Source organism: Allobosea sp. FBZP-16 (assembly GCF_002831785.1).
Taxonomy (GTDB): domain Bacteria; phylum Pseudomonadota; class Alphaproteobacteria; order Rhizobiales; family Beijerinckiaceae; genus Allobosea; species Allobosea lupini.
Genome location: NZ_LNCQ01000005.1, coordinates 1 through 56,358, shown reverse-complemented (window position 1 = coordinate 56,358; position 56,358 = coordinate 1). Strand labels below are relative to the sequence as shown.

Annotated in this window: 51 protein-coding genes and 1 other RNA gene (1 of these 52 only partly in view); 12 read left to right on the top strand and 40 right to left on the bottom strand. The window is 67.6% G+C overall.

Annotated features, from left to right (window positions below; all coding sequences use genetic code 11):
- A protein-coding gene (locus CXY91_RS00300; RefSeq protein WP_100958845.1) for an acyl-CoA dehydrogenase family protein crosses the window boundary here: on the bottom strand, positions 1-759 show its beginning. The gene continues 894 nt to the left of window position 1, outside the view; the window shows 759 of its 1,653 coding nt (coding positions 1-759); it begins with the start codon at positions 757-759; its stop codon lies beyond the left edge, outside the window.
- A 108-nt stretch (positions 760-867) separates the two neighbouring features.
- Here CXY91_RS00300 and CXY91_RS00295 point away from each other — a divergent pair, with 108 nt between their 5' ends.
- Positions 868-3,237 (top strand): UvrD-helicase domain-containing protein, encoded by a 2,370-nt coding sequence (locus tag CXY91_RS00295; protein WP_100958844.1) that lies wholly within the window; start codon positions 868-870, stop codon positions 3,235-3,237.
- Between the two features lie 189 nt (positions 3,238-3,426).
- Positions 3,427-3,597, top strand: a complete 171-nt coding sequence (locus CXY91_RS29945; protein WP_158673206.1) for a hypothetical protein — start codon at positions 3,427-3,429, stop codon at positions 3,595-3,597.
- Between the two features lie 129 nt (positions 3,598-3,726).
- Here CXY91_RS29945 and CXY91_RS00290 read toward each other — a convergent pair whose 3' ends face one another.
- Positions 3,727-4,122, bottom strand: a complete 396-nt coding sequence (locus CXY91_RS00290; protein ID WP_244543479.1) for a winged helix-turn-helix transcriptional regulator — start codon at positions 4,120-4,122, stop codon at positions 3,727-3,729.
- A gap of 124 nt (positions 4,123-4,246) precedes the next feature.
- On the opposite strand from CXY91_RS00290, the gene CXY91_RS00285 reads away from it, so the two are divergent.
- Entirely contained in the window at positions 4,247-5,002 is a 756-nt protein-coding gene (locus CXY91_RS00285) for an SDR family oxidoreductase (protein WP_100958843.1), read from the top strand.
- Positions 5,003-5,087: 85 nt separating this feature from the next.
- Here the strand turns inward: CXY91_RS00285 and CXY91_RS00280 are convergent, their stop codons facing one another.
- Positions 5,088-5,480, bottom strand: a complete 393-nt coding sequence (locus CXY91_RS00280) for a VOC family protein (protein ID WP_100958842.1) — start codon at positions 5,478-5,480, stop codon at positions 5,088-5,090.
- Positions 5,481-5,592: 112 nt separating this feature from the next.
- Here CXY91_RS00280 and CXY91_RS00275 point away from each other — a divergent pair, with 112 nt between their 5' ends.
- On the top strand, positions 5,593-6,540 hold the full coding sequence (locus CXY91_RS00275) for a 50S ribosomal protein L11 methyltransferase (protein WP_100958841.1): 948 nt from the start codon (positions 5,593-5,595) through the stop codon (positions 6,538-6,540).
- Between the two features lie 47 nt (positions 6,541-6,587).
- Here the strand turns inward: CXY91_RS00275 and CXY91_RS31080 are convergent, their stop codons facing one another.
- Together CXY91_RS31080 and CXY91_RS00270 are read right to left on the bottom strand one after the other, a co-directional pair.
- Positions 6,588-6,716: a hypothetical protein gene (locus CXY91_RS31080; protein ID WP_280141490.1), complete on the bottom strand. Its 129-nt coding sequence runs from the start codon at positions 6,714-6,716 to the stop codon at positions 6,588-6,590.
- A gap of 59 nt (positions 6,717-6,775) precedes the next feature.
- Complete coding sequence (locus CXY91_RS00270; protein WP_100958840.1) at positions 6,776-7,021, bottom strand: hypothetical protein; 246 nt, start codon at positions 7,019-7,021, stop codon at positions 6,776-6,778.
- Between the two features lie 303 nt (positions 7,022-7,324).
- On the opposite strand from CXY91_RS00270, the gene CXY91_RS00265 reads away from it, so the two are divergent.
- Complete coding sequence (locus CXY91_RS00265) at positions 7,325-9,157, top strand: aminopeptidase P family protein (protein WP_100958839.1); 1,833 nt, start codon at positions 7,325-7,327, stop codon at positions 9,155-9,157.
- A gap of 155 nt (positions 9,158-9,312) precedes the next feature.
- Here CXY91_RS00265 and CXY91_RS00260 read toward each other — a convergent pair whose 3' ends face one another.
- From CXY91_RS00260 to CXY91_RS00240, 5 genes are all read right to left on the bottom strand, one after another.
- Entirely contained in the window at positions 9,313-10,275 is a 963-nt protein-coding gene (locus tag CXY91_RS00260) for a PLP-dependent cysteine synthase family protein (RefSeq protein WP_100958838.1), read from the bottom strand.
- Positions 10,276-10,295: 20 nt separating this feature from the next.
- Complete coding sequence (locus CXY91_RS00255; RefSeq protein WP_100958837.1) at positions 10,296-10,595, bottom strand: AzlD family protein; 300 nt, start codon at positions 10,593-10,595, stop codon at positions 10,296-10,298.
- Entirely contained in the window at positions 10,592-11,302 is a 711-nt protein-coding gene (locus tag CXY91_RS00250; RefSeq protein WP_100958836.1) for an AzlC family ABC transporter permease, read from the bottom strand. The genes CXY91_RS00255 and CXY91_RS00250 overlap by 4 nt, the downstream gene beginning before the upstream one ends.
- A 10-nt stretch (positions 11,303-11,312) precedes the next feature.
- Positions 11,313-12,176 (bottom strand): AraC family transcriptional regulator, encoded by an 864-nt coding sequence (locus CXY91_RS00245; protein WP_100958835.1) that lies wholly within the window; start codon positions 12,174-12,176, stop codon positions 11,313-11,315.
- A 144-nt stretch (positions 12,177-12,320) separates the two neighbouring features.
- On the bottom strand, positions 12,321-13,532 hold the full coding sequence (locus tag CXY91_RS00240; RefSeq protein WP_100958834.1) for an MFS transporter: 1,212 nt from the start codon (positions 13,530-13,532) through the stop codon (positions 12,321-12,323).
- A gap of 82 nt (positions 13,533-13,614) precedes the next feature.
- Between CXY91_RS00240 and CXY91_RS00235 the strand changes: the two genes are divergently transcribed.
- Together CXY91_RS00235 and pepT are read left to right on the top strand one after the other, a co-directional pair.
- Positions 13,615-14,694: an AraC family transcriptional regulator gene (locus CXY91_RS00235; RefSeq protein ID WP_100958833.1), complete on the top strand. Its 1,080-nt coding sequence runs from the start codon at positions 13,615-13,617 to the stop codon at positions 14,692-14,694.
- A complete protein-coding gene (gene pepT / locus CXY91_RS00230) occupies positions 14,669-15,898 on the top strand; it encodes a peptidase T (RefSeq protein WP_100958832.1) in 1,230 nt (409 codons plus the stop codon). Before CXY91_RS00235 ends, pepT begins: the two co-directional genes overlap by 26 nt.
- 183 nt (positions 15,899-16,081) lie before the next feature.
- On the opposite strand, the gene ligA is transcribed toward pepT, so the two are convergent.
- Entirely contained in the window at positions 16,082-18,232 is a 2,151-nt protein-coding gene (ligA, locus tag CXY91_RS00225) for an NAD-dependent DNA ligase LigA (RefSeq protein ID WP_100958831.1), read from the bottom strand.
- Positions 18,233-18,454: 222 nt separating this feature from the next.
- On the opposite strand from ligA, the gene CXY91_RS00220 reads away from it, so the two are divergent.
- The gene (locus tag CXY91_RS00220) at positions 18,455-19,234 is read left to right on the top strand and encodes a DUF2189 domain-containing protein (protein WP_442896450.1); all 780 of its coding nucleotides are present in this window, start codon (positions 18,455-18,457) and stop codon (positions 19,232-19,234) included.
- Between the two features lie 212 nt (positions 19,235-19,446).
- On the opposite strand, the gene CXY91_RS00215 is transcribed toward CXY91_RS00220, so the two are convergent.
- The 4 genes from CXY91_RS00215 to CXY91_RS00200 form a co-directional block, all read right to left on the bottom strand.
- A complete protein-coding gene (locus tag CXY91_RS00215; protein ID WP_100958829.1) occupies positions 19,447-20,250 on the bottom strand; it encodes a carbohydrate ABC transporter permease in 804 nt (267 codons plus the stop codon).
- A complete protein-coding gene (locus CXY91_RS00210; protein WP_100958852.1) occupies positions 20,247-21,116 on the bottom strand; it encodes a carbohydrate ABC transporter permease in 870 nt (289 codons plus the stop codon). Before CXY91_RS00210 ends, CXY91_RS00215 begins: the two co-directional genes overlap by 4 nt.
- Before the next feature lie 170 nt (positions 21,117-21,286).
- Positions 21,287-22,513 (bottom strand): ABC transporter substrate-binding protein, encoded by a 1,227-nt coding sequence (locus CXY91_RS00205; RefSeq protein ID WP_158673205.1) that lies wholly within the window; start codon positions 22,511-22,513, stop codon positions 21,287-21,289.
- A 373-nt stretch (positions 22,514-22,886) separates the two neighbouring features.
- Positions 22,887-24,989 (bottom strand): DEAD/DEAH box helicase, encoded by a 2,103-nt coding sequence (locus CXY91_RS00200; protein ID WP_091840473.1) that lies wholly within the window; start codon positions 24,987-24,989, stop codon positions 22,887-22,889.
- A 233-nt stretch (positions 24,990-25,222) separates the two neighbouring features.
- Between CXY91_RS00200 and aidB the strand changes: the two genes are divergently transcribed.
- Positions 25,223-26,041: an AidB family quorum-quenching N-acyl homoserine lactonase gene (aidB, locus tag CXY91_RS00195; protein ID WP_100958827.1), complete on the top strand. Its 819-nt coding sequence runs from the start codon at positions 25,223-25,225 to the stop codon at positions 26,039-26,041.
- Positions 26,042-26,162: 121 nt separating this feature from the next.
- On the opposite strand, the gene recN is transcribed toward aidB, so the two are convergent.
- The 8 genes from recN to CXY91_RS00155 form a co-directional block, all read right to left on the bottom strand.
- A complete protein-coding gene (recN, locus tag CXY91_RS00190; RefSeq protein ID WP_100958826.1) occupies positions 26,163-27,851 on the bottom strand; it encodes a DNA repair protein RecN in 1,689 nt (562 codons plus the stop codon).
- Between the two features lie 56 nt (positions 27,852-27,907).
- Positions 27,908-28,822 (bottom strand): outer membrane protein assembly factor BamD, encoded by a 915-nt coding sequence (locus CXY91_RS00185; protein WP_100958825.1) that lies wholly within the window; start codon positions 28,820-28,822, stop codon positions 27,908-27,910.
- Positions 28,823-28,990: 168 nt separating this feature from the next.
- Entirely contained in the window at positions 28,991-29,938 is a 948-nt protein-coding gene (lpxC, locus tag CXY91_RS00180) for a UDP-3-O-acyl-N-acetylglucosamine deacetylase (protein WP_091840464.1), read from the bottom strand.
- A 330-nt stretch (positions 29,939-30,268) separates the two neighbouring features.
- Positions 30,269-31,978 (bottom strand): cell division protein FtsZ, encoded by a 1,710-nt coding sequence (gene ftsZ, locus CXY91_RS00175; RefSeq protein ID WP_100958824.1) that lies wholly within the window; start codon positions 31,976-31,978, stop codon positions 30,269-30,271.
- Positions 31,979-32,107: 129 nt separating this feature from the next.
- A complete protein-coding gene (gene ftsA, locus CXY91_RS00170) occupies positions 32,108-33,433 on the bottom strand; it encodes a cell division protein FtsA (RefSeq protein ID WP_091840459.1) in 1,326 nt (441 codons plus the stop codon).
- Entirely contained in the window at positions 33,430-34,350 is a 921-nt protein-coding gene (locus tag CXY91_RS00165; RefSeq protein ID WP_244543979.1) for a cell division protein FtsQ/DivIB, read from the bottom strand. Before CXY91_RS00165 ends, ftsA begins: the two co-directional genes overlap by 4 nt.
- An 11-nt stretch (positions 34,351-34,361) precedes the next feature.
- The gene (locus CXY91_RS00160) at positions 34,362-35,276 is read right to left on the bottom strand and encodes a D-alanine--D-alanine ligase (RefSeq protein ID WP_100958823.1); all 915 of its coding nucleotides are present in this window, start codon (positions 35,274-35,276) and stop codon (positions 34,362-34,364) included.
- 110 nt (positions 35,277-35,386) lie between these two features.
- Positions 35,387-35,902 (bottom strand): MarR family winged helix-turn-helix transcriptional regulator, encoded by a 516-nt coding sequence (locus CXY91_RS00155; protein ID WP_100958822.1) that lies wholly within the window; start codon positions 35,900-35,902, stop codon positions 35,387-35,389.
- Between the two features lie 104 nt (positions 35,903-36,006).
- On the opposite strand from CXY91_RS00155, the gene CXY91_RS00150 reads away from it, so the two are divergent.
- On the top strand, positions 36,007-36,927 hold the full coding sequence (locus CXY91_RS00150) for a DMT family transporter (protein WP_100958821.1): 921 nt from the start codon (positions 36,007-36,009) through the stop codon (positions 36,925-36,927).
- Here CXY91_RS00150 and murB read toward each other — a convergent pair.
- The 15 genes from murB to CXY91_RS00075 form a co-directional block, all read right to left on the bottom strand.
- A complete protein-coding gene (murB, locus tag CXY91_RS00145) occupies positions 36,882-37,805 on the bottom strand; it encodes a UDP-N-acetylmuramate dehydrogenase (protein ID WP_100958820.1) in 924 nt (307 codons plus the stop codon). The genes CXY91_RS00150 and murB overlap by 46 nt on opposite strands.
- Positions 37,806-37,809: 4 nt before the next feature.
- Positions 37,810-38,238 carry an endonuclease domain-containing protein gene (locus CXY91_RS00140; RefSeq protein WP_100958819.1) on the bottom strand — a complete coding sequence of 143 codons (429 nt, stop codon included), beginning with the start codon at positions 38,236-38,238 and terminating at the stop codon, positions 37,810-37,812.
- A gap of 16 nt (positions 38,239-38,254) precedes the next feature.
- Positions 38,255-39,694 carry a UDP-N-acetylmuramate--L-alanine ligase gene (murC, locus tag CXY91_RS00135; protein WP_100958818.1) on the bottom strand — a complete coding sequence of 480 codons (1,440 nt, stop codon included), beginning with the start codon at positions 39,692-39,694 and terminating at the stop codon, positions 38,255-38,257.
- A gap of 21 nt (positions 39,695-39,715) precedes the next feature.
- Positions 39,716-40,816, bottom strand: coding sequence for an undecaprenyldiphospho-muramoylpentapeptide beta-N-acetylglucosaminyltransferase (gene murG, locus CXY91_RS00130; RefSeq protein WP_100958817.1), 1,101 nt, complete (start codon positions 40,814-40,816; stop codon positions 39,716-39,718).
- Complete coding sequence (locus CXY91_RS00125; RefSeq protein WP_091840433.1) at positions 40,813-41,952, bottom strand: FtsW/RodA/SpoVE family cell cycle protein; 1,140 nt, start codon at positions 41,950-41,952, stop codon at positions 40,813-40,815. Before CXY91_RS00125 ends, murG begins: the two co-directional genes overlap by 4 nt.
- Before the next feature lie 136 nt (positions 41,953-42,088).
- Entirely contained in the window at positions 42,089-42,550 is a 462-nt protein-coding gene (locus CXY91_RS00120; RefSeq protein WP_100958816.1) for a cupin domain-containing protein, read from the bottom strand.
- 43 nt (positions 42,551-42,593) lie between these two features.
- Positions 42,594-44,024 carry a UDP-N-acetylmuramoyl-L-alanine--D-glutamate ligase gene (murD, locus tag CXY91_RS00115; protein ID WP_100958815.1) on the bottom strand — a complete coding sequence of 477 codons (1,431 nt, stop codon included), beginning with the start codon at positions 44,022-44,024 and terminating at the stop codon, positions 42,594-42,596.
- Positions 44,024-45,106, bottom strand: a complete 1,083-nt coding sequence (mraY, locus tag CXY91_RS00110; RefSeq protein WP_100958814.1) for a phospho-N-acetylmuramoyl-pentapeptide-transferase — start codon at positions 45,104-45,106, stop codon at positions 44,024-44,026. Before mraY ends, murD begins: the two co-directional genes overlap by 1 nt.
- Positions 45,107-45,123: 17 nt before the next feature.
- Complete coding sequence (locus CXY91_RS00105; RefSeq protein ID WP_100958813.1) at positions 45,124-46,551, bottom strand: UDP-N-acetylmuramoylalanyl-D-glutamyl-2,6-diaminopimelate--D-alanyl-D-alanine ligase; 1,428 nt, start codon at positions 46,549-46,551, stop codon at positions 45,124-45,126.
- A complete protein-coding gene (locus CXY91_RS00100; protein WP_100958812.1) occupies positions 46,548-48,032 on the bottom strand; it encodes a UDP-N-acetylmuramoyl-L-alanyl-D-glutamate--2,6-diaminopimelate ligase in 1,485 nt (494 codons plus the stop codon). Before CXY91_RS00100 ends, CXY91_RS00105 begins: the two co-directional genes overlap by 4 nt.
- Positions 48,033-48,321: 289 nt before the next feature.
- Positions 48,322-50,118, bottom strand: coding sequence for a peptidoglycan D,D-transpeptidase FtsI family protein (locus tag CXY91_RS00095; RefSeq protein WP_091840409.1), 1,797 nt, complete (start codon positions 50,116-50,118; stop codon positions 48,322-48,324).
- Positions 50,115-50,504, bottom strand: a complete 390-nt coding sequence (gene ftsL, locus CXY91_RS00090; RefSeq protein WP_091840406.1) for a cell division protein FtsL — start codon at positions 50,502-50,504, stop codon at positions 50,115-50,117. The genes CXY91_RS00095 and ftsL overlap by 4 nt, the downstream gene beginning before the upstream one ends.
- Before the next feature lie 2 nt (positions 50,505-50,506).
- A complete protein-coding gene (rsmH, locus tag CXY91_RS00085) occupies positions 50,507-51,511 on the bottom strand; it encodes a 16S rRNA (cytosine(1402)-N(4))-methyltransferase RsmH (RefSeq protein ID WP_100958811.1) in 1,005 nt (334 codons plus the stop codon).
- The gene (locus CXY91_RS00080; RefSeq protein ID WP_100958810.1) at positions 51,508-51,963 is read right to left on the bottom strand and encodes a division/cell wall cluster transcriptional repressor MraZ; all 456 of its coding nucleotides are present in this window, start codon (positions 51,961-51,963) and stop codon (positions 51,508-51,510) included. Before CXY91_RS00080 ends, rsmH begins: the two co-directional genes overlap by 4 nt.
- A gap of 579 nt (positions 51,964-52,542) precedes the next feature.
- Entirely contained in the window at positions 52,543-53,007 is a 465-nt protein-coding gene (locus CXY91_RS00075; RefSeq protein ID WP_100958809.1) for a MarR family winged helix-turn-helix transcriptional regulator, read from the bottom strand.
- Positions 53,008-53,221: 214 nt separating this feature from the next.
- Here CXY91_RS00075 and CXY91_RS00070 point away from each other — a divergent pair, with 214 nt between their 5' ends.
- Together CXY91_RS00070 and CXY91_RS00065 are read left to right on the top strand one after the other, a co-directional pair.
- Positions 53,222-53,647, top strand: coding sequence for an organic hydroperoxide resistance protein (locus CXY91_RS00070; protein WP_091840398.1), 426 nt, complete (start codon positions 53,222-53,224; stop codon positions 53,645-53,647).
- A 117-nt stretch (positions 53,648-53,764) separates the two neighbouring features.
- Positions 53,765-54,718, top strand: coding sequence for an MBL fold metallo-hydrolase (locus CXY91_RS00065; RefSeq protein ID WP_100958808.1), 954 nt, complete (start codon positions 53,765-53,767; stop codon positions 54,716-54,718).
- Positions 54,719-54,780: 62 nt separating this feature from the next.
- Here the strand turns inward: CXY91_RS00065 and rnpB are convergent.
- Both rnpB and CXY91_RS30750 read right to left on the bottom strand, forming a co-directional pair.
- Positions 54,781-55,173: RNase P RNA component class A (rnpB, locus tag CXY91_RS00060), an RNA gene on the bottom strand.
- A gap of 56 nt (positions 55,174-55,229) precedes the next feature.
- Positions 55,230-55,895, bottom strand: coding sequence for a lytic transglycosylase domain-containing protein (locus CXY91_RS30750; protein ID WP_244543977.1), 666 nt, complete (start codon positions 55,893-55,895; stop codon positions 55,230-55,232).
- Between the last annotated feature and the right edge of the window lie 463 nt (positions 55,896-56,358).

Genomic DNA, 56,358 nt, shown 5'->3' with positions numbered 1-56,358 from the left:
GCGTGTCCCATCGGGCCGCCAGCCCGGTACGACGAAGCAGGAGATGCCCTCCTCGTTGCGCGCCAGCGTCAGGAAGACGTCGGAATGCGGCACCGAGAAGAACCACTTGCTGCCGTGCAGCGAATAGGTGCCGTCGCGATTGTCATAGGCGATGGTCTGGGTCTGGCGCAGATCCGAGCCGCCTTGCGTCTCGGTCATCGCCATGCCGACGGTCGCGCCTGCTTTGGCCTGAGCGGGCCCCTGAGTCTTGTCGTAGGTTTTCGAGGAGATCAGCCCGCCCCATTGCGCCCAGAGCGCTCGATCCTGCTTCAGCACCGGGATCGCCGAATAGGTCATCGAGATCGGGCAGCAGATGCCGCTCTCGCAACCATACCAGAGATATTGCAGCGCGGCCCGCGCCACCTGCGCGCCCGGCCCCGGCCGGTTCCAGGCCAGCGCATGCGTCTCCTGGCCGATGGCGCGGGCCATCAGCGCGTGCCAGGCCGGATGGAACTCGATCTGGTCGATGCGGTTGCCGAAGCGGTCATGGCTGCGCAGTTCCGGCCCGTGCCGGTTGGCGAGCCGCGCCATCTCGATCGTCTCGGCGGCGCCGACCGTCCGGCCGGCCTCGTGCAGCCGCTCATCGGCCCAGCCGGCGTCGAAGGCCGCGATCGCCGCCCTCAGCACCGGATCGGCGGCATAGGCGTCGTAATCGGCCAGCGGCGGCACCTGGTTGGTGACCTGATGGGCCTGCCCCGGCGCTGATCCTGCTGACGGCATCGGTCGCTCCTGCGGCTTATCCTGTTCGCGGCTGCATCCTGATCCAGCAATCGCGCGCGCGACACCCTATATTGACCGTAGAACGAATCACGATCGAGCAGCGTCAACTTGTCAGACCACACCACCTCCGCCCCCCTGCCCCGCCCTGGCGGCCTCGCATCGCGCGCGGCCGCGCAGCCGGCGGCTGGCTATCTGCAGGGGCTCAATGCGGAGCAGCGCCTGGCGGTCGAGGCGACCGACGGCCCCGTGCTGGTTCTGGCCGGCGCCGGCACCGGCAAGACCCGCGTCCTCACCACCCGCATCGCCCATCTGATCGCGACCGGCCGCGCCTATCCCTCGCAGATCCTCTCGGTGACCTTCACCAACAAGGCGGCGCGCGAGATGAAGGAGCGCGTCGCGAACCTCGTCGGCCCGGTCGCCGAGGGCATGCCCTGGCTCGGCACCTTCCACTCGATCTCGGCCAAGCTGCTGCGCCGCCATGCCGAGCTGGTCGACCTGCGCTCCGATTTCACCATCCTCGACACCGACGACCAGATCCGCCTGATGAAGCAGGTGATCCAGGCGGAGGGGATCGACGAGAAGCGCTGGCCCGGCCGGATGCTGGCCGGCTTCATCGATAGCTGGAAGAACCGAGGCCTCGCGCCCAAGGACGTGCCGCCGGGCGAAGCCGGCGTCTTCGCCAACGGCAAGGGCGGCAAGCTCTACGCCGCCTATCAGGACCGGCTCAAGACGCTGAACGCCGTCGATTTCGGCGATCTCCTGCTGCATTGCCTGACGCTGTTCCGCGAGCATCCGGAACTGCTGGTGAGCTATCACGAGCGCTTCCGCTACATCCTCGTCGACGAGTACCAGGATACCAACGTCGCCCAGTATCTCTGGCTGCGACTGCTGGCCCAGGGCCGGCGCAACATCGCCTGCGTCGGCGACGACGACCAGTCGATCTATGGCTGGCGCGGCGCCGAGGTCGACAACATCCTGCGCTTCGAGCACGACTTCCCAGGCGCGACCGTGGTCCGGCTGGAGCGCAACTACCGCTCGACCGGCCATATCCTCGCCACCGCCGCCAAGCTGATCGCCCGCAACGAGGGCCGCCTCGGCAAGACCCTGCGCACCGAGGACGAGGCCGGCGAGAAGGTCACCATCACCGGCGCCTGGGACAGCCAGGAGGAAGCGCGCCTGATCTCCGACGAGATCGAGGCGATGCAGTCCAAGGGCGAGAACCTTTCCCAGGTCGCGATCCTCGTCCGCATCTCCGCGCAGATGCGCGAGATGGAGGAGCGGCTGATCCATGTCGGCGTGCCCTATCGCGTCATCGGCGGCCCGCGCTTCTACGAGCGCGCCGAGATCCGCGACGCGATGGCCTATCTGCGCTGTGTCGTGAGCCCGACCGACGACCTCGCTTTCGAGCGCATCGTCAACGTGCCCAAGCGCGGCCTCGGCGACGCCACCATCCAGCTGCTGCACAACCATGCCCGCGCCACCGGCTTCTCGCTGATGCAGTCGGCCCGGGCCGTGGTCGAGACCGAGGAACTGAAGCCCAAGGCCCGCACCGCCCTGCGTGAGCTGGTCGAGGCCTTCGCCCGCTGGTCGGGACGCGCCGAGAGCATGCAGCAGGGCGAGCTCGCCGAGCTGGTGCTGGAGGAGAGCGGCTACACCGAGATGTGGCAGAAGGACCGCTCGGCCGACGCCGCCGGGCGCCTGGAAAACCTCAAGGAGTTGGTGCGCTCGCTCGACGAGTTCCCCGACCTGCCGTCCTTCCTCGAGCACGTCTCGCTGGTGATGGACGCCGATAGCGGCGATGGCGGCGCCCGCGTCTCGATCATGACGCTGCACGCCGCCAAGGGGCTGGAATTCGACACCGTCTTCCTGCCCGGCTGGGAGGAAGGGCTGTTCCCGAGCCAGCGCGCCCTCGACGAGAACGGCCGCGCCGGGCTGGAGGAGGAGCGCCGCCTCGCCCATGTCGGCCTGACCCGCGCCCGCAAGCGCCTCAAGCTCTATTTCGCCTCGAACCGCCGCATCCACGGCCTCTGGCAGTCGAGCCTGCCCTCGCGCTTCATCGACGAACTGCCGGAGGACCATGTCGAGGTCGTCCAGGCGCCCACGGCCTACGGCCAGGGCGGCTACGGCGCCTCGCGCTTCGAGCGCATGGAGAGCTTCGGCTCCTCCTACCAGACGCCGGGCTGGCAGCGCGCCCAGGAGAACAAGGCGAAGTTCGGCTCCGGCGGCAGCAGCTCCGGCTTCTCCGAAGCCGGCCAGCGCGGCTTCGGTTCAGGCCGCCAGCGCGGCCCGATGCTGATCGAGGGTGAGCTGACGGCGAAGTCGACGGGAACCTCGGCCTTCGACCCCGGCGCCCGCGTCTTCCACGTCAAGTTCGGCCCCGGCTCGGTCGCCAGCGTCGACGGCAACAAGCTGACGGTGGATTTCGACAAGGCGGGGCGTAAGATGGTTCTGGATAGCTTCGTGCAGAAGGCTGGGTAGCGGCCCTTCACCAACACGAGTCATCCCGGACAAGCGGCGCAGCCGCGCCGATCCGGGATCCATTCCTGAGCCTACCCGAAAGAAGTTCCGGAATGGGTCCCGGGTCTACGCTGCGCTCCGCCCGGGACGACAATCCAACTGTTGTGACCATCCTGTTCAGCCGTGATATTTCGCAGCTGGGAGGTCGCCATGAACCACAAACTCAAACGCCCGAAGAGCGCCCGCGCCGGCTGCCTGCTCTGCAAGCCGCACAAGGCGAATGGCTGCTGCGCCGATCACAAGACCATGCAGCACGGCAACCGCCGGCGCTATGAGGGCGGCCGCGAACAGTTGCGCTGCGAAGGTCTGACAGCACGCTAATCCAGTTCGTCATGCTCGCCCTTGTGGCGAGCATCCACGTCTCGAACACCGCAACACCCGAACGAAGACGTGGATGGTCTGGACAAGCCCGACCATGAGGGAACAGGCGGCATTCGGGGCGAGGGTAACCTACCCCTCCTCCCGCTCCCGAAAGGCCCGCCGCGCCGCCGAGACCTCGGCATGATAGGTTTCCGCCCAGGTCCAGACGCCGCAGAAGGCTGCGCTGAGCTCACGGCCGAGCTCGGTCAGCGTATAGTCGACATGCGGCGGGATCACCGGGTGGACGGTGCGCACCACCAGCCCGTCGCGCTCCATCTCGCGCAGCGTCTTGGTCAGCATCTTCTGGCTGATGCCGCCGACGATGCGCCCGCATTCGGTGAAGCGCAGCGTGCCGTGCTCCTCCAGCGCTTCCAGGACCAGCATCGTCCACTTGTCGGCGACCTGCGCGATCACCTGGCGCACCAGCGACTCCACCGCCTTCGAGACCGGCGGGATTTCCTCGCTGCGCTTGTGCATCGCCGCCATCGCCTCACGGATCGCATGCATTGCGACACTCTCCTTTTGGTGCGTATCGAACTTTCGGGAGCCTTCTTACCGTTGAAGAGTATCGACGCCAGCTGAGGTGTCGCAACCAGGAAAGGGATTTGCGATGAACATCACCGGCAACACCATCCTCATCACCGGCGGCGGCTCCGGTATCGGCCGGGCAATGGCCGAGGCCCTGCACAAGGCCGGCAACCAGGTCGTCATCGCCGGCCGGCGCGAGCAGCTCCTCCATGAGGTGACCTCAGCCAATCCGGGCATGGAGGCGCTCCTGCTCGACATTCAGGACAAGGACGATGTCGCGGCCTTCGCCAGGCAGGCGGTCGAGAGCTTCCCGGCGCTCAACGTCGTCATCCATAATGCCGGCATCATGCGCAGCGAAAAGGTCGCGGCCGGCGACTTCCTCGCCACCGCCGAGGACACGATCGCGACCAATCTGCTCGGGCCGATCCGGCTCACCGCCGCCCTGCTGCCGCATCTGCTGAAGCAGGAGCGGGCGGCGATCCTGACCGTCTCCTCCGGCCTCGCCTTCGTGCCGCTGGCGTCGACGCCGACCTACAGCGCGACGAAGGCTGCGATCCACTCCTGGTCGATGGCGCTGCGCGAGCAGCTCAAGGCCACTTCGGTCGAGGTGATCGAGATCGCTCCGCCCTACGTACAGACCGAACTGCTCGGCCCGCAGCAGGCGGTCGACCCCGCAGCAATGCCGCTGGCCGAGTTCACCAGCGAAGTTATGACGCTGCTCGAAAGTGCCCCAGCCTCCGGCGAGATCATCGTCGAGCGCTGCAAGCCGCTGCGCTTTGCCGCCGAGAACGGCCAGCTCGGCGCGATCTTCGCCCAGCTCGCCGCCCAGCACGGCTGAACGTCGGCCACGAACTGCCGGCACAGGCGAAGCGATCCGGAGCCTCTTCGATGCTCCGCGATTGCTTCGCCGTTCGCCTCCCCCGCTACTCCGCCTCGTGGCAGCAGACACACAGCTTGTTGCCATCCGGATCGCGAAAATAGGCGCCATAATAGTTGGGATGGTAGTGCGGCCGCAGGCCGGGCGGGCCCTCGCAGCTTCCGCCGCGCGCCAGCGCGGTGGAATGGCAGCGATCGACGGTTGCACGGTCACCAGCCAGAAGGGCGATCATCTGGCCATTGCCCGCACTCGCGGCCTCACCATCGAAGGGCGCCGACAGAAGGAAGAGTGGCCGGCCGCCGGCCTGCTGCTGCCAAGCGGCCCAGGGCTTCTCGCGATCGCAGAAACGCAGCTTATGGCCGAGCTCGGAAAACAGCGCCTCGTAGAAGGCGAAGGCCGGTTCGAACGCTTTGGTCCCGACGCTGACATGCGACAACATGGCTGACCTTCCCTAACGGCGAAAAAAGTCAGCTTAGGGGAGATCATGTCCCTGCCAAGCAGGTTGCGTCACGGTGCATGACATCGGCCTCGCCCCCTGCTAAGCCGCGCCAATGCGCGAAGGCCTCCTCCCCTCGACGGTCGCGACCGTCCTCGAACTCGAAACCAGCGGCGACAAGGCGCGTGCCTTGACCGAGCTCCTTGGCGAGGTCTTCGACCCCACGGAGACGGCCGTCTCCGCCTTCGAGGTCGAGAGCGGCGTCACAACCCTGTCGCTGAATGCGCCCTGGAAGGTCGAGATCTATTTCGCCACCCATCCGGACGAGGAGGCGGTGCGCGACATGCTCCGCCCCATCGTCGGCGACAGCATCGATGCGACGCCCTTCACCACGGTCAATCAGAAAGATTGGGTCGCGGCCAGCCTGGAGGGCCTGCAGCCGGTGCGTGCCGGCCGCGTCCTCGTCCATGGCTCGCATGACCGCGACGCGGTGAAGGTCAACGATGTCGCGATCGAGATCGCAGCGGCACTCGCCTTCGGCACCGGCCATCACGGCACCACCGCCGGCTGCCTGCTGGCGCTCGACGCCGAGCTGAAGAAGCGCCGGCCGCGCAACGCCATCGATGTCGGCACCGGCACCGGCATCCTGGCGCTGGCGCTCGCCAAGCAGGTCAAGCGCAGGGTCGTCGCCGGCGACATAGACGCGATCGCGATCGAGGTCTCGGCCCACAATGGGAGGGTCAACCACGCCCCGCAGGCGCTCGACCTTTATGTCGCGCCCGGCCTGCGCCACGCCAAGGCGAACCGGCCACGCCATTTCGACCTGATCTTCGCCAACATCCTCGCCGGCCCGCTGCGCAAGCTGGCGCCCACGATCGCCCGCGCTTTGTCGGACGACGGCACTGTGATCCTGTCAGGGCTGCTGGAGATGGACGTCGCCGGCGTGGTCTCGGCCTATCGCCATCAGGGGCTGGCGCTGGCCAGGCGCTCCTCGCGCGAGGGCTGGGCGACGCTGGTCATGAAAAGAGGCGGCGCAGCCCCCAGGCCGCGCCGCCTCTACTAGGCCCTACACTTCGAAGAGACGGCGGCTGGTTTCGCCGCCGTGACTGCTCAGAAGCCGAGGTGGCCGTACTTCTCTTCGGCCTGCGCCTGCATGGCGCGGGCGTCGTGCCAGACCGCGGCGGCGAACTTGGCGGCGTCGACGATCGAGTCGTAGGCATGCTTGATCATGGCGATCATGGTCTTGGTTCCTTGGTTTGAAGCGCGCGGCGCGGTTCGCGGCCAGCGGCGCTTGACGGTCAGCGGTTGAACGGCAGCTCTGCGTCGCTTGTCAGCGTCGTCGCCGGAAAGCCGCCGAGTACCAGCTCGCTCTCGCGCACCAGATAGCTATGGGCGCGCAGCTCGCGCATGGCAGAACGGCGGCGGCTCTCGATCATTGCCGCATAGAGGCGCTGCCAGAAGCCCCGGCCGGCGGTCTTGGTCTCCGTCGTCTCGGCGCGGGTCGCGGCCGGAAGGACGTCAGTGGAATTCAGCACATAGGTCATAGGGTCTCTCCTCGAGATCACGAAGGACAGTCCCGGTCGCTTCCTCGTTCTCTTATGCGACTAAAGTGGGCCGTCTTCGCACTTGCGAGAAGATATGTTCGCATATGCACAACATGCAAAAAACGCATGACGAAAAACGAAATCCGTTAACGACTGCGCAGATCGCATAACCAAACGGCAGATCGCTCAATTTGGAGTCAGTGCGAGCCTGCTGCGAAAGCAGGGTCGAAACGGCAGTTTTGCGCTGGCCTTTCATGCACGAGGAGGCGAATGTGCCGTAAATCCCGCCTTGCCGAGCCAGACATGACCGATTCCCGCGCCGCCTGCCGCTTCCAGTCCTTTTCCGAACCGAGCGATCCGTCGCAGGTTGCCCCCCGGGTCGCGGCCTTGCGCACCGCTTTGGCGAAGCAGGGCCTCGACGGCTTCATCGTCCCGCGTGCCGACGAGCACCAGGGCGAGTACGTCCCCGCCCATATGGCGCGCCTCGCCTGGCTCACCGGCTTCACCGGCTCGGCCGGCAACGCCGTCGTGCTCGCGGACAAGGCGGCGCTCATCGTCGACGGCCGCTACACCATCCAGTCCGCTGACCAGACCGACACGAATGTCGTGACCCCGACGAAGATGGAGGAGACCCCTCTCGACAAATGGGTCGAGGCCAATCTGCCGGCCGGCGGCAAGCTCGGCTACGATCCCTGGCTCCACACCGTCGACGGCGTCGCGAAACTGGAGAAGGCGGTCGCAGGCGCTGGCGGCACGCTGGTCGCGGTGACGCCGAACCCGATCGACGCGCTCTGGAGCGACCGCCCGGCCCCGCCGACCGCCCCGGTCAAGGCGCATCCGGCCGCCTATGCCGGCGAAAGTGCTGCCAGCAAGCTCGCCCGCATCCAGCAGGAGCTCGCCAAGGCCAAGGTCGACGCGCTCGTGCTGTCTGATCCGCACGCGCTGGCCTGGACCTTCAACATCCGCGGCGGCGATGTCGAGCACACGCCGTTGCCGCTCGGCTACGCCATCGTGCCGCGCGAGGGCCGCCCGACTGTCTTCCTGGCGCCGGAGAAGATCACCAACGAGGCCGGCGACGCTATCGGCGCGCTCGGCGAGATCGCCCCGCCGCAGGCGCTGGAACAGCAGCTCAGGGCGCTCGGCGCCGCCAAGGCGAAGGTGCGGCTCGATTCGAGCACGGCGGCGTCTGCCCTCGCCACGCTGATCCGGAATTCCGGCGGTACGCCGGACGCCGGCGCCGATCCGATCGCGCTGATGAAGGCGAAGAAGAACGAGGCGGAGCTGAACGGCAGCCGCCGGGCCCATCTGCGCGACGGCGCCGCCATCGTTCGCTTCCTGTCCTGGCTGGCGCGCGAAGCGCCCAAGGGCGGCCTGACCGAGATCGATGCCGTCGCGGCGCTCGAAGCCGAGCGGCTGAAGACCGGCGAACTGCGCGATGTCTCCTTCACCACCATCGCCGGCGCCGGCCCGAATGCGGCGCTGCCGCATTACCGCGTCACCGAATCGAGCAATCGCAGGATCGAGCCCGGCATCTTCCTGGTCGATTCCGGCGGTCAGTACGAGGACGGCACCACCGACATCACCCGCACGCTTGTCGTCGGGGAGCCGAGCGCCGAGATGCGCGACCGCTACACCCGCGTGCTCAAGGGCCATCTCGCCATCTCGCGGGCCGTCTTCCCGAAGGGCACCTCGGGCGCTCAGCTCGACGCCTTCGCCCGTGCCCCGCTCTGGCAGGCCGGGCTCGATTTCGACCACGGCACCGGCCATGGCGTCGGCAGCTATCTCTCGGTCCACGAGGGGCCGCAGCGCCTCTCCAAGCTCGGCACCACCCCGCTCGAGCCGGGCATGATCCTCTCGAACGAGCCCGGCTACTATAAGGAAGGCGCCTACGGCATCCGCATCGAGAACCTGATCGTGGTCGAGGAGCGCCAGATCCCCGGCGCCGAGCGCACCATGTACGGCTTCGAGACGGTGACCTGGTGCCCCTACGAGCAGGCTCTGATCGACCTCTCGCTGCTCGACGAGGGCGAGATCGCCTGGATCAACGCCTATCACGCACAGGTCTGGAGCAATCTCGCGCCACTGGTCGAGGGCGAGGCTAAGGCCTGGCTGGAGCAGGCGTGCCTGCCGTTGTGAGGAGAGCCTCCTTCTCCCCTCGGGGGAGAAGGTCCGGCAGGGGAAGAGGGCGGCACGACCGGGCGAGAGGCTGATAGCTCGCCCTGCATGACGGGCACTCATCCGTCAGCGCTTCGCGCTGCCACCTTCTCCCCCGAGGGGAGAAGGAAGGCCTTTCACCCCCACAAATCCGTCGAGAGATACTTCAATCCCGAGTCGCAGACGATGACGGCGACCGTCTTCCCAGCCTCAGCCCCACGCAGCAGTTGAACCGCCGCCGCGACATTCGCGCCGGCCGAGAACCCACCGAAGACCCCCTCGAACCGCGCCAGCAGCCGCGTCGTCTCGCGCGCGTCCTCGCCCGTCACCTGCAGATAGCCGTCGACCGGCACGTCCTTCAGGAAGGCGAGATCAGCCATAGCATAGCCGCCGCCCTGGATCGGATGATCGGGCCTCGTCACCGCCTCCCCCGCCGCAGCCGCGGCACCGGCCGGCTCGACGACATAGCAGCGCAATGTCGGGCTGCGCTCCTTCAGCGCTCTGGTCACCCCGGCATAGCTGCCGCCCGAGCCGATGAAGTCGACGAAGGCGTCGACCGTCCCGCCGCTCTGCTCCCAGAGCTCCGGCCCGGTCGTGCGGTAATGCGCCAGCCAGTTGCCGTCGCGATGGAACTGGTCGGCGCGGAAAGCGCTGCGCTCGCTCGTGATCCGCTTCGCCTCACGATCGACGAGTTCGAGGTCGCCGCCCGAGACCTGCCCCGGCACCGAGCCGGGCAGCTGGTCGACCAGGATGACCTCGGCCCCGAGCGCCCGCATCATCCGGGCGCGCTCCTCCGAATTGCCCTTCGACATCACGGCAATGAAGGGATAGCCCCTGATCCCGCAGACGATGGCGAGCCCGGTGCCCATATTGCCGGAGGTCAGCTCGACCACGGTCTGGCCGGGCTGCAGCGCGCCTGACGCTTCCGCCTCCTCGATGATGCCGAGCGCGGCCCGGTCCTTCTTCGAAAAGCCGGGATTGAGATAGTCGAGCTTGGCGAGGATCGTCCCGTTCACGCCGAGATGCCGCGTCAGCCGGTCGAGCCGGACCAGCGGCGTATCGCCGATGGCATCGACGATCGAATCCATCACGAGGCGCATACGTTTCCTCCCGGCCGGCTTCAGGCCACCATGCGCAAGGCAACCACGGTCGCCACGCCGACGGCAACCACGCCGAGCAGCGGCAACCGCATCGCAGCCAGCCCACACACCAATGCCGCCACCGTCTCGGGCCAGCCGGTCGCCAGCGCGCTCGGCGCGATCACGGCGATCAGCACGGCCGGCGGGATCGCGTCGAAGGCGGCCTGGGCTCTGGGCGAGAGATCGAGCCGGCCGACGAGGGCAAGGCCCGCGATACGGGTGAGATAGGTCACCAGCGCCATGCCGAGGAAGGCAGCGAGATTGATCGGATCAAGGCTCATTCGGCCGGGCTTTCGACGGGTGTCTCGGCGAGGTCGCCGGCGGCGATCCAGGCGGCGGCGAGACCGCAGAGCGCGCCCGCCAGCACATGCCAGGGCGGCCCGGCGAGCTTGTAGGCGAGCGCCGAGGCGACGCCCGCTGCCGCAACTGTCCAGGCGGTGACGCGTCCCTTCCAGAAGGCTGCGGTCAGCGCGATGAACAGCGCAGTGAAGGCGAAGTCGGCGCCATAGCGCTTGGGGTCGCCGAGCGCGGCGCCGATGACCGCGCCGGTGGTCGAGGTCGTCAGCCAGCCGAGCACGAACGGCACGATCATGGCGAACCAGTAGGCCGGCGTCACCGGATGGCTGCGCGCCCGCTTTTCGGCCAGCGCCCAGTTCTCGTCGGCCATGTAGTAGAGCCCGCCGAAGATCTGCGCGTTGGAGAAGCCCTTGAGCTTCGGCGCGATCGAGGCGCTCATCAGGATATGGCGGGCGTTGATCAGCGCCGTCGAGAATACCAGCGCGAAGATGGGCGCCGGGTGCGTCCAGAGCTCGACCGCGGCGAATTGCGCCCCGCCGGCGAAGACGAGCACGCTCATCAGGAAGACCTCGAACGGCGACAGGCCCTTGCCGGCGGCGAGCGCGCCGAAAAGCAGGCCGATCGGCACCGCCGCCAGCGCAGCCGGCCAGATGTCGTTGAGCCCTGCACGGGCTTCGTCTTTCCAACTCATGCTTTGTCCATCAGCCGTGATGGGCGGCGCGGAAGACGCCCGGCGTCACGCCGAGCCTCGCCTTGAAGGCGCGGGTCAGATGCGCCTGGTCGCAGAACCCGGTGGCGGCCGCGACCGCGCCGGGAGATTCGCCGCTCCGCAGCCGCTCGCGGGCGCGGCGGACCCGGACATCGACGAGATAGGCATGCGGCGTCAGCCCGGTCTCGCGCCGGAAGGCCCGGATCAGGTGATGCCGCGGCAGGCCCGAGCGCTGGGTCAGATCGGCCAGCGACAGATCCTCGTCATAGCGCTGCTCGAGCAGCTCCTTCGCCTGCGCGATCGGCCCGCGCTCGCGCCCGACATCGCGGATCGAGAGATCGGCATGGCGCGACAGGCACCAGCCATAGGCACGCAGCAGGCCTTCCTCGCCGGCGAGCCCATCGCCGCCCTCCTCCAGCGCGCGATGCGCGTCGGAAAACAGGGCCGAACCCTCCGGATCCTGCACGGTCGGCTCGCGAAAGAACGGCGTGCCGATCGTTTCGTCGCCGGTGAGCGAGATCGCGACCTCGCGCATCAGCTCGATCGTCGGATAGGTCATCCGGTAGCGATAGCCGCCCTCGCTCGGCGCGCCGTCATGAACGTCGAGCGGGTGGTTGAAGACGAGATCGCCGGTGCGGGCGAAGAGCGTGCGGCCGCGCGCATGCCAGAGCTCGCAGCCGGAAAGGATGGTGCCGACCGCATAGGTCTCATGGGCGTGCGGCGAATAGGTGTGGGTCGAGAACCGCGCCGACAGGCATTCCAGCCCGGAGAAGCGCGCCGCCGTGAACAGGCGGGCGTGCTCGCCCTCCCGGAGCGGCATCTCCAGCAATGCTTCGCCTTGGCTGATCAGATCCATGGCGCAAGATAGAGCGAAACCGCGCCTTGATGTCTTGAAGAAAAGTGATGGCGACGATCACGCCGGCGCGCTTTCCGTTCGGCTGCTCGCAGCCGAACGATGAGAATTCGCGCCAATGCAACGTCCGTCGCCACTTGGCAGTGCTCAGGGCCGCGGCGGCTCCTTGCCGGCGACGAGTACCAGCAATGCGCCGGCAAGCGTCGCCACCGCCATGTAGCCGATCGGGCCGAGGCCGCCGACATGGTTGACCAAAAGGCCGCCAAGCACCGCGCCACCGGCGATCGCGACCAGGAAGGCCGCCGTCACCAGCCCGCTCACCGATTCGGCATGGTCTGCCGCGACGCGCACCATCCAGGTCTGGAAGCCGACCGGCGCGAAACCGAAGGCGAAGCCCCAGAGCGCGACCGCGATCCCCGCCACGATCGGCGAAGCTCCGAACTGGAGCAAGACAAGGCCCAGGATGCCGATCGTCAGCGCAAAGGAGACGATCGCGAGCTTGACGCCGCGTCCCGCGACAACGCCACCGGCGAAGTTGCCGACGACATTGCCGAGGCCGTAGCCGAGCAGGACGATAGTGATCGCGCCGACGCCGAGCTGCGGCGCTTGCTCGAGGAAGGGCCGGATATAGGTGAAGCCGGTGAACTGTCCTGAGATGATGACGAGCACCGAGATCAGCATCAGCCGGATACTCGGGCGCGCGAACAGGATCCCCAGCGTGCCCAGCCGCGGCGCCGCCTGAGGCGGCAAGGGCGGCATCGTCGCCAGCAACGCCAGCAGGGCGACGCCGGCAAGGCCGGCCGAGAGCCCGAACACCATCCGCCAGCCAATCAGGGAATCGAGATAGGCCCCGAGCGGTCCGCCGCCGATGAAGGCGGCCGAGACACCGGCCGAGATCAACGCCAGCGCCCGCGGCACCGACTGCGCCGGCACCAGCCGCAGCGTCAGCGCCGGCGCCATCGACCAGAAGCCGCCGAGCGCGAGACCAAGCAGGAAACGCGCCGCCAGCAGCATGACGAAGCCGTTGGCCAACGCCGTGACCAGGCTCGACAAGGCGAGCAGCGAGAGCAGCGACCAGAGCACCAGCCGCCTGTCGAAGCGGCTGGTGACGATCGGCGTGAAGATCGCCGCGGCGACGCCGACCAGCGAGGTCATCGTGACGGTCTGTCCGGCGGCGCCGACGCTGATCGAGAGATCTGCGGCGATGGAGGTCAGGACGCTGGCGGGCAGGAATTCGGCGCTGACGAGCGCGAACACGCCCATTGCGAGGGCGAAGACCGCAGGCCAGGCGGCCGTGCGCTCTTCGGGGACGATGCCGACGAGCTCGGCATCGGCTGTGGCTGACAAGGAATCCGACATCGGATGCTCCAAAAGGATCGGAGAAGTTCGGACACCGGAGTTAGGCGTGACCGGCTGGAGCTTCCATGCTAGAAAACCCGCTATGCTTGACCAATCGTCCAGAAGATCGGGACCGGATCCGCTGACGGAGATGCTGCGCGGCCTCCGGCTCGAAGGCGTAGATTACGCTCGCTACCAGATGACGACGCCGTGGTGCCTGCTGTTCCCGGCCCAGCCGGCGGCGCGCCTGCACTTCATGGCGGAGCGGGGCTGCTGGCTGCGCACGCCCGAGGGCGAGTGGTGCCGACTCGAACAGGGCGACGCCGTGCTGATGCCTCGCGGCGTCGAGCATGCGCTCGCCAGCGAGCCCGGCCTCTCGGCGACGCCGAACGGGCACTGCGCCTTCCAGCACTGCTGCGGCGAGATCGCCGAGGCGCGCGGCGGCGGCTCCGGAGAAGCCGACGGCGAGGCGACCCTGTTCTTCAGCGCCAGCCTCTGCTTCAACGTCGACGCCCAGCATCCGATGTTGCGGATGATGCCGGAGCTGATGTGGGTGCATGAAATGGCGGTGGCCGAGCCGGCCATTCCCGCCTTGCTGACCACCATGGCGTGCGAACTCGCGCTCGATCGCGTCGGCGCCGGCGGCATCCTGACCCGCCTCGCCGATGTCGTCGCCGCCGCCCTGATCCGCTCCTGGGTCGAGCGCGGCTGCGGCACGGCCACCGGCTGGGTGGCCGCCGCGCGCGACCCCGATATCGGCCGTGTCCTCGCCGCGATCCATCTCAGCCCGAGCGAGAACTGGACGGTCGATGCGCTCGCCAGGGTGATGCACGCGTCGCGCTCCGCCTTTGCCGAGCGCTTCGCCAGCGTCGTCGGCGAGACGCCGGCGCGCTACGTCCTGCAGGTCCAGATGCATCAGGCCCGGCAATGGCTGGAGCGGGACCGGATGCGGATCTCGGCGGTAGCGCGCCGTCTCGGCTACGATTCGGAAGCCTCGTTCAGCCGCGCCTTCAAGCGCGTGATCGGAAAGCCGCCAAGCCATTTCCGCAATACCGAGCCGCCGATCCGCGCGACGCGGCCGGTCGACGCCTCCCCTGCCGGCAGCGCCTCGGGGCGCCTTGCCGACCACAGTCCGCCAAGCGTTCGACGGGACGACCATGAGCATCCGCCAGCAATTGATTGAACGCTTCTTTCGCTATGCCGCGGTTTCCAGCCAGAGCGACATCAAGGTGACGACGCTGCCGAGCACGCCGGGCCAGCAGCGCCTCGCCGAGCTCCTGGCCGACGAATTGCGCGCGCTCGGCCTCGACGACGTCGAGATCGACGATCGCGCCACCGTCACGGCAGTGAAGCGCGGCACCGTGCCGGATGCACCGAGGATCGGCTTCATCGCCCATCTCGACACCTTCGATGCCGGCCTCTCGCCCGATATCCGCCCGCAGCTGCTGCGTTTCGAGGGCGAGGATCTCTGCCTCAACCGCGACCGGGATATCTGGCTGCGCGTCGCCGAGCATCCGCAGCTGCGCGACTGGCTGGGGGCCGAGATCATCGCCAGCGACGGCACCAGCGTGCTCGGCGCCGACAACAAGGCGGCGATCACGGTGATCATGACCTTGCTCGCCAACCTCGGCCCGCAGGACAAGCATGGCGATATCGCCGTCGCCTTTGTGCCGGACGAGGAGATCGGCCTAAGGGGCGCCAAGGTCCTCGACCTCGCCCGGTTTCCCTGCGACTTCGCCTACACGATCGACTGCTGCGAGCTCGGCGAGGTGGTGATCGAGAACTTCAACGCCGCTGCCGCCGAGATCACGCTGACCGGCGTCAGCACCCACCCGATGTCGGCCAAGGGCGTGCTGGTGAACCCGGTGCTGATGGCGCAGGACTTCATCGCCCGGTTCGATCGCGCCGAGACGCCGGAAAACACCGAGGGGCGCGAGGGCTATGTCTGGTTCAATGCCATCACCGCCAATGCCAGCGAAGCGAGGCTCGGCGCCCTGATCCGCGATTTCGACCGGCAGAGCTTTGAAGCGCGCAAGCGCCGCATCGAGGAGGTCGCGAACGAGATCGCCGCGCTCTACCCGACCGGGCGGGTCGCATGCGTGGTCAGCGACACCTACGGCAACATCCACGACAGCCTGGGCGACGACCAGCGCCCGGTCGAGCTGCTGTTCGGAGCGCTGGAGCGCTTGCAGATCAGGAAGAAGCAGATCCCGATGCGCGGCGGCACCGACGGCGCGGCGCTCTCGGCCCGCGGCCTGCCGACGCCGAACTTCTTCACCGGCGCCTATAATTTCCACTCGCGCTACGAATTCCTGCCCGTGCCGGCCTTCGAGAAGTCTTATGAAGTCGCGCGGATGATCTGCACGCTCGCGGCAGGGCGGAGTTAGGCAATCGGTGGCCGACTCCTTCTCCCCTTGCGGGAGAAGGTGGCCCGGAGGGCCGGATGAGGGGTCGCGCTGCCCTATCGAACGACAGCATATTCCAGGCGCGAAGACTGCGATCGTCGTGAGACCCCTCATCCGTCTCGGCTTCGCCGAGCCACCTTCTCCCGCAAGGGGAGAAGGAAAGGCCTACCCACCCACCAGCTCGAACCAGCCAGCCTCGTCGATCACCTTGACGCCGTGCTTGGCGGCATCCTTGAGCTTCGAGCCGGCGCCCGGCCCGGCCACCAGCAGGTCCGTCTTCGACGAGACCGAGCCGGCGACCCTGGCGCCCAGCCGCTCGGCCATCGCCTTGGCCTCGTCGCGGGTCATGCGCTCCAGCGCGCCGGTGAAGACGACGATCTGGCCGGCCACCGGGCTGGATGACGCCACCGCCTCGAGCGGCTGCGGCTCGACCTCTCGTAGCAGCCGGGCGAGCATCTGCTGGTTGTGCTCCTCGGCGAAGAACTGCAGCAGCGCCTCGACCACGGTCGGGCCGACGCCGTCGATCGCGTCGAGCGCCGCGCGCTCCTCGCTCTCCGGGTTCTCGGCGGCGAGGCAGGCCGTCTGCAAAGCCTCGAACGAGCCGTAATGGCGCGCCAGCAGGCGGGCATTGGTCTCGCCGATATGACGGATGCCGAGCCCGAAGATGAAGCGGTTGAGCGGGGGCCTCCGCCGGTCGTCGATCGCCTCGAACAGTTTCTTGGTGCTGGTCGCGCCGAAGCCTTCCTTGTCCTTGAGCTTCTTCAGGTTTGCCGCATCGCGCTCAGCCAGCGTGAAGATGTCGGCCGGCTCCTTCACCGGCAAATCCGGATCGGCGTGGAAGAACTCGATCTGCTTGTCGCCGAGGCCGTCGATATCGAGCGCGTCGCGCGAGACGAAGTGCTTCAGGCGCTCGACCGCCTGCGCCTCGCAGATCAGCCCGCCGGTGCAGCGGCGCACCGCATCCTCCTTGCCCGAGCGCGGATTGTGCTCGCGCACCGCATCCGAGCCGCAGACCGGGCAGGTCGTCGGGAAGACGTAAGGCTGCGCGTCGGCGGGACGTTTCGTCAGATCGACCGCCTCGACCCGCGGAATCACGTCGCCGGCGCGCTTCACCGTGACGGTGTCGCCGATGCGGATGTCGCTGCCGTCGCGGATCGGCAGCCCCTTCGAATCGAAGCCGCGGATGTAATCCTCATTGTGCAGCGTCGCATTGGTGACGACGACGCCGCCGACCGTCACCGGCTTCAGCCGCGCCACCGGCGAAAGCGCCCCGGTGCGACCGACCTGGATATCGATCGCTTCCAGCACGGTGGTCGCGAGCTCGGCCGGGAATTTGTGGGCGATCGCCCAGCGCGGCGCGCGCGCGACGAAGCCGAGCCGGGCCTGCAGAGCGAGCTCGTCGACCTTGTAGACCACGCCGTCGATATCGTAGCCGAGCGCGGCGCGCTGGGCCTCGATCGACCGGTAATGTGCCAGCAGCGCCTCGACGCTGTCGCAGCGCGCCATCAGCGGGTTGGTCCTGAAACCCCAGCGCGCGAAGGCCTCGACCACGCCGAACTGCGTCGGCGCCGGCAGGACCGGCATCTCGCCCCAGGCATAGGCGAAGAAGCGCAAGGGCCGGCTGGCGGTGATCGAGACGTCGAGCTGCCGCAGCGAGCCGGCGGCAGCATTGCGCGGATTGGCGAATTCGCGCTCCTGCTTCTCGCGCTGGCGCTGGTTGATCGCGGCGAAATCGGCATGGCCGAGATAGATCTCGCCGCGCACCTCGGCGATCTCGGGGACGTCCTTGCCCTTCAAACGGTGCGGGATTTCAGAGATGGTTCGGGCGTTGGCCGTGACGTCCTCGCCCTCCTCGCCATCACCACGCGTCGCGGCGCTGATGAGCTCGCCCTTCTCATAGCGCAGCGAGAGGGAGAGCCCGTCGATCTTCGGCTCCGCGGTGAAGGCGATCGGCTGGTCGTCCTTGCGGCCAAGGAAGGTGCGCACCCGCGTGACGAAATCGGCGATGTCCTCGTCGGCGAAGGCGTTGTTGAGCGACAGCATCGGCACGCGATGCCGGATCTTGGCGAACTTGCCGGAGGGCTTGGCGCCGACCTTGTCGGAGAGCGCTTCGGTGCCCTTCAGTTCAGGAAAGGCGCTCTCCAGGGCGGTCAGCCGGCGGAACTTCGCGTCGAAAGTCGCGTCGTCCATGATCGGCGCGCTGTCGCTGTGATAGGCCTCGTTCGCCGCGGCGATCTCGGGCGCCAGCAGCTGGTGCTCGGCGCGGGCGGCTTCGGGCGTCAGATCTTCGACGGGCGTGGGAACAGTGTCGGCCATGGCGCAGTTCTAGTTGAGGGGAAGTCCGCTGCGAAGCGCCTGTTTCACGATTTGGGTACGCCGATTTGTGGCAGGAGCGCGCCGGGTGTAGGCTCCCCTCGCTGAAATGGATGCTCGACGCCTCGCAGGTCTTGACCGGAGGATTGCGTCAGGACCGCCTAGGCGAACCGGGCCGCAACCGGGAAGAACGCCATGGCCGATACCCATATCCATCATCCCCCGATGGCGGCGAACGACGCTGCGCCTGCCGATGCCCTGCCCGTCAACGAGATCGGCATCACCGACATCAAGGAGGCCCTCAGGCAGGGCTATGCCGACTTCATCGCCCAGCCGAGCCACCTGCTCTTTATCGCGCTCATCTATCCGATTGCCGGCATCCTGCTCGCCCGTCTGACGGTGAGCTACAATATCTTCCCGCTGTTGTTCCCGCTGGCCTCGGGCTTCGCCCTGCTCGGCCCCTTCGCCGCGATCGGCCTCTACGAGATCAGCCGCCGCCGCGAACTCGGCATGGACACCTCCTGGAAGCATGCGCTCGACGTCGTGCATTCGCCCGGAATCGGCCAGATCGCGACGCTCGGCGCGTTGCTGATGGGCGTCTTCCTGGCCTGGCTGTTCAGCGCCTGGATCATCTATCGCTGGCTGATGGGCGATGTCCCGCTCGACTCCTTCGGGGGCTTCATGACGCCGCTACTGACCACCGCGAACGGCTGGACGATGATCATCCTCGGCAACGCGCTCGGGCTGCTCTTCGCCATCCTGGTGTTCTCGATGACGGTGATTTCCTTCCCGCTGATGCTCGACCGGCATGTCAGCATGGCGACCGCAGTGAAGACCTCGATGGCCGCCGTCGAGAAGAGCCCGCGCGGCATGCTGTACTGGGCGCTGACGATCACGGCCCTGCTGGTGCTCGGCTCGCTGCCGGTGCTGGTCGGCCTGATCATTGTCATGCCGATCCTCGGCCACGCCAGCTGGCACCTCTACCGCAAGGTCGTGCCGCGGTGAGCCTTCCACTGGGGTCATGGTCGGCCTTGAGCCGACCCTCTCAGGCCGAATGAGGCGCCCTTCCCTTCTCCCCCTGCGGGAGAAGGTGGCCCGAAGGGCCGGATGAGGGGTCGCGCAGGACGAAATCGGTAGCGGCGCCCATCGATGGGCGGAAGCGTCGCGAGACCCCTCACCCTAGCCCTCTCCCGCAAGGGGAGAGGGAATAGCGCCCCTCAATGCTGGTCGACCGAGACCTCGCGCGTCAGCCCACGCCGGACCAGCCCGACTGCGAGCAGAACCGGCAGCGAGGCGATCAGTCCCATCGCGGAGAGCTTGCCCCACAAGGTCTCGTCCTCGTTGATCAGCGTCGCGATGAACGCCGGCAACGTGAATTTCGACGGCGTCTGGATGAAGAGCAGCGCGAACAGGAACTCGTTCCAGCTCATGATCGCAACGAAGACCGCGGTCGCGACCAGCCCAGGCATCAGCAGCGGCACGACAATCTCCAGCAGCCGCTTCACGAAGCCGGCGCCGTCGAGCATCGCCGCCTCCTCGAAGGAATAGGGCACGTCGCGCACGAAGCCGAGCAGCATCCAGATCGCGAAGGGCAGCGCCAGGATCTGGTTGGCGAGGATCAGCCCGAGATGGGTGTCGAGCAGGCCGAGCGCCCGCAGCACCTGGTAGAGCGGGATGGCGAGCGCGATCGGCGGCGCCAGCTTGATCACCAGGACGAAGCCGAGGAAGACAATGTCGAAGCGCCTGGGCAATTCGAAGCGCGCCAGCGCATATGCCGCCGGCAAGCCGGCCAGCAACGACAGGGCCACGGTGCCGAGCGCCACCACGACGCTGTTGAGCCCCAGCCGCCACATCCCGCCGTCGAGCAAGACGCGATAATGCGCCAGCGTCGGATTCTGAGGCCAGAGCGCGATCGAGGTCGAGACATATTCGGCCGGCGGCTTCAACGAAGTCGCGACCATCCAGACCAGCGGGATCAGCGACAGCGCGCAGAGCCCGAAGGCGGCGGTGATCCGGATCATCGGCCAGCCCCTTTGAGCAGCGAGGCCGCATAGACGACGGCAAGCAGCCCGGCGACGAGGATCATCACCACGGCGGCGGCGGAGGCCAGCCCGATGTCGAAGAAGCGGAAGCCCTGCCGGTAGACGAACATCGAGACCGTCTCGGTCGCCTGCCCCGGCCCGCCGCCGGTCATGGCGTAGACCTTGTCGAACAGCTTGAAGCTGTCGACCGAGCGCAGCAGCGCCGCGACGAAGAGATAGGGCGCGAGCAGCGGCAGCGTCATGTCGCGGAAGCGCCGCCACGGTCCGGCGCCGTCGACGCGGGCGGCCTCGTAGACGTCCTGCGGGATCAGCCGCAGGCCCGCGAAGATGATCAGGAAGGCGAAGGGCGCGGTCTGCCAGAGATCGACCAGCACGATCGACCAGAGCGCTAGGTTCGGGTCGAACAGCCAGGGCACGCCGGGCAGGCCGACGGCGCGCAGGAGGTTGTTGAGGAAGCCGAGATCGAAATGGAACCAGGCCCGCCAGATCGCGGTGACCACCATGGTCGAGAGCACGAAGGGCGCAAGCAGGAGCGTCATCACCAGCGTGCGGCCGGGAAAGGCGCGGTCGAGCAGCAGCGCGAGGCCCAGGCCGGCCGCGACCTCGAGCACGGTCGCGACCACCGTGAACAGCACGGTGTTGGTCACCGCCTGCCGAAAGAAGCGGCTGTCCCAAAGCTCGCGAAAATTCTCGAGGCCGATGAACTTGGCGTTCTCGAAGCCGTAATCGGTGGCGAACAGCGACAGCGCCAGCGTCCGCCCAAGCGGATAGAGCGTCAGACCGGCGAAGATGATGAGCGCCGGCGTCAGCAGGAGCCAGGGCAGCAGGCGGCGGGAAGCGGTCATGAGATCAAAGGCATTGAACTGAGAATATCCCTCCGCAGTCATCCCGGACGCACCGAAGCGGAGATCCGGGATCCATGCTGGAACGCCTCCGAAGGAGGTTCAGGCATGGGTCCCGGGTCGCGCTATGCGTGCCCGGGACGACCGCGAGAGATAGGCTGGGCAAGAATCGCTCAGCGCGTCAGGGCGCGGGCGATCTGGGCGTTGGCCTCGGTCAGCGCCTGCTTGGGCTGCAGCTGGCCGATCAGGGCGAGCTGGAGATAGTCGCCCAGAATGGTCTCGACGCGGGCCCACTGGCTGATGCGCGGACGCGCCTGGGCGACGTTCAGCGCCTCGAGCTGCGCCGGATACCAGCGATACTTGGCGACGAGGTCCTTGTCGTTGAACAGCGCCGTGAGCGTCGGCGGGTTGCCGGTTTCGAGCGCGATCAGCTTCTGGTTCTCAGCCGAAGTGACGAAGCGGATGAAGTCGGCGGCACGCGCCTTGTTCGGCGAATCCGCGGGGATGCCGAGCAGCCAGGCGCCGAGCATCGGCGCCGGTCCCTTGACCTCGCCCGGTGTGGCGACGACTTCGACCTGGCCGGCGACCTTCGAGGCGTTGCCGTCGAGCGTGCCGGCCCAGGACGACCACATCTCGACTGCGATCGCGGCGCGGCCCTGCTGGATCGCATCGCGCAATTCGGTCGCGTTGTAGGTTTCGACGCCCTTCGGCGCGAGCGCCTTGAACGAGAGGAACTGGGCCAGCGCCTTCTCGGCCTCAGGGCTGTCGAGCACGGCCTTGCCGTCGGCGCTCACCACCTCGCCGCCATGCGCCCACAGCACCGGCAGGAACGAGGTGACGATCGGGTTGCCCTTGATGCCGCGGAAGACGAGGCCGGAGACCCCCTGCTCCTTGTCCTGGATCGCCTGCGCCGCCTTGATCACGTCGCTCCAAGTCTTGGGACGCTCGAAGCCGTGCTTGGCGAGCAGGTCCTTGCGATAGGCGAACATCGCGATGTTGCCGACGAAGGGCGCGGCATAGAGCTTGCCGTTGTGCTTGGAGACGTCGATCGCCGACTTGACGAACTCGCCCGGCAGGCCGCCCACGGTGTCGAGGTCGGTGAGCCAGCCGCGCGCCATGAACTCCGGCGCCCAGATGTCGTCGAGCATGGCGACGTCGGTCGCCGCCGTCTTCTCGCGCGCGCCGACCGCGAGGCGCTCATAGAGCGGGCTGCCGCCGAGCTCGAGCCGCTCGATCTTCACGTTCGGATTCTTGGCCTGGTAGAGTTCGACCATCTTGGCCAGCGCCGGCGCGAAGCCGGCATCGCGCCCGGCGATCACCAGCCGGTCCTGCGCGGCGGCGGGCAGAACGAGCCCGGCCAACATCAACACGGCGCCGAGCGCCTTACCCATCGTCCTCATGGCATTCCCCCGTCCGGGTCTCTGCCCGGGCGGGCATTGTGGGAGCGGATGGCGGGAGAGTGCAACAGCTATGCGACGGTTCCGGAACAATCCCGCCATGCATCGCGTTGCGAGAGTGCTGCGGCAAGGTCGCACGCACCGTCAGCCGTGCAGATGCGACGGCACCGCAACCGGAGGGGGCTCCACCATGAACAACATCATCTACATCGTCGGTCTTGTCGTCGTCGTCCTGGCGATCCTGTCTTTCCTCGGCTTGCGCTGATTCAGCTCATCATGCTCGCCATTTGGGGCGAGCATCCATGACTGGAACGGCACATTCGGCGAAAGAAGACAGCCATGGTCGGGGCAAGCCCGACCATGGCGACAAGGCGCGTCAGCGGTCGTCGCGGCGTGGTTTCTTCGCTCCGAAAGGCTTCTTGCCGGTAAAAGGCTTCTTGGCTCCAAACGGCTTTTTGTCGCCGAAGCTTTTGCCCGCAGGCCGTGCATCGCTGGCGGCCGGTCGCTCGCCGCCCTGCGGAGCTCCGAAAGGCTTCTTGCCGCCCTCGAACTTGCCGCCTTTGAACTTGCCGGCAAACGGCTTGCCGCCCTGATCGCTCTTCTTGTCGAAGGAGCGCTCCGGCCGGAGGATCGCGGTTTCCTCATAGGCCGGCTCGCGATCGCGCCGCGTCGGATCATAGGGCTTGGCGCCGAACGGCTTGCCCTTGCCCTCATAGGGCTTCCGCGCCGGGGCTGACGAACGCTCGTCGCGCTCACGCACCGGATGAGCGCTGCGCGGCGCATGGCTCGCCTTCTCGGCGAAGGGCTTGGCCGGGCGACGCTCCTCCTCGCCGGTAACCGGCTCGATGATGATCTTGTCGCGGTCGACAGCCCTGGCGAGCTGAGCGAAGCGCTCCGCGACCTCGGCATCGATCTCGACCTTGGTCTCCTTGTCGAAGATGCGGATCGCGCCGACCTCGTCGCGCGTGATCTTGCCGCGCCGGCACAGCATCGGCAGGAGCTGGCGCGGATCGGCCCCGTCCTTGCGCCCGATATTCAGGCGGAACCAGACGGTGTCGCCGCGCGGACCCGACCTCTCGCGGCGCTCCGGTCGCTCGGCTCCGCCATGCTCGCGCGGCCTCGCATAATCTTCATTGCTGCGCGCCGGGCGGCGCTCGTCACGACCGAAGTTGGGGTCGCCGACCTCTTCGGCTGCCGGCAGGCGCGAGCGGTAGACCCGCACCAGCGCCGCTGCGATCTCCTCCGCCGAGCGCCCCGCCAGGAGCGCTGCGACCATCGTCGCATCGTCCTCGCTCGCCTCGCCGGAGAGCATGGGGTCGCTCAGCAGGCGCTGCTCGTCGAGCACGCGGATCTCGTCCTGCGTCGGCGGGCCGGCCCAGCTCGCCTCGATCTTGGCTTCGGCGATCAGCATCTCGGCCTTGCGCCGGCGCGAGGCCGGCACCAGCAGCACGCTGGTGCCCTTCTTGCCGGCGCGCCCGGTACGGCCCGAGCGATGCTGCATCACCTCGGGATCGTTCGGCAGCTCGGCATGGATGACCAGGGTCAGCCCCGGCAGGTCGATGCCGCGCGCCGCGACGTCGGTCGCGACGCAGACGCGGGCTCGGCCGTCGCGCAAGGCCTGCAGCGCCGAATTGCGCTCGCTCTGGCTGAGCTCGCCCGAGAGCGCCACGGCCGAGAAGCCGCGCTCCAGCAGGATCGCCTCGAGATGGCGCACCGCGTTGCGGGTGTTGCAGAACACCAGCGCCGTCGGCGAATCGTGGAAACGCAGCAGGTTGACGACCGCGAGCTCGGCCTCCTTCGGGAAGACACGAATGGCGCGATACTCGATATCGGCATGGCCGCGCTCGCCGCCGGCGACCTCGATGCGCAGGGCATCGCGCTGATAGCTGCGCGCCAGGGCGATGATCGCCTTCGGCAGCGTCGCCGAGAACAGCAAGCTGCGGCGCTCTTCCGGCGCTGACTTCAGGATGAATTCGAGATCGTCGCGAAAGCCGAGATCGAGCATCTCGTCGGCTTCGTCGAGCACGACCGCCCGCAGGCCCGAAACATCGAGGCGGCGGCGTTCGATATGGTCGCGCAGACGGCCGGGCGTGCCGACGACGATGTGCGCGCCCTCGTCGAGCAGGGCCGCTTCGCGGCGTGGATCCATGCCGCCGACGCAGGAGATCACGCGGGCATTGGTCTGCTTGTAGAGCCAGCTGAGCTCGCGCTGGACCTGGAGGGCGAGTTCGCGCGTCGGCGCGACGATCAACGCCAGTGGCCGTTCGGCCCGCGGCAGGGCCTCGGCGTCGCCGAGCAGGTCGGCGCCGATGGCGAGGCCATAGGCCACGGTCTTGCCCGAGCCGGTCTGCGAGGAGACCAGCAGGTCGCGGCCGGCGGCCGCACCTTCCAGCACGGCGGTCTGGACGGGAGTCGGCTCGCTGTAATTACGGTCGGCGAGCGCCCGCGCCAGCGGCGCACTCGTGGAGATGAAGGACATCGATGTCAGGCCTTAGATTGCAGCTGGCGGGTCGGCAGCACGCAGAACGAGGGGCGGCGCCGGACGCGGCACCGCGATATTGCGCTGCACATAGAGGAAATCGCAGGAAAAGGGAATGCAGCATCGGTCCATCCCGTATGCGGCAGCAGATGCCGGCCATGCCGCCCGCTCCGTTGTCGGCGGCAAGAGCTGCATGGTCTAAGCATAACACACCGGAGCGGGGGTCTGTGGAGATGGGCGAGACTTGGCGACGCGTCGGCGCCTATGACGTGCTCACGCTCCACGATGGGATCTTCGAGGCGCCGCTCGACGTTCTGATCCATGCCGATGGCGAGGCTGCTCGCGACGAGGCCGTGGCGCGCTGGGGCAAGCCGAAGGTCAGCATACCCGTCAACTGCTTCGTTCTGAAGGGCGCCAGCGGGATCACCCTGATCGACGCCGGCACCGGCCCCTCATGGGGCGAGGCGATGGGCCATGCCCCCGCCGCCATGGCTGGCGCCGGCATTGCACCTGAACAGGTCAAACGTGTCCTGATCACGCATCTCCACGGCGACCATGCGCTCGGGCTGTTCGACGGCGATCGCGCCCGCTTCCCGAATGCCGAGATCATCGTGCCCGACGCCGATTTCGGTTTCTTCGGCGAGGAGACCAACCGCGCAAAGACGCCACAGAACCGGCAAGGCGGTTTCGCCGTCACGGCAGCGGTGAAGAAGCACTATGCTGGCCGCATCCACCCTGCCCCGGCCGGCATCATGCAACCGGGGATCACATTGATCCCTCTCCCCGGCCATACCGCCGGCCATAGCGGCTACCTGATCGAAGGCGAGCACAGCCTCCTGCTCTGGGGCGATGCGCTGCATCTCTCCGATCTGCAGGCCACCGATCCGGGGATCGGCTTCGTCTATGATTTCGACGCCGCCACCGCCTTTTCCTCTCGCCGCGCCATCCTTGCTCGCGCAGCGGATGAAAGCTGGCTCGTCTCGGGCGGCCACATCGAAGGCTTTAGACGCGTGGTCTCGACCGGCACGGGATACGAGCTGATCCCGGCCTGAATCGTCATTGCGAGCGAAGCGACGCAATCCAGGGGCAGCAGAGCGAGCCATCGTGGATTGCTTCGTCGCTGCGCTCCTCGCAATGACGGTTTGCGCGGCCGAACTCGATCAAAAACCGCTGCTAGCGGCGCACTCCGGCCGCATCGAGCAGCTTGCCGGCGGCCGCCCTCGCCTCCTCGGTAATCGAGGCGCCGGCGAGCATGCGGGCGATCTCCTCGCGCCGCGTACCATCCTGCAAGGCCGAGACGCGGGTGACGGTGCGCTCATCGGCGCCCTCCCCGCCATCGCCCGACTTGGCGATCAGGAAATGCTGGCCGGCCTTGGCCGCGACCTGCGGCGCATGCGTCACCGAGATCACCTGGACCCGCGCCGCCAATCGGGCCAGCCGCTCGCCGATCGCATCCGCCACAGCGCCGCCGACGCCGGTGTCGATCTCGTCGAACACCAGGGTCGGCGCCGAGCCGCGCTCGGCCAGCACCACCTTCAGCGCCAGCATGAAACGCGAGAGCTCGCCGCCCGAGGCGACCTTCATCATCGGCCCCGGCCGCGTTCCCGGATTGGTCTCGACCCAGAACTCGACGCGGTCGAGCCCTTCCGGCCCGCGCGCATCGGGGTCGCTGTCGATCTGCGTGATGAAACGCGCCCGCTCCAGCTTGAGCGGCGGCAATTCCGCCTTCACCGCCGCATCGAGCGCCGAAGCGGCCCTGATGCGCCCTGCGGACAAGGCCGTCGCGAGCGCGACATAGGCCGCTTCGGCTTCGGCGAGCTCCGCCTCCAGACGCTTCAGCGAGCCCTCGCTCTCGTCGAGCGCAGCAAGGTCTGCCGCCATGGTCTGCGCCAGCGCCGCCAGCGCATCGACCGGGACATCGAATTTGCGCGCGGCCGCGCGCAGCGCAAACAGCCGCTCCTCGACGCGCTCCAGCACGCGCGGATCGAATCCGGCAGCGCGTACCGCTGCCTGCAGCGTCTCCCCTGCCTCCTCCAGCGCGACCACCGCCGTGGTCAGCGCCGCGATCGAGGGGTCGACCAGCTCCGGCGCCTGGGCGGCACGGCGCTCCAGCCGGCGCAGCACGCCCGACAGGGCGGAAACTGGCGAAGCGGTACCGCCTACCGCCTCATAGGCCTCAATGATGTCGCGAGCGACCTTCTCGGCAGCCATCATGCCCTGACGCTTTGCGGCGAGCGCGTCCTCCTCGCCTGGCTCGGGGGCGAGCTTGCCGAGCTCGGCCACGGCATGGCGCAGGAAATCGGCCTCCTTGCGCGCAGTCTCGACCCGCATGCGCTGGCTCTGCAGGGCCTGGCGCGCCTTTTTGAGCGTCTCGCTGGCACGGGCGACCTCGGCCGACTGCGCGGTCAGTTCGCCAAAGCTGTCGAGGATGGTGCGGTGCTGGGCCGGGTCGGTGAGAGCGCGGTCGTCGTGCTGACCATGGATCTCGACGAGCGCCGCGCCGATCATCCGCAGGATCTGGACGCTGACCGGCTGGTCGTTGACGAAGGCGCGGGTGCGCCCGTCGGCATATTGCACGCGCCGCAGGATCAGGTCGCCGTCGGTGTCGATCTCCTGCGCCTGGGCGAGGGCCCGCGCCGGATGCGCCATCGGCAGGTCGAAGACCGCGCTGACCTGACCTTGCGTCTCGCCATGGCGCACCAGACCGCCGTCACCGCGTGCGCCCAGCGCCAGCGCGAAGCCGTCGAGCAGGATCGACTTGCCGGCGCCGGTCTCGCCGGTCAGCACGCTGAGCCCGTCCTCGAAGCCCAGGTCGAGCCGGTCGATCAGAACGATGTCGCGGATCGAGAGCTGAGCGAGCATGGCGACTCAGCCCCCTTGTGCCGGCTGCAGATGACCTCGCCGGGACACCGGCCGCCTCAGAGGCGGCCGAGACCGGTCAACCCGACGACAGCGCGCGTGAAGCCGTTGAAGGCCCGGCTGATATAGGATCCGCGGTCCTCGCGTGGCTGCAGGCCGCCACTCTCCAGGAGCGTATAGGCGTCCTTGTACCAGGGGCTGTCAGGGAAGTTGTGACCAAGTACCGCCGCGGCGGTCTGCGCCTCGTTGGTGATGCCGAGGGCCATATAGGCCTCGGTCAGGCGCATCAGCGCCTCCTCGACATGGCGCGTGGTCTGATACTTGGTGATGACGTCGCGGAAGCGGCCGACGGCGCCGGTGTAGTTGCGCTTCTCGAGATAGAAACGCCCGACATTCATCTCCTTGCCGGCGAGCTGGTCGCGCGCGACCAGCATCTTCTCGCGCACGTCGAGCACGTATTCCGACTTCGGATAGCGGTCGAGCAGCTCTTGCATCGCACGCAGCGCCTGGTCGGTGCGCTCCTGGTCGCGCGTCGCGTCGGGGATCTGGTTGTAATAGGACATCGCCAGGATGTACTGCGCATAGGCCGCGTCCGGGCTCGCCGGGTTCTGCGCCAGGAAGCGCTTCGAGGCCGTGATCGCGTCGTCGTACTTCTGCGCCTCGTAATTCGAGTAGGCGGCCATGATCAGGCCCTTCTTCGAATAGGGCGAGAACGGCGCCTGCTTGTCGATCTCGTCGAACTTCTTGTTCGCGCCTTCGGTGTCGCCGTTCTGGAGACGGGCGAGGCCTTCATTGTAGAGCTTGTCGGCCGGAACCTCAGCCACCACCTCGGGCTTGTAGGTCTCGGGGCGATCGAAGGGGTTGAGCGCGCTCATCGTGTCGCAGCCGCCGAGCGCGGCCGCAAGGGCAAAGGCCAACACAAGGCGCTTGCCGCCGCTGGTCGTTTCGCCGGAGTTGATTGTCTTCAGCCGCATGACGCTCACTTCATCCGTCCTTGTGACGCCCTTCGGTAAGAGCGCGCGAATTGGCTTTAGCTCAGAAGCAGCCTATTCGCCAAGCGTGACGGGCGCTTCATGCAGTGCGTTCGCCGTTTCCAACAGGAAACGGGCGAATGCAAGGCGTGGCGTCGCGTAATACCCTGCTCAGTGCAGGTCGGGCGCGAGCGCAGCAGGCACCGGGCCGGCCGCCATCTGCACCGCATGGTGGGCGAAGGCCGGCTGGGCCTCGACGATCGCGTAATTGGCGCGGTCGGCGAACAGGGCCTCGAGGATCCGGACGTTCATGCGGTGACCGCCGCAATAGGAACGGAACTCGCCGAGGATCGGGTAGCCGGCGAGCGCAAGGTCGCCCACCGCGTCGAGGACCTTGTGGCGCACGAACTCGTCGGCGTAGCGCAGGCCTTCGGGATTGATCACCTTGTCGTCGCCGATCGCGACGGTGTTGTCGAGCGAGGCGCCGAGCGCAAAGCCGGCCTTCCAGAGCTGCTCGACATCGCGCATGAAGCCGAAGGTGCGGGCGCGGGAGATCTCGCGGGCATAAGCCTCAGGGTCGAGATCGAAGATCTTGCGCTGGCGGCCGATCGCCTTGGTGTCGAAGTCGATCTCGACATCGAGGCGAAAGCCGCTCTCCGACGGCGAAAGCTCGGCGAAGGCGCGGCCCTGCTCGATGCGGACCGGGCGCAGGACCTTGAGATAGCGGCGGGTCGCGCCGAGGGCGACGAGACCGGTCGCCTCGATGGCGGTGACGAACTCGGCGGCGCTGCCGTCCATGATCGGCATCTCGGGACCGTCGATCTCGACCAGCACATTGTCGAGGCCGAGGCCGGCGCAGGCCGACATCAGATGCTCGATCGTGGCGACGGAACCGGAAGCCTGGTCACCGATCACGGTGCACAGCTCGGTGGCGCTGACCTTGTTGTGGCGGGCGTGGATCAGCTGCTCATGGCCTCCTTCGAGGCCCTTGCGCAGGAAGACGACGCCGGAATTGGCAGTGGAGGGCCGCAAGGTCAGGCAGGCGGGAGCCCCGGAGTGAACGCCGATGCCTTGGAGGGTCACGGGCGAGCGTAGGGTCGTCTGCCGTTCAGCCATCATACTCAGTATCCGATCTCAAGCGCGACGATCTCTGGGCCGGTGCCTCGCGGCGCAACCTCTTCGACGATCGATGCGGTTCCCTGATGTGCAGCGAACTCGGGACTAATCCCGAATCCCCTTACCCGGTGATGCGCTGCAAGATACGCGCAGGCGCATCGGCTTCAAAATCACGCTTTCTTTCGCTCTGTAACAGACGTTACAAAGCCAGAAAATCTTAACCATCTGCTTGATGTATATGGTTTTTCAGACGTTAAAAAAGACCCGGCGGACAGTGCCGCCGGGCCTTTTGTTAAACCGGTTGAACCGGCCAGCAAAGCTGGGTTCGGAAGCTCAGTTCGACTGGCGGCGCAGGAAGGCCGGGATCTCGAGCTGGTCCTCTTCCGTATTGCGAGCCGGAGCGGCGCGGCCGAGCTGGTCGAGCTGGCCCTGGGCCGGCCGGGTCGCAGGCACCGGCGGGCGGCGCATGAACTCGGCATGGGCGGCGCTGGGACCAGCGGCCGGAGCCGGCGGCGCCTGGCGCGGGGCGGGAGCCGGCGGCGCCATCGGCGCCTCGGCATACTCGTCCTCCTTCCGGCCGAAACCGACCGAGGCGAGGCGCTGCATCAGCGACATGCGCTTCTGCTCGACCGAGGCCGGCGCGGGGGCCGGCACCGCGCCGCGGCTCTGCGCGATCTGGTGCTGGGCGGGCAGCGGCAGGTCCTCGACGCGCGGCATGCGGGTCGGGCGGATCACCGCACGCTCGGGCATCGGCGGAATGAAGCTGTCCTCGTGATGCGGCAGGGAGGTTTCCGGCGGCGGCGCCTCGACGACCGGCGGAGCGACCATCGCCGGGCGCGGCTGGGCCGGCTCGATGCGGACATCGGCAGCGAAGCTGACCGGGGCTGGCGCGGGAGCGCGGACCGGCTCCGGCATCATGGTCTCGGCGGCGGGAGCCGGCATCGGCGCGGGAGCAGGCGCCGAGGCGGAGGTGCGGATGTTCGGAACCGCCGAACGCAGCCGGGCCTCGGCCTTCAGCCGCTCGGCGACCTCGGCGATCCGGGCTTCGGTCGGGTCGAGCTCGCCCTGGGCGGACATCGGCTTGTCGATGCCGGTGGCGACCACCGAAACGCGCATCGTGCCTTCGAGCGCCTCGTCGAAGGTGGCGCCGACGATGATGTTGGCCTCGGAGTCGACCTCCTCGCGGATGCGGGTGGCGGCTTCGTCGACCTCGTAGAGCTTCATGTCGCGCCCGCCGGTGATCGAGATCAGCAGGCCGCGCGCGCCCTTCATCGAGACGTCGTCGAGCAGCGGGTTGTTGATCGCGGCCTGGGCCGCCGAGAGCGCGCGCTTCTCGCCCTGGGCCTCGCCGGTGCCCATCATCGCCTTGCCCATGCCGCGCATCACGGCGCGCACGTCGGCGAAGTCGAGGTTGATCAGGCCGGGACGGACCATCAGGTCGGTGATGCAGGCGACGCCGGAATAGAGCACCTGGTCGGCCATGCCGAAGGCGTCGGCGAAGCCGGTGTTCTCGTTGGCGACACGGAACAGGTTCTGGTTCGGGATGACGATCAGCGTGTCGACGGCCTCGTTGAGCTCGCCGATGCCGGCCTCGGCCATGCGCATGCGGCGCTGGCCCTCGAACTGGAACGGCTTGGTCACCACGCCGACGGTGAGGATGCCCATGTCGCGGGCGACGCGGGCGATCGCGGGAGCTGCACCCGTGCCGGTGCCGCCGCCCATGCCGGCGGTGATGAAGACCATGTGGGCGCCGGCGAGATGATCGCGGATCTCGTCGATCACCTCTTCGGCGGCCGCGCGGCCGACTTCCGGCTGCGAGCCGGCGCCCAGGCCCTCGGTGACCTGGAGGCCCATCTGGATGATGCGCGGGGCGCGGGCGAGTGCGAGCGCCTGTGCGTCGGTGTTGGCGCAGACGAAATCGACGCCGTCGAGGCCGGCCTCGATCATGTTGTTCACGGCATTGCCGCCGGCGCCACCGACACCGAACACGGTGATCCGGGGCTTCAGTTCCCGGATGTCCGGGGCTTGCAGGTTCATCGCCATGATTGCCTCTTTCACTGTCTTGTCCGGCTCCTGGCGGGCCGTCCCGTCTTCCACGCCAGGGGCCTTAAGCCCCGCTCTGCTCGTACTCACCCCGGTCCGCGCCGCCTTTCGGCCGTGCGGGCCGCAACTCTAGAAGCTCTCGCGCAGCCAGCGGCCGACGCGGGAGAAGTAGCCATCGGTCGCATGGGCGAAGAAGGACGCCCCCGCCCGCGGTTCGAAATGCTCGACATGCGCGACCTGCGGGTAGACCAGCAGGCCGACTGCCGCCGCGAAGGACGGGCCCTTGCCCGCTTCCGGCAGACCCTTGATCCCGAGCGGGCGGCCGGTGCGGACCTGGCCGCCCAGCACGCGCCGCGCAACTTCCGGCATGCCGGTGAGCTGGCAGGCACCGCCGGTCAGCACGACGCGCCGCCCGGCCTCGGCCGAGAAGCCGGAGGCCTTCAGCCGGTCGCGCACCAATTCGAGGATCTCCTCGACGCGCGGCTTGATGATCCGGACCAGATGCGACTTCGACAGATGGTTCGGCGTGTCCCGCTCGTCGTCGTCGACCTGCGGCACCGCGATCATGTCGCGCTCGTCGGACGGGCTGGCGATCGCCGAGCCGTGCAGCGTCTTCAGCCGCTCGGCCGCGGAGACGCGAGTCGAGAGCCCGCGCGCCACGTCCATGGTGATGTGGTTGCCGCCGACGGCGATCGCGTCGGCATGGGTCAGGTGCCCGCCGGAGAAGACGCCGAGCGAGGTGGTGCCGCCGCCCATGTCGACCACGACGACGCCCATCTCGGCCTCGTCGTCGACCAGGACGGAGAGGCCCGCCGCATAGGGGCTCGCCACGACCGCCTCGACCTCGAGATGGCAGCGCTCGACCGCGAGCATGACATTGCGCGCCGCCGCCGCTTCCGCCGCGACGACATGCATGTCGACCGAGAGCGCTCCGCCGATAAGCCCGCGCGGATCGAGCACGCCGGGCGAACCGTCGAGCGCGTAACCGGTCGGCAGCGCATGCAGCACCGCCTTGCCCGGCCGGATCGCATGGGTCGCCGCCGCGGCGAGCACGCGCTTCACGTCGGAGTCGCCGACCGAGCCGCCGCGCAGATCGACGCTGGCCTGATAATGCTGCGAGTTCAGCCGGCCGCCGGTCAGGTTGACGATGACCGACTGGACCTCGACCTTGGCCATGCGCTCGGCCGCGTCGACGGCGGCACGGATGGCGCGCTCGGCGCTTTCCAGGTCGATGATCGCCCCGCCCTTGAGGCCGAGCGAGCGCTGGTGGCCGATGCCGATGATGCGCGCGACATGGGTGCGCCCACGCAGGCGCTCGTTCGCCTCGGCCGGGTTCAATTCGGCGATCAGGCAGACGACCTTGCTCGTGCCGATGTCCAGAATCGACAAGGTCGCGCTCTTGCGCGACGAGAGCGGACGCATCCGCGGGGTCAGGCCTTGCGAGGTCAAGCTCATGCCTCGCCGCCCTTCTTCTTGGTCTTGCTCTTGAGCTGCTCGAACCGCGTCGTCGCGGCCTCTTCGGTCAGGCGCATGGTCACCCGGTCAGGCTGGCGCATGTCGATGGCGATCAGGTCCTTCTCGCTGATTCGGAAGTCCTGTTCGAGGCTGGCCAGGCGCTTCAGCGCGGCGCCGGCGCCCTGCTCCGGCAGCCTGATGTCGGCACCGGTGTCGAGCTTCAGGTTCCAGCGCCGGCCGGCGACGAGGCTGCCGGCGCGGATGCGCGAGCCGAAGGAGCCGGCTTCGCCGAGCAGCGCGATGTAATCCTTTGCCCGCTTGTTGGCGTCGGGTCCGACGACAAGCGGCAGATAGGCGAAGCGGCCATCGTCCATCTTGTCGATCACCGTGCCGTCCTGCGCGATCAGGAAGAGATCGCCCTTGACCTGCCAGAGCGCATAGGGCTCGCGCTCGGTGAGGTTGATCGCGATCTCGCCGGGATAGAGCTTGCGGACCGAGGCCTCGCGGATCATCGGCGTCGCCTCGAGCCGCTTGCGCGCTTCGTCGGCGTCGAAGAAGGCGAGGGAGATCTTCGGGTCGATGCCGGCGGCGACCAGGACCTCGATCTCGGAGAGGCCGCTGAGGCCGGAGATGGTGATGCGGTCGATGCCGAGGCCCACGAACCGGGCGATGGCATGCTTTGGCTCGCCATAGTTCTCGCGGAAGCTCTCGTAATGGCCGCCCAGGATGGCGCCGCTCACGCCCGTGAGCACGAGGAAGCCGATCGCCAGGAAGGAGCCGAGGCCGCTCGGTAGCCGCTCGGCCAGCGGCACCGCAACGGCGCTGCGCCGCGAGCCGCGGAACCAGCGGCGCGAGCGCTCGCCGACGAGGAGCTGCGGCCCCGTCACGCGCATCGGCAGGTTGGACCCGGTGAACACCGGTTCCACCTTCACCGATTCAAGGAGGCGTCCTCGACGATCCATTTGACGAGCTCACCGAAGTTCATGCCCGCATGGGCGGCTAATTCAGGCACAAGGCTGGTTTCAGTCATGCCGGGCTGCGTGTTGACCTCCAGCCAGACGAGCGTGTCGCTCTCGTCGTCGTAGCGGAAGTCTGAACGGCTGACGCCGCGGCACCCGATTGCTTGATGCGCCGTTAACGCACACTCTTCGATTTGGCGGTAAAGATTCGGTAAAATTTGCGCCGGGCAGATGTGGATTGAACCGCCTTTGGCATATTTGGCGTCGTAGTCGTAGAACTCGCCCGTCGCCGCCCGAATCTCCGTTACCCCCAAGGACTTGCCGTCCATCACCGCGCAGGTCAGCTCGCGCCCGGCGATGAAGGTTTCGGCCAGCATGGTCTCGCCGCAGGGCCAGTCCGGCCGGGCGATCTCCTGGGGCGGATGCTCGCGGCCTTTCTTAACGATCACCACCCCGACGGAGGAGCCTTCGTCGATCGGCTTGATCACATAGGGCGGCGGCAGGGCATGGCGCTTGGCCGCCTCGAAGCGCGAGATGGTGACACCCTTCGCCACCGGCACGCCGGCAGCGGCGACGACCATCTTGGCCTTGTCCTTGCGGATGGCGAGCGAGGAGGCGAGCACGCCGGAATGGGTATAGGGGATGCCGAGGATCTCGAGCACGCCCTGGATGGTGCCGTCCTCGCCATAGCGGCCATGCAGGGCATTGAAGGCGACGTCGGGCTTCAGCTTCGCCAGCACCTCGGCGACGTCGCGGCCGACCTCGACGCGCGTGACGCGATAGCCGACGCCTTCCAGCGCCCGAGCACAGGCCGCGCCGCTGCTGAGGCTGACCTCACGCTCGACGGACCACCCGCCCATCAGCACTGCGACATGCTTGCTCATCAAGGTTCCTGACACCGAACTCCTGGGTCCGAACCTGAGCCGAGATGGTTAACGGCGCGTTAACGATGCGCCCCGCCGGTTAATGACGAGCCGGCTGTTGCGCGCCGGACTCACTCCCCTTCACAGGCCGCGACCTTGGCCAGCAGGGCCTTGAGCTGTTCATGTTCGGCCGGGCTGAGCGCCGATATCAGCGCCGCTTCCGTCGCCACATGCGAGACCACCAGCCGTTCGATCAGTGCAAAGCCGTCCGCAGTAAGCACGATGCGAAGGCTGCGCCGATCCTGTGGGTCGGCCTGCCGCGCGATCAGCCCGCGCTTCTCCAGCTTGTCGAGCCGATTCGTCATCGCCGAGGTCGACAGCATCATGTCCTTGGCGAGCTCGGACGGCGTCAGCGAGCCGCCCTGCTCGCCTTGGCGGCGCAGGGTCATCAGCACGTCGAAGCCGGCGAAATCGAGATCCTCCCCGACGAGGTTGCGCCCGACGCCAAGGCGAACCCGCTCGGCCGCCCGCCAGATCGCGCCACACACCGCCATCGGGCCGGGATCGATGTCTGGCCGCGCCCGGCGCCATTGGGTGAGGATCGAATCGAGCGGGCCGCCCTGCCCGGCTTCATCAGCTTGACTCATGAAAATCCCGCACCTAATTATCCTACATCTGATAATTTGATATCGAATTATCTTTTGTCGAACAATCCTACGCCACACATCCGTCGATGCAAAGGGAGGCCGCCATGGCCGACAGCAAGATCCGCATCCTGCTCGCGACGATCCTGGCGCCCATCCTCTGGGGCTCGACCTATGTCGTCTTCACCCAGACGCTTCCGGTCGAGCACCCGCTGCTGGTCGGAGCCCTGCGCGCTCTGCCCGCCGGAATCCTGCTGATGCTGCTCGGCCCCGGCCTGCCGCCGCGCGACAAGCTGCTGCCGCTCGCCATCATCGGCTTCGCCAATATCGGCCTGTTCTTCGGCATGCTCTTCCTCAGCGCCTCGCGCCTGCCGGGCGGGCTCGCCGCGACGCTCGGTTCGATGCAGCCACTGCTCGTCGCCTTCCTCGCCTGGCCGTTGTTGTTGCGCAGGCCGCGTCTCGGGCAAATCATCGCCGCTCTCGCCGGCACGGTCGGCGTCGGCCTGCTGGTGATCGACAAGAGTGTGAAGCTCGATGCAATCGGCGTCGTCGCCGCACTGATCGGCGCCGCCTCGATGGCGACCGGCACGGTGCTGATCGAGCGCTGGGGCAAGGTCGGGACGCCGCTCGCGCTCGCGGCCTGGCAGCTTGCCCTCGGCGGGCTCCTGCTCCTGCCGGTCGCGCTTCTCGTCGAGGGGCTGCCGCCCGTGCCGACCCTGCGCAACCTCGCCGGCCTGAGCTATCTCGTCGTGATCGGCACAGCCTTCGCCTATTGGCTCTGGGTCCGCGGCATCGCCGCGATCGGCACGGGCGTCGCGTTCCTGAGCCTGCTCAGCCCGCTGGTCGCGACCTTCCTCGGCGCCGCGCTGCTGGGCGAATGGTTCAACGCCCAGCAATGGCTCGGCATCGCCATCATCTTCGGCTCGACCGTCGCCGGCATCATGCTGTCACGGCGCAAGGCGGCGGAGAGGCCGGCTCCCATTCAGGCTGCGATGCCGAACCGCTTGATCTCCCAGTGCAGCTCGTAGCCTGAATTGTCCTTGACCCGGCGGCGGACCTCTTCGCCCAGCCCCTCGATATCGGCAGCGGTGGCGCAGCCGGTATTGATCAGGAAGTTGCAGTGCATCTCGGAGACCTGCGCCCCGCCGATGCGTAGCCCGCGGCAACCGGCGGCATCGATCAGCTGCCAGGCCTTGCCGCCCTCCGGGTTCTTGAACGTCGAGCCGCCGGTACGCTCCTTGATCGGCTGCGCCGCCTCGCGCGCCGAGGTCACGCGCTCCATCTCGGCCAGGATCGCGGCCTGGTCGCCCGGCCGGCCCTGGAACAGCGCCGAGGTGAAGATGATGTCGGCGGGCGCCGTCGAACTGCGGTAGCTGAAGCCCATATCGGCATGCGACAGCGTCACGATCTCGCCCTTGCGGGTAACGCCACGCGCCTCGACCAGCGCGTCGGTCGTCTCGCCGCCATGCGCGCCGGCATTCATCCGCAGCGCTCCGCCGATGCAGCCGGGAATGCCGCGATAGAAGGCGAGCCCGTCGAGCGAGGCGTCGGCCGCGGCGCGTGCCACCTTCACATCGGGAACGGCCGTGCCGGCCCGCAGCCGGTCACCATCCTCCCGGGCGATCTCGCCGAAGGCCTTGCCGGCAAGGCGGATCACCACGCCAGGAATGCCGCCGTCGCGCACGATCAGGTTCGAGCCGAGCCCGACCACCGTCACCGGTATCTCGGCCGGCAGCCTGCCGAGCAGATAGGCGAGATCGGCCTCGTCGGCCGGGGTGAACAGAATTTGCGCTGGCCCCCCGACACGAAACCAGGTTAGCCCCGCCATCTCCTGATTGGCGAGCAGCCGCCCGCGCAGTTCGGGCGCGGCAGCGCGGATGTCGGGGGTGATGTCTTGGAAGGGCATGAGCTTACCCGCGCGTCTCCTTCTCCCCTCGGGGGAGAAGGTGGCCCGGCGAAGCCGGGTCGGATGAGGGCCGCCCAGCGAGACCGATACGTTCGGCGATCTCGCGCAGGACGAATTCGAGGTTTCCTAGAACCCGCTCGTTCGAAAAGCGCAAGACCCGATAGCCTTCATCTCTGAGAAACGCATCGCGCCGCCGATCCCGCTCGCGCGCTTCGTCGGTTTCGTGAGGCTCGCCATCGAGTTCGACGATCAGCCGAAGTTCGAAACAGCAGAAATCCGCGATGAAAGGGCCAATCGCCATCTGGCGCTTGAACTTGAGGCCAGCGAAGCGGCGGCCACGCACCGCCTGCCAAAAGATCGCTTCAGCGCGCGTCGGCTCGCGACGCTGGCCGCGGGCGAAAGAGAGAGTACCGGTCGTGTTCTTGCGCTCCACGACCGGCCCTCATCCGTCAGCGCTTCGCGCTGCCACCTTCTCCCCCGAGGGGAGAAGGAAGGGCAGCTAATTCCCCCGGCAGGGCATAGGCCCATTGCGTGATGTTGCCCGCCCCGAGGCAAACGACATAGTCGCCCGGCCCAGCCAGCTCGGCGACCATGCCGGCGAGCCTGTCGGAGGATTCCAGCGGCAGCGTGTGACGATGGCCGCGCGCCTTGATCGCCGCCACCAGCGAATCGCGATCCGCGCCCGCGATAGGCTGCTCACCGGCCGCATAGGTGTCGGCGATGATCACCGTGTCGGCATCGTTGAAGCAGGCGGCGAAGTCGGCGAACAGGCTCGACAGGCGGCTGTAGCGATGCGGCTGCATCACCGCGATGACCTTGCCCTTGGTCGAGGCTCGCGCCGCCTTGAGCACGGCGGCGATCTCGACCGGATGGTGGCCGTAATCGTCGAAGATCAGCGCGCCGTTCCACTCGCCGGTCTTGGTGAAGCGGCGCTTCACCCCGCCGAAGCCGGCGAGCGCGGCGCGGATCTGCTCGACCGGCACGCCCAGATCATAGGCGACGGCGATCGCGGCGGTGGCGTTGAGGGCATTGTGATGGCCGGGCATCGGCATGACGAGATCGCGGACGACCTCGTCGCGGCCGGTCTTGCGGTCTCGGATCAGCAGCGTGAACTTCGCCTGGCCACCGGTGAGATCGATGTCGATCAGGCGGAAATCGGCCTGCGGGTTCTCGCCATAGGTGACGACGCGGCGATCCTCGATCTGGCCGACGAGGCCCTGCACTGTCGGATGATCGATGCACATCACGGCGAAGCCGTAAAAGGGCAGATTTTCGACGAAGGAGCGGAACGCCGCCTTGATCGCGTCGAAGGTGCCGAAATGGTCGAGATGCTCGGGATCGATATTGGTGATGATCGCGACGTCGGCCGGCAGCTTCAGGAAGGTGCCGTCGGATTCGTCGGCCTCGACCACCATCCAGTCGCTCTCGCCCATGCGGGCATTGGTGCCGTAGGCGTTGATGATGCCGCCATTGATCACGGTCGGGTCGAGCCCGCCCTTCTCGAGCAGGGTCGCGACCAGAGAGGTCGTCGTCGTCTTGCCATGGGTGCCAGCGATAGCGACGCAGCTCTTCAGCCGCATCAGCTCGGCCAGCATCTCGGCGCGGCGCACCACCGGCAGGCGCTTCTCGCGCGCCGCCATCAGTTCGGGATTGTCGCGCTTGATCGCGGTCGAGACCACGACGACCTCGGCCTCGCCGATATTCTCGGCCTTGTGGCCGACGAAGGTCGTGATGCCCTTCTCGGCCAGGCGCTTGACGTTGGCGCCGTCGGAGGCATCCGAGCCCTGGACCTTGTAGCCGAGATTGTGCAGGACTTCGGCGATGCCGGACATGCCGATGCCGCCAATGCCGACGAAATGGATGGAGCCGAGCTTCGGCGGCAGTTTCATGATGGATACGTCCTGAAAGGTTCAGTCTTGGGCGGTCTGCAGCACGAGCCGCGCCAGGCGGTCGGCCGCATCCGGTATGCCCGCGCTCTTGGCCGCCCGAGCCATCGCCGTCAAGCGCTGCGGCTCGGCGAGCAACGTGGAAAGCTCGGCGGCGAGGCGCCGCGGCGAGAAATCGCTCTGCAGGATCATCATCGCCCCGCCGGCCCTGGCGAGCACGCCGGCATTGGCGGCCTGGTCCTGGTCGAGCGAGCCGGGCAGCGGCACCAATAGCGATGGCCGGCCGATCACCGTGAGCTCGGCGACGGTCGAAGCGCCGGAGCGCCCGATCACCAGATGAGACGCCGCCATCCGGGCCGGCAGGTCCTTGAAAAAGGGCGCGAGCTCGAACTTGATGCCGAGCGAGGAATAAATCTTCCTGACACGCTCGTCGTCCTCGGTCCGGGCCTGCTGGACGATGGACAGGCGGCTGCGCTCCTCCGCCGAGAGCAGCTGGATCGCCGGCGGCACGATGTCGGCCATCACCCGCGCGCCCTGGCTGCCGCCGAAGACGAGGAGATTGAGCTTCCCTTCCGGCTCGGCATAGGGCGAGGCCGCCTCGATCACCGCCGGCCTGACCGGGTTACCGACCTGAGTGCATTTCTTCGCCTGCTCAGGCGTCAGCCCGCCGACCTCGGCGAAGCCGGTGGCGATCGCTTTGACCCGGCTGGCGAGGAAGCGGTTGGCCCGGCCGATCACCGCGTTCTGCTCGTGCAGAAGCGTCGGCACGCCCATCAGCGCCGCGGCGAAGACCGGCGGCACTGTCGGATAGCCGCCGAAGCCGACGACGATGGCGGGTTTGAGCTGCTTGATCGCCTGGCGCGCCGCCAGCCCGCCCTTCAGCAGCACCAGCGCCGCCTTCGCCATCGCGATCGGCGACTTGCCCGAGGGCGTCGCCGCCGGCACGGCATGGATCGATTCGGCCGGGAAATTGCCGGCGTATTCGGCAGCCCGCGTGTCGGTGATCAGCGCGACCCGGGCGCCGGCGCGGTGCAAGGCGTGGCTTAGCGCCTCCGCCGGGAAGAGGTGCCCGCCCGTGCCGCCGGCGGCGAGCACGACGAGCGGCGCCTGCGCTCCTGCGCTCACGAGCGCCGTCCCGTCTCGCCGAAGCTTTCGGCGCGCGGCCGTTTGCGGGTCAGCGCCAGCAGGAAGCCGGTGCCGAGCGCCAGCGAGATCAGCGAGGAGCCGCCATAGGAGATGAACGGCAAGGTCATGCCCTTGGCCGGCATCATGTGCAGGTTGACCATCATGTTGATCGCCGCCTGGATGCCGAAGAGCAAAGCGAGGCCGGTCACGCCGAGGCGCACGAACGGATCCTCGGCTCGCTGCGCCACGAACAGCGCCCGCAGCACGATGAGGGCGAAGAGCAGCACCAGCACCATGCAGACGACGATGCCGAATTCCTCGGCCGTCACCGCGAAGATGAAGTCGGTATGGGCGTCCGGCAGGATGCGCTTCACCGTGCCCTCGCCCGGGCCTTTGCCGAACCAGCCGCCCTGCGCGAAGCTCTCCAGCGCCGTGTCGACCTGGAAGGTGTCGCCCGAGCCCTTGTCCATGAAGCGCTCGATACGGGCGCGCACATGCGGCACGAGCTCGTAGGCGATGAACAGGCCGACGGCGCCGATGCCGCCGAGCCCCAAGACCCAGAACCAGTGCAGGCCGGCGACGAAGAACAGCCCAGCCCAGACCAGGGTGATCAGGATGGTCTGGCCGAAATCGGGTTGCAGCACCAGCGGCACGATGGTGATCGGCAGCAGCAGGAAGGCGATGATCGTGCCCGGCAACTCGGGCCGGCGATGGCCCTCGGCGAAGGCCCAGGCCGCGAGCACGACGAACGCCGGCTTGATGAATTCCGACGGCTGGATCGAGCCTAGCGGCCCGAGCGTCAGCCAGCGCTTGGCGCCCTTGACCTCGACGCCGAAGAACAGCGTGCCGACCACGCCGGCGAGCGAGAACAGGAAGATGATCAACGCGATGCGGCGCACATGGCGCGGCGCTAGCAGTGAGGTCGAGAGGAATATCGCCAGCGCCACCAGCAGATAGACCACCTGACGGTTGACGAAATGGAAGGTCGAGAGGCCGAGCCGCTCGGCGACTGGAGGGCCGCCTGCCATCAGCAGCACGACGCCGGAGACCATCAGCGCCACCAGCGTCGTCAGGATGATGCGGTCGATCGACCACCACCAGCGGCCGCTCAGGCTCGGTTCTGCGCGCGAGACCATCGTGTACAAGGCTCCGTCGACGAGCAGGCAGATCGAGGGCGCCCGCTCCGGCGAATCACTCTGTCAATGAATGGTTAACCGATTGATTCCGATCCTCGGTTTCCCGCCGGGCTGGATGCACCAGCCAACAGGCTTCTCAGCCGTCGGGATAGGGCGTGCCGTCCTTGTGCAGGAAGCGCCCGTCTCGGCTCGGGCTGATCATGTCGATGTCGGAGCAAGTGATCACGTCGTCGGGAGAGCGGCTGCCGACCTCGAGATAGACGGCAACCTTATTCGAGCGATTGATCATGTGGTGGCCGTTGCCGCTGTTCTTGGCGAAGGCGGCGCAATCGCCGGCGCGAAGCACGGTTTCGCCCCCATCCTCGACCAGGACCAGTTCGCCTTCGAGCAGATAGACGAACTCGTCCTCGTGCGAATGCCAGTGCCGCTGGCTCGACCAGCCGCCCGGCGGCAACCGCATCAGGTTGACGCCGAAATCGCTCAGGCCGCCGACATTGCCGAGGCGCTTGCGGATACGCTCGGCGCAAGGAGCGTCGAAGGGCTTCGGATAGCCCGAGCCCTGGCGTTCGGGAACAGCGGCAACGTTGACCTTGGGCATAAACGGGCATCTCCGGCTGATGGCTGCCCGCAAGCTATCACGGCTAGCGTGTTGCGACCGCCTCGAACCCCGGCAGCGCCTTGACCAGCGCCCGGAAGGCATCGCCGCGCACCTCGAAATTCGGGAACTGGTCGTAGGACGCACAGGCCGGCGAGAGCAGCACGGCGATCTCGCCTGTCCCCTGCTGCGCCAGCGCCGCCTTGGTCGCAGCGGCGACCGCGACGTCGAGCGTGCCGCTGCGCTCGTAAGTCACGCGGCCGTCATCGTCGAAGGTCGCGGCAAAGGTGTCGCTCGCCGCGCCGATCAGGTAGGCGCGGGCGATGTTGGGGAAATAGCGCCTGAGCGACTCGATCCCACCTTCCTTGGCCTTGCCGCCGAGGATCCAGAAGATCTCGCGGAAGGAGGTGAGCGCTTTCTCGGTCGAGTCTGCGTTCGTCGCCTTGGAGTCGTTGATGAAGACGACGCGGCCGATGCGGCCGAGTTCCTCCATGCGATGCTTCAGCCCGGGATAGCTCTTGAAGCCGGCGGCGATTTGTTCCGCCGTCAGGCCGAGCGCCGCGCAGGCAGCGAAGGCGGCGGCCGCATTCTGGGCATTATGGCTGCCGCGCAAGGAACCGATGCCGGCGAGGTTGGCGACGACCTTCGGCTTGCCGTCCTTGACCTCGACGATGCGCGTATCGAGCTGGCCCGCATTGGCGGTGACGCCTGCGAAGACGCCTTCGTCGAGCGGCTGCTCACCGCTGATCTTGACCAAGGGCTTGCTCGAGGCCGCGCGCCGCCGCGCCATCTGCTTCGACGGCTCATCGTCGACGCCGATCACCGCGATGTCGGAGGCGGCGACCAGCCGTTCCTTGATCGCGCCATAGGCTTCGAAGGTGCCATGCCGGTCAAGATGATCCGGCGTCAGGTTCATCTGGATGCCGACCGTCGGCTTGATGGAAGGAGCCAGATCGATCTGAAACGTGGAGCACTCGACGACATGGATGCGATCGAGAGCCGGCGGCTCCAACGCCAGCACGGCGGTGCCGATATTGCCGCCCATCTGCACGTCTCGCCCGGCCGCGTCGAGCACATGCGCGATCAGCGCCGTGGTGGTCGACTTGCCATTGGTGCCGGTGATGCAGACCACCGGCGCGGCGGGCGCGATCTTCGCCCGCTCGAGGAAGAACAGTTCGATGTCGCCGATCACCGGCACATTCGCCGCCCTTGCCTTCTCCACCGTCCAGTGCGGCGCGGGATGGGTCAGCGGCACGCCGGGCGAGAGCACGAAAGCGGCAAAGCCGACCCAATCAGCGCTCGCGAGATCGACGATGGAGAGCCCTTCAGCCGCCGCCTTGTCGCGGCTCGCCTGATTATCGTCCCAGCAGGCGACCTTGGCCCCACCGGCGACGAGCGCGCGCGCCGTCGCGAGGCCCGAGCCGCCGAGGCCGAACAGCGCGAGCGTCTTTCCGGCAAAAACGGTGACGGGGGTCATCAACGCAGCTTCAGCGTGGCGAGGCCGACCAGCGCCAGCACCACCGAGATGATCCAGAAGCGGATCACCACCTGCGGCTCGGTCCAGCCCAGCTTCTCGAAATGGTGGTGGATCGGCGCCATCAGGAAGACGCGCTTGCCGGTGCGCTTGAACACCGCGACCTGGATGATCACCGAGAGCGCCTCGACCACGAAGAGGCCACCGACGATCGCTAGGACGATCTCGTGCTTGATCGCGACCGCGATGGTGCCGAGCATGCCGCCAAGGCCGAGCGAGCCGGTGTCGCCCATGAAGATCTGGGCCGGCGGCGCGTTGAACCAGAGGAAGCCGAGCCCCGCCCCCATCATCGCGCCGCAGATCACGGCAAGCTCGCCGACGCCCGGCACATGGTGGATCTGCAGGTAGTTGGCGAAGATGGCATTACCCGCGAGATAGGCGATGAAGCCGAAGGTGCCGGCTGCGATCATCACCGGCACGATGGCGAGGCCGTCGAGCCCGTCCGTCAGGTTCACCGAGTTGCCGGCACCGACCACGACGAAGGCGGTGACGACCGGGAACAGGATGCCGAGCGGAATCATCCATTCCTTCAGAAACGGCAATGCGAAGCCGCTCGCGATCGAAGGCGGGCTGACCTGCATGATCGCCGCGCAGGCGGCGAGCGCGATGACGATCTCGAAGCCGAGGCGCGCCTTGCTGGAGAAGCCCTTGTGCGACTGCTTCGTCACCTTGAGGAAGTCGTCATAGAAACCGATCGCGCCATAGGTCGCGGTGACGCCGAGCACGATCCAGACGTACGGGTTGCGCAGGTTGCCCCAGAGCAGCGTCGCGACGAACAGTCCGGTCAGGATCATCAGGCCGCCCATGGTCGGCGTGCCGCGCTTGGCGAGATGCGATTCCGGCCCGTCGGTGCGGATCGGCTGGCCCTTCCCCTGCTTGATCCTGAGCCAGGAGATCGCCGCGGGCCCGAAGAAGAAGACAAAGAGCAGCGCCGTCGCGGTCGCCCCGCCGGCGCGGAAGGTGATGTAGCGGAAGACGTTGAGGATCGGGAACGATCCCGCGAATTCGGCAAGCCAGACCAGCATCGAACCGTGTTCCTTACTCAGTCGTCGGCCTGGACGACCGGGAAGCGAGCCATCATCGCCTTGACGATCGGGCCCATGCGCGTACCCAGCGAGCCCTTCACCGTGACGACGTCGCCGGCGCGGACCGCATCGAGCACATAAGGCTCGAGGCTGCTCGCCTGTGCGGCATAAGCGCCGCGGCGGTGCGAAGGCAAGGCGTCGTAGAGGGTTCTCATCAGCGGACCGCAGGCGAAAACGAGGTCGATGCCGTTGCCGGTGACCGCGTCGGCGAGCCCCTTGTGTAGCTCCGGCGCGGTTTCGCCGAGCTCCAGCATGTCGCCGAGCACGGCGATACGGCGCCCGCGACCCACAACCGGCATGCGCCCGAGATTCTCGATCGCAGCCCGCATCGAGGCCGGGTTGCCGTTATAGCTCTCGTCGATCAGCGTGAACGGACCGGCCGGCGCATGCAGCACCTGCCGCGCGCCGCGGCCCGATGGCGGCGTCAGGTCGCCGAGCGCCAGCGCGGCCAGAGCGAGATCGGCGCCGAGCGCCTCCGCCGCCGCCAGCACGGCGAGCGAATTCAGGACGATATGCTTGCCCGGGCTGCCGAGCTTGTAGGTCACCGCCCGCCCCATGATGCTGGCATTGGCGGTCGAGACATCCGGCTTCAGCGCGCAGCCGAGCAGCCGCACATCGGCCGCTTCGCTCTCACCGAACGAGATCACGCGCCCTGCCCCGGCGGCCAGCGCCAAGTCGCGCAAGAGGCCGGTTTGCGGGATGTCGGCGTTGATGATCGCGGTGCCGCCCGGCTTCAACCCCTCGAAGATAGCCGCCTTCTCGCGGGCGATCCCCTCCAGCGACTCGAAGGCGGCCAGATGCACCGGCTGGATCGTGGTGATCACGGCGACATCGGGCTGAACCATCTTCGCCAGCGGCAGGATCTCGCCGGGCGCGTTCATGCCGATTTCGTAGACGCCGTAGCGCACGTCGCGCGGCGTCCGGGTCAGCGTCAGCGGCACGCCCCAATGGTTGTTGTAGGAGGCGACCGGCGCATGCGTCTTGCCCTGGCGCGAGAGCACGAGGCGCAGCGCCTCCTTGGTGCCGGTCTTGCCGACCGAGCCGGTCACGGCGACGACCCTGGCGGAGAGTTCCGCTCTGCGCGCCATGCCGGCCTTTTCCATGCCGCGGAGCACGTCAGGGACGATGGCGAGCGGGGCATCGGCCGGGAAGGTGCCGGCATGCGCCTCGTCGACCACCGCCAGCGCCGCGCCGTTGTCGAGCGCCGCCGCGACGAAGTCATGCCCGTTGCGCGCCTCGCCGGTGATCGCGAAGAATGCGTCTCCCGGCTCCAGCGTGCGGGTGTCGATCGAGGCGCCGGTGACATCGGCGGGCACGGGCCCTTGCGAACGGGCGCCCATCGCCTCGATCAGGCGCGCGCCGGTCCACAGCGGTTCGGTGGTCATCCCTGTCTTCCCCCAGCCAAGGCTGCGATCGCCTCGCGGACCACCTCATGGTCCGAGAACGGCAGCGTCCGATCGCCGATGATCTGGCCGCTTTCATGGCCTTTTCCGGCGACGACAAGGACATCCCCAGGCTGCAGCATGGCGACACCGGCCTCGATCGCCTCAGCCCGGTCGCCGATCTCCCGCAGACGCTCGGGCGCGGCGGCCAGCACCTCGGCGCGGATCGCGGCGGGATCCTCGCTGCGCGGATTATCGTCGGTGACGATGGCGATATCGGCGCCATCGGCCGCGATGCCGCCCATCAGCGGGCGCTTGCCGCGGTCACGGTCGCCGCCGCAGCCGAAGACGCAGATCAGCCGGCCGCTGGCATAGGGCCGCAAGGTCTTCAGCACCGCTGCGAGCGCATCGGGCTTGTGGGCATAATCGACCACGACAAGCCCGCCATTGTGCTCGGCCACGCGATCGAGCCGACCGGGAACCCCCTTGAGGCCGGCAACGGCTTGGACGCTAGCCATCGGGTCTTCGCCGGTCGCGATCGCCAGCCCTGCGGCGACCAGCGCGTTGCCGGCCATGTAATCGCCGACCATCGGCAGCACGACCTCCGTCGCCATACCGTCGACTTCGACGGTCAGGCGCTGCAAGAAGCCCTCGCGGGCCACGCCGAGCAGCTTCAGGCGATCGCCGCCGCGACCAATGCCGATCACGGGATGGCCGCCGGCCTTTGCCGCCGCCTCGGCCTTGTCGGCATAGGGCTCGTCGCGATTGATGACCACCGGCGCGCCGGCGGGCAGCAAGGTCCAAAGCCGCAGCTTGGCCGCAAGATAGTCCTCGACGCTCGGATGATAGTCGAGATGGTCGCGGCCGAGATTGAGGAACGCGCCGGCGGACAGCCTGACGCCGTCGAGGCGATGCTGGTCGAGCCCGTGCGAGGAGGCTTCCATCGCAAGATGCGTGACGCCCTCCCCGGCCAGCCTGTCGAGCGACGCGTGCAGCGAAAGCGGGTCCGGCGTGGTCAGCGAGCCGTAATCGGCGCCCGCCTGAGTGACGATGCCGATCGTGCCGACGCTCGCCGCCTTGCGCCCGAGCGCCATGAAGATCTGGCGGGTGAACTCGGCGACCGAGGATTTGCCGCTGGTGCCGGTCACGGCGACGACCGTGCCGGGCTGGCGCGGATGCACCCTGGCCGCAGCCAGCGAGAGGGCAAGCCGAGGGTCCACGACCTGCGCATAGACGATCCCGGGCGGCAGATCGGCCGGACGCGATCCGCTGGAGACGATCGCGACAGCCCCGCGCTGGATGGCGTCGCTGATAAAACGGGCGCCGTCGGCCTTGGCGCCGGCCAGCGCGACGAAAGCTTCGCCGGGCGCGACCTTGCGGCTGTCGAAGGCGACGCCGGTGACGCGGCGTTCACCTGCTTCGGGAAACGCTCCGGGAAAGAGCTGGTCGAGGCTGAAGCCGGCACCGTCTGTCAAAGGTTCCATCCTTGCCGATCCGAGAAGCCGAGACGGAAGGGCTGCGCCATGAACTGAAGGCCGCGGGGAACCCTTCTCCCGTGTGGGAGAAAGGCAGGGATGAGGGCCTGCACTAACCGCAGAAAGCGCCGCAGGGCGCATATCGCTTCAGTCATCAGCGGCGGTCCCTCACCCCTGCCCCTCTCCCATCCGGGAGAGGGGTTCCCCGCGCTTGCCTCGTCTGTCACCGCCTAGTGAACATCCGACGCATCGTCCACACCAACAAGACATGCCGGCCGAGCCCGAGGACGACGCTCCCCTACCTGGATCCCCACGCCCCGAGCCTGGCCATCAGCGGGAACGGCGCCACCGGCGGGTCGAAGCGCGGCGCCATGCCGAGGATCGGAGCCGCCCGCTCGATCAGCTTGCCGGTGGTCTTGCCCGCATTCCAGGCCGCGGTCGAGTAGCCGCCGCTCTCGGCATAGCCCTTCGGCTCGTCATAGATGGCGAGGAACACATAACGCGGCTTGTCCGAGGGCGCGATCGCCGTGAAAGTGGTGAAGTTCTTGTTCTTGGCGTAGCGACCGTTGATGACCTTCTCGGCCGTGCCGGTCTTGCCGCCGACGAAGTAGCCGGGAATGTCGGCGAACCGGGCCGAGCCCTTCTCGCCGTTGATGCGCATGATGAAGCGCATCGCCTCGGAAGTCTCCGGCTTGATCACCCGGATCGCATCCTTCTTGGCCTCCTCCTCGGAGCGCTTCAGGAAGGTCGGCCTGATCAGGTAGCCGCCGTTGACCAGCGCCCCGACCGCGGCCAGCGCCTGGATCGGCGCAACCGCAAGACCGTGGCCGAACGCGATCGTCGCCGTGTTGATCTCGCCCCAGCGCTGCGGGACGATCGGCGAGGCGCTTTCCGGCAGCTCGGTCGTCATGCGGTCGAGCTGCATCATCTTCCTGAGGAAGGCCTTGTGACCCTCGACGCCGACCGCGAGCGCCATCTTGATGGAACCCATGTTCGACGAATGCAGGAACACTTCCGGCACGGTCAGGGTGCGGCCGGTGCCGTGGTATTCCTTGATGACCTGGCGGCCGAACCGCATCATGCCGCCGGCGGTCGAATAGCTCGAATTGATGTTGGCCTTGCCGGAATCGAGCGCCATCGCGATGGTCAGCGCCTTGAAGGTCGAGCCCATCTCGTAGACGCCGACATTCATCCGGTTGATCCGGTCCTTCTCCAGCGCGTCGACCGGGTTGCCGGGGTCGAAATCGGGCAGCGAGACCAGCGCGATCATCTCGCCGGTATTGACGTCCATGACGGCGCCGGCCGCCGCGATCGCCCGGTATTTCTCGAGGCCCTTGACCAGCTCGTCGCGCAGCAGGTGCTGGACGCGCATGTCGATCGAGAGCTGCACCGGCTTGAGGTCAGAGGCCTGCACCGCGAAACCCGCGCCGTTCAGGTCCTGGAGCCCTTGCGAGTCGATGTACTTCTCGATGCCGGCGATGCCGATATTGTCGACATTGGCAAAGCCGAGCACATGGGCGGCGACATTGCCGTTCGGATAGACGCGCTTGTTCTCGGGCACGAAGCCGACACCGGGGATGCCGAGCCTGTGCACTTCCGCCTGCTGGCGCGGCGTGATCTCGCGCTTGATCCAGACGAAGCCCTTCTTGGTGCCGAGCTTGTCGCGCAGTTCCTTGGCGTTGAGGTCGGGCAGAACAGCGGTCAGAAGTTCGGTTGCCTCGTCCTTGTCGAGGATGTTGCGCGGCTCGGCGAAGACCGAAACGGTACGGATGTCGGTGGCGAGCTGGATGCCGTTGCGGTCGAGGATGTCGGGCCGCGCCGCCGAGATCGCGTTCGAGGTCGCACGGCGCAGGCCGACCTGGTCGCTCGGGAAGGCGCCGAGCATGACGAGCCGGCCGACGATCGCCAGGAACAGGCAGCTGAAGCCGAGGATGACGAGGCCGACGCGCGGCTCGCTCTTCTCGCCGCTCATCCGGAAGATGTCGCGCAGCCACTCCGTGCGGAAGCGCCATTTGCGCTTCGCGGCTTCGGGCCTGGCGACTGCCGCGGCGGCGATCTCGGGCGCTGCGCCCTGCTGGTCGAGCTCCTGGCTCATGGGCGGGCTCCCGGCGTCGTCGCGGTATTGCTCTTGCGGTCCCTGGGGGTCTCGGTCGGCAGGCCGAGACCGAGATCCTCGAGCTTGCGGCCGATCGAATCGACCTTCGGCCCGCGATTGGGGATGTCGGACAGCCGCACGATCTGTGTGATCGCCAGCGTTTGCAGATCGAGATGCTTGTCGGCCAGGGCCTGCAGCCGCTCCGGACGGTTGAGGAACTGCCATTCGGCCTTCAGCACCGCGATCGCCTCGCGCTCGCGCTGGGCCTTGGCCTTCAGCTTCTGCAGTTGCTCGGCCTGCAGCGTCGTCTCGTATTTGATCGAGTAGGCATAGAGCGCCGAGGAGACCAGCGCGCCGATGGCGATGATGTGCAAGAGCTTGATCACGCTCAGCTCCTCCGGCGGGTTTGCGGCGCAGGGACGACGGCGAGGCCGACGAGATCGGGATCGGGCGCGCGCGGCGGAATGTCGGTTCGCTCCGCGGCGCGCAACTTGGCCGAGCGAGCCCGCGGATTGGCCCTGCTCTCGGCCTCAGACGGCGCCACTGGCCCCTTGGTGACGAGGCTGAACGTTGCCTGCGGCTGTGCCACGGCCGGAGCATGGCGCGAGCCGGTCGGCGCCCTGCCCGAGCGCTCGGCGAAGAACTGCTTGACGATGCGGTCCTCGAGCGAATGGAACGTGACGACGGAGAGCCGCCCGCCCGGCTTCAGCACGGCCTCGGCACCATGCAGCGCCCTGACCAGCTCGCCGAGCTCGTCATTCACCGCGATGCGCAGGCCCTGGAAAGTCCGCGTCGCCGGATGCGGGCCACCGGGCTCGCCCCGGACGATGCCGGCGACGAGATCGGCGAGCTGCTTCGTCGTCGTGATCGGCGCCTTGCGTCTTGCCTCGATGATGGCGCGCGCCACGGCGCGGGAACGCCGCTCCTCGCCGTAATGGTAGATGATGTTGGCGAGCACGCCCTCGTCCGCTTCGTTGACGAGCTCGGCGGCGCTCTGGCCGCTCGCGCCCATGCGCATGTCGAGCGGCCCGTCGAAACGGAAGGAAAAGCCGCGCTGCGCCTGATCCAGCTGCATGGAGGAGACACCGATATCGAGCACGACGCCGTCGAGCGGCGCCATATCGAAGCGCTCGGCCTCTTCCGCCAGGGCGCCGAAGCGCGCTTCGGCCAGGGTCAGCCGCCCGCTCATCGCCGCGACGAGGCCAGCACCGCCGACGATCGCGCTCGGGTCGCGGTCGAGCGCGAGCAGCGTCGCCTTCGGCTCGCGCTCCAGCAGCGCGCGCGAATAGCCGCCGGCGCCGAAGGTGCCGTCGAGATAGCGGCCTCCGGGCTTCAGGGCGAGCGCATCGAGCGCTTCTTGCATCAGGACGGGGATATGCGGCTCGCTGGTCATGCCGGCCTCGCGCCCAATGTCCGCCGGACGTCGCGCAGCTTCGCCCTGGCCTCCTCGAGATGCGCCTTGAAGCGCTCCGGCTCCCAGATCTGGAACTTGTGTCCCTGGCCGACGAAGGTGACGGTCTCGCCGATGCCGGCATGCGCCTTCAGCGCCTCGCTCAGCATGATCCGCCCTTCCGGATCGACCTTCAACACCTCCGAGGTGCCGTTTAGCGCCGTCGAGAGCGACTCCCATTCCTCGGAGAAGGGCGAGAAGCGCGACAGGATCTCGTCGATCGTCGCGCGCAGAGCATGGCCGCCGCAATCGAGACTGAACTGATCGAGCGCCGGATAGACGTAAAGCCCCTCGTAGCCGTCCTTCGCCAGCACGGCCCGGAACGGAGCCGGGATCGAGACCCGCCCCTTGGCATCGAGCTTGTTGGTGAAATGGGAGACGAAGCGGTCCGTCAACGCCGCCTCCGGGTCGGACTTCCAACCGCGCCGCGATGGCGCGAAGCGAGCCGGCGAGCGCCGGCAATCGATACTCCCGCCGAGCCCGACATGGCAGGGCCGTCAGCCAGAATCCGCGCGGCACACGGGCTCTGACTTGTTGCTTGCCTGTCGGTCTCGACGGGATGATTTGGGATAGCATGGGACAATATGGGCGTCAACGGATCCAACGCTGTGGACGCGGGTCTACCCGAGCCTGCGGACATCACAGCCCGTTAAGGTTAACTATCCGTAAAGGCGAGGATTTTGGCACGCGGAAGCCGGCGCACGCCGGTGCCCTGATTGGGTCGACAGGCGGGGTTGCGCAGAAATATTTTTGGTGCCGCCCTGCCCGGTCAGAACGCTGTTCGGATTGACACCATCGTCATTCCGGGGCGGCGCATCAGCGCCGAGCCCGGAACCCATGAACTCGACGATGCCGGAGGGCCATCGCGGCTGCCGGAGCGCCCTATTTCTGAGCCTCGTGGTCATGGGTTCCGGGCTCAGCCCTACGGGCTGCCCCGGAATGACGGCCCGAGCTGAACGTTAGATGCACAACGCTCAGTCCTCGTCCGTGGCCCGGCGCAGGAGCGCCTCGCGCAGAGCCTGGACATCGCCGAGCAGGCGAGCCGGCGGGACACCGCTGTCCTCGACTGCACATGGCACCGGGTTGGGCACATTGCCGGCCTTCGCGCGCAGGGCATGGCCAGCTTCGCTCAACTCGACAAGCACCTGGCGCTCATCCTCGCGGCCGCGCTTGCGCAGGATCAGGCCATTGCCTTCGAGGCGCTTCAGCAGCGGCGTGAGCGTGCCGGAATCGAGCATCAACCTGTCGCCGATCGCCTTCACGCTCTGGCCGTCCTGCTCCCACAGCACCAGCATGACCAGATATTGCGGATAGGTCAGCCCGAGTCCGGCCAGGAACGGCCGATAGGCACGATTGAAGGCATGGGCTGCCGAGTAGACCGCAAAGCAAATCTGCTCGTCGAGCCCGCGCACCGCCCTCGCCTTCGGATGCTTCGTCATGGCCTCGCCGCTTGTCGCCTCTATGGTGGTCCGAACGGATCGAACTGGAACAATCGGCCGGGTCAATCCGTCTCCCTGCGATGAAGCCAAGATATCCTCTTATCGCGCCGCGCGCCGCCCCGTTCATGGATATGTGAATTGCAGACAATTCAATTGTGCACAATCTAAATCACATCGATCACGGCGGATGGACCGCCCAGCAAGGAGAGCAGCGATGAAGATCCTCTACACCGCCCATGGTTCCGCCACCGGTGGCCGCGAAGGCCAGGCCGCGACCGACACCGGCAACGTCAAGCTCGTGCTGAACACGCCGAAGGAGCTCGGCGGCGGCGGTGGCGAGGGCACTAATCCCGAGCAGCTCTTCGCCATGGGCTATTCGGCCTGCTTCCTCGGCGCGCTCAAGTTCGCCGCGGGCAAGGAGGGCGTGAAGATCCCGGACGACGCCCGCGTCAGCGCCGATATCGGCATCGGCCCGCGCGATGACGGCAAGGGCTTTGGCATCGCCGCAAAGCTGACGATCTCGGCGCCGGGCATCGACAAGGCCAAGCTCGAGGACCTCGTCCAGAAGGCCCATATCGTCTGCCCGTATTCCGATGCGACCCGGGGCAACATCGATGTCCAGCTGACGGTTGCAGGCTAACCTTACGCCACCCATCTGATCCTCACGGCCGGGCATCCCTCCGGCCGTGAGACGATTTGGCCTGCCTTGAGCAGGCATCGTTTCCGGAGCCGCAATCTCAGCTTCTGGAACATCCCCATGATCGATCGCCGCCATGTCCTAGCAGCGGCCGCGGCCGCTGCGCTTGCGCCCGTCCTGCCCGCCGCAGCCCGCGCCCCCCTCGCCGGCAATCAGGTGCCGGGCATCTATCGCCGCAAGCTCGGCGACCTCGAGATCACCGCGATCCTCGACGGTTACATTCCCTTCGATACCAAGGTCTTCAGCGGCAGCGACCCCGCCGCGATCCGCCAGAGCCTCGCCAATGCCGGCCAGGGCGAACGCCTGCCCACCGCGGTCAACACCTTCGTCATCAACACCAAGGACAAGACCTATCTGCTCGATACCGGCGCCGGCGCTTGGAACGCGATGGGCGACACCATGGGGCGGGCCGAGAGCAATCTGCGCACCGCCGGCATCACGCCGGAACAGATCGACGCGATCATCCTGACCCATGCCCATCCGGATCACCACGAGGGCCTGCTCACTGCCGAGAAAACGGCGCGCTTCGCGAACGCCGAGCTGATCATCAACGAGACCGAACATGCCTTCTGGCACGATGACGGCATCCTCAACCAGGCGCCGGCCGAAGTGAAACCCTTCTTCGCCTCGGCCCGGAACGCGCTCGCGCCCTATGCGAGCCGCACCCGAAAGGTGAAGGCTGGAGAGGTCGCTCCCGGCCTTGCGCTCGAGCATGCGCCAGGTCATACCCCCGGCCACAGCATCCTGCGCGTCGCGTCGGGCAACGAGCAGCTCCTGCTCGTCGGCGACAGCATCCACAACGTCGTGATCCAGACCGCGCAGCCGGAGGTGACCTTCGTCTTCGACGCCGACGGCAAGCAGGCGGCAGCCTCGCGCCGGCGCGTGCTCGACATGGCCGCCGCCGACGGATTGCTGATCAGCGGGGCGCACATGCCCTTCCCCGGCTTCGGCAAGGTGCTGAAGGACGGCTCGGCCTTCCGCTTCGTTCCGGCCGATTGGAGCTACGCACTCTGATCGCAGCCGCGGCGAACACGAAAGGGCCGGGAGCGATCCCGGCCCTTTTCGATATCGGAAGGGGTGCCAGCCGGCCTGTAAGCCGGGTTTTGGATGGCCGGGAGATCGCTCTCCCGACGTGACGGCCATTCCTCTGGGACGCGCATTGCTGCGCGCCTCGAGCAACCAACCCGGACGACTGGGCCTGGAAACCGGCCCCTCCTCCCTTGCGGGCGAGCATCGTCCCTATTCGGTCTTGCTCCCGGTGGGGCTTGCCATGCCGTCCCCGTTGCCGGGTCCGCGGTGCGCTCTTACCGCACCTTTTCACCCTTACCGCATGCGCAAGCATGCGGCGGTTCGATCTCTGTGGCGCTTTCCCTGGGGTCGCCCCCGCCGGACGTTATCCGGCACCGTGTTTCCGTGGAGCCCGGACTTTCCTCCCCTACCGAAGCAGGAGCGGCCGTCCGGCCGACTGGCGGGCTCCCTCTGCGCTCGAAAGGCCCGAGCCGTCAAGCAGGGAGCGCTGCGAAGGTCAGTTGCTCGCGGAGATGGTGTGCGCGCTGCCAGAGATGCTGCGCACCTTGGCGCAATAAGTGCGGTTGGCGCCGCTCATGCGGTTGGCCATATGGCCGCTCTGATATTTCATCACGGTGCGGCAGGTGTCGCCGCCGGCGAGGCGATAGGCCTGGCCGAGATATTTCATGCCGTAACGGGCATTGGTCTCTGCATCGAGCAGGCCGGAAGCGCCGCCGGCATAGCCAACGCCGCGCGCCGTCTGGTGGCGGATCTGCATCAGGCCGAAATTGCCGGCATGGGCCGCGCGCGGATTGTAACGGCTCTCGACGCGGATCACCGCGTCAGCCAGCGCGAACGGAACGCCATTGGCGGCGGCATGGCGGGCGACCATGGCGCGAAGCCCTTCCGAACCGGCCGGCGCCGCGAGGGGCTTGCGCCCTTCCGGGCTCGCCTTGGCAGTCTTGGCGCGCGCCTTGCGCTCGCCCTTGGTCTCGGCGGCTTCGGAAGCCACCTCGCGCGAATCCTGGCCCTGCTCGGCAGCGGCAGCCTGACGCTTGATTTCGGCCTCTCGCACGATGAAGGCGCGGGCGTCGGTCTCGGCGTTCACCTGGGCGGAAGCGGGTTGAAGAAAGGCCAGGCAAATCGCGAAGGCGGCGCAGCCGCTACCAGAGATCTTCATCATGCAGGAGGAGCCTCATCTATCGGCAGGAGCCAAGAACGATGCGGCGACATGATAGATGAATGTGACGACAATCCGGACGATACGATCAAATTTCGCTCGACCCCAAAGGAAGAGTGATTACTTTAGCCTCAGATTGAAAGCAGTAATCATCATGTATTGAACGTTGGAACGATTCATCCTCGCCGGCGTTGACGCAGTCATGGCAGCGGGTCAAATCATCGCCGCATTGCCACCGCAATTGCCGGTCGCAATGCAAAAAGTCGGCTCCCGCCGAAACCGTTCTGCTGGATACGACCCGAGAAGGGGGAACGTGATGAGGAAGTTGATCGCAATGGCGGCCGTCGCGCTGGCGCTAGGCGCCTGCACGCCGCATGAGGAACGCGTCGGCGGCGGCGCCCTGGTCGGTGCCGCGACCGGTGCCGTGATCGGCGGGCTGGCCACCGGCCGCGCGGGCGGGGCGCTC

What these genes read in the sequence shown, in the direction of transcription:
- CXY91_RS00100 (WP_100958812.1), bottom strand. Translation starts at nt 48,032, where the DNA reads ATGGAACCTTTGACAGACGGTGCCGGCTTCAGCCTCGACCAGCTCTTT.
- ftsZ (WP_100958824.1), bottom strand. Translation starts at nt 31,978, where the DNA reads ATGGCGATGAACCTGCAAGCCCCGGACATCCGGGAACTGAAGCCCCGG.
- pepT (WP_100958832.1), top strand. Translation starts at nt 14,669, where the DNA reads ATGAGCATCCGCCAGCAATTGATTGAACGCTTCTTTCGCTATGCCGCG.
- CXY91_RS30750 (WP_244543977.1), bottom strand. Translation starts at nt 55,895, where the DNA reads ATGATGAAGATCTCTGGTAGCGGCTGCGCCGCCTTCGCGATTTGCCTG.
- CXY91_RS00270 (WP_100958840.1), bottom strand. Translation starts at nt 7,021, where the DNA reads ATGACCTATGTGCTGAATTCCACTGACGTCCTTCCGGCCGCGACCCGC.
- mraY (WP_100958814.1), bottom strand. Translation starts at nt 45,106, where the DNA reads ATGCTGGTCTGGCTTGCCGAATTCGCGGGATCGTTCCCGATCCTCAAC.
- murD (WP_100958815.1), bottom strand. Translation starts at nt 44,024, where the DNA reads ATGACCCCCGTCACCGTTTTTGCCGGAAAGACGCTCGCGCTGTTCGGC.
- CXY91_RS00210 (WP_100958852.1), bottom strand. Translation starts at nt 21,116, where the DNA reads ATGACCGCTTCCCGCCGCCTGCTGCCCTGGCTCCTGCTGACGCCGGCG.
- CXY91_RS00215 (WP_100958829.1), bottom strand. Translation starts at nt 20,250, where the DNA reads ATGATCCGGATCACCGCCGCCTTCGGGCTCTGCGCGCTGTCGCTGATC.
- CXY91_RS00250 (WP_100958836.1), bottom strand. Translation starts at nt 11,302, where the DNA reads ATGAGTTGGAAAGACGAAGCCCGTGCAGGGCTCAACGACATCTGGCCG.
- CXY91_RS00285 (WP_100958843.1), top strand. Translation starts at nt 4,247, where the DNA reads ATGAACATCACCGGCAACACCATCCTCATCACCGGCGGCGGCTCCGGT.
- CXY91_RS00260 (WP_100958838.1), bottom strand. Translation starts at nt 10,275, where the DNA reads ATGCGCCTCGTGATGGATTCGATCGTCGATGCCATCGGCGATACGCCG.
- CXY91_RS00150 (WP_100958821.1), top strand. Translation starts at nt 36,007, where the DNA reads ATGGCCGACAGCAAGATCCGCATCCTGCTCGCGACGATCCTGGCGCCC.
- aidB (WP_100958827.1), top strand. Translation starts at nt 25,223, where the DNA reads ATGGGCGAGACTTGGCGACGCGTCGGCGCCTATGACGTGCTCACGCTC.
- ligA (WP_100958831.1), bottom strand. Translation starts at nt 18,232, where the DNA reads ATGGCCGACACTGTTCCCACGCCCGTCGAAGATCTGACGCCCGAAGCC.
- CXY91_RS00240 (WP_100958834.1), bottom strand. Translation starts at nt 13,532, where the DNA reads ATGTCGGATTCCTTGTCAGCCACAGCCGATGCCGAGCTCGTCGGCATC.
- CXY91_RS00280 (WP_100958842.1), bottom strand. Translation starts at nt 5,480, where the DNA reads ATGTTGTCGCATGTCAGCGTCGGGACCAAAGCGTTCGAACCGGCCTTC.
- CXY91_RS00070 (WP_091840398.1), top strand. Translation starts at nt 53,222, where the DNA reads ATGAAGATCCTCTACACCGCCCATGGTTCCGCCACCGGTGGCCGCGAA.
- CXY91_RS00235 (WP_100958833.1), top strand. Translation starts at nt 13,615, where the DNA reads ATGCTTGACCAATCGTCCAGAAGATCGGGACCGGATCCGCTGACGGAG.
- CXY91_RS00155 (WP_100958822.1), bottom strand. Translation starts at nt 35,902, where the DNA reads ATGAGTCAAGCTGATGAAGCCGGGCAGGGCGGCCCGCTCGATTCGATC.
- CXY91_RS00095 (WP_091840409.1), bottom strand. Translation starts at nt 50,118, where the DNA reads ATGAGCCAGGAGCTCGACCAGCAGGGCGCAGCGCCCGAGATCGCCGCC.
- CXY91_RS00255 (WP_100958837.1), bottom strand. Translation starts at nt 10,595, where the DNA reads ATGAGCCTTGATCCGATCAATCTCGCTGCCTTCCTCGGCATGGCGCTG.
- CXY91_RS00200 (WP_091840473.1), bottom strand. Translation starts at nt 24,989, where the DNA reads ATGTCCTTCATCTCCACGAGTGCGCCGCTGGCGCGGGCGCTCGCCGAC.
- CXY91_RS00105 (WP_100958813.1), bottom strand. Translation starts at nt 46,551, where the DNA reads ATGACCACCGAACCGCTGTGGACCGGCGCGCGCCTGATCGAGGCGATG.
- CXY91_RS00220 (WP_442896450.1), top strand. Translation starts at nt 18,455, where the DNA reads ATGGCGGCGAACGACGCTGCGCCTGCCGATGCCCTGCCCGTCAACGAG.
- lpxC (WP_091840464.1), bottom strand. Translation starts at nt 29,938, where the DNA reads ATGATGGCTGAACGGCAGACGACCCTACGCTCGCCCGTGACCCTCCAA.
- CXY91_RS00065 (WP_100958808.1), top strand. Translation starts at nt 53,765, where the DNA reads ATGATCGATCGCCGCCATGTCCTAGCAGCGGCCGCGGCCGCTGCGCTT.
- ftsA (WP_091840459.1), bottom strand. Translation starts at nt 33,433, where the DNA reads ATGAGCTTGACCTCGCAAGGCCTGACCCCGCGGATGCGTCCGCTCTCG.
- CXY91_RS00275 (WP_100958841.1), top strand. Translation starts at nt 5,593, where the DNA reads ATGCGCGAAGGCCTCCTCCCCTCGACGGTCGCGACCGTCCTCGAACTC.
- CXY91_RS31080 (WP_280141490.1), bottom strand. Translation starts at nt 6,716, where the DNA reads ATGATCGCCATGATCAAGCATGCCTACGACTCGATCGTCGACGCCGCC.
- CXY91_RS00265 (WP_100958839.1), top strand. Translation starts at nt 7,325, where the DNA reads ATGACCGATTCCCGCGCCGCCTGCCGCTTCCAGTCCTTTTCCGAACCG.
- CXY91_RS00120 (WP_100958816.1), bottom strand. Translation starts at nt 42,550, where the DNA reads ATGCCCAAGGTCAACGTTGCCGCTGTTCCCGAACGCCAGGGCTCGGGC.
- rsmH (WP_100958811.1), bottom strand. Translation starts at nt 51,511, where the DNA reads ATGACCAGCGAGCCGCATATCCCCGTCCTGATGCAAGAAGCGCTCGAT.
- CXY91_RS00125 (WP_091840433.1), bottom strand. Translation starts at nt 41,952, where the DNA reads ATGGTCTCGCGCGCAGAACCGAGCCTGAGCGGCCGCTGGTGGTGGTCG.
- CXY91_RS00290 (WP_244543479.1), bottom strand. Translation starts at nt 4,122, where the DNA reads ATGGCGGCGATGCACAAGCGCAGCGAGGAAATCCCGCCGGTCTCGAAG.
- CXY91_RS29945 (WP_158673206.1), top strand. Translation starts at nt 3,427, where the DNA reads ATGAACCACAAACTCAAACGCCCGAAGAGCGCCCGCGCCGGCTGCCTG.
- CXY91_RS00245 (WP_100958835.1), bottom strand. Translation starts at nt 12,176, where the DNA reads ATGGATCTGATCAGCCAAGGCGAAGCATTGCTGGAGATGCCGCTCCGG.
- recN (WP_100958826.1), bottom strand. Translation starts at nt 27,851, where the DNA reads ATGCTCGCTCAGCTCTCGATCCGCGACATCGTTCTGATCGACCGGCTC.
- CXY91_RS00205 (WP_158673205.1), bottom strand. Translation starts at nt 22,513, where the DNA reads ATGAGGACGATGGGTAAGGCGCTCGGCGCCGTGTTGATGTTGGCCGGG.
- CXY91_RS00160 (WP_100958823.1), bottom strand. Translation starts at nt 35,276, where the DNA reads ATGAGCAAGCATGTCGCAGTGCTGATGGGCGGGTGGTCCGTCGAGCGT.
- murC (WP_100958818.1), bottom strand. Translation starts at nt 39,694, where the DNA reads ATGAAACTGCCGCCGAAGCTCGGCTCCATCCATTTCGTCGGCATTGGC.
- CXY91_RS00075 (WP_100958809.1), bottom strand. Translation starts at nt 53,007, where the DNA reads ATGACGAAGCATCCGAAGGCGAGGGCGGTGCGCGGGCTCGACGAGCAG.
- CXY91_RS00185 (WP_100958825.1), bottom strand. Translation starts at nt 28,822, where the DNA reads ATGCGGCTGAAGACAATCAACTCCGGCGAAACGACCAGCGGCGGCAAG.
- murB (WP_100958820.1), bottom strand. Translation starts at nt 37,805, where the DNA reads ATGCCCTTCCAAGACATCACCCCCGACATCCGCGCTGCCGCGCCCGAA.